Here is a 48,965-nt window from a genome sequence, read left to right on the forward strand (position 1 = left end):
TTTCTCAGCAGCGCTGCGTTTTCAGCAGCAGAGAAGCGAAATTATGAACCGTGTTTCGCAGTTCGTCAACAACTTTTTTACTGCGCCGTTGCGACTGCGGGGCTCAACTTCCAGGCCGGCTGCGCGCCTCAGACTCCAGCGCACCACCCACCCTGCTTCCCTTCTCCCGCGCCGCGTTTCCGTTAGCGCGAAAGAGGCGTGATTATAGGCAGCCTCTTCGATCTGCGCAAGGGGTTTGAAGCAACTTTTTTACAAAAGCTGCAATTTGGCCGGCCGGCCATGCGTCGGCACGAGACCGCTTATGGTGCAAAGAACGGACTAGAATACGAGGTTCTTCGCCTCTTTCTATATACGTCTTTAATATGCGCCAGCGAATCGCCAAACGCCTCCCCCCCGATGCCGACAAACTGGTCGGCCTGTCGCTTGCGCTCTTCGCCTCGGGCAGCCGCATCGAGGACCGCTTCTGGGAAGCGAAGCTCGATGCGCTGCTCGCCAAGATTGTCCGCAACGGCAACCAGACCACGCTCGACGCAGCGCTCGACCATCTGCAGCAGAATCATCCAGACGCCTATGGCGCGCTCGCCGACATGGCCGAGACGCACAGCGAGTCGATGGTAATCGAGCACGACGGCCAACCGTTCGATGCGCTGCTGGTCGCCGTCCCGGTTCTCGCATGGACGCGCTACATGATTCCATCGGGCCCGCTCAAGGGCGACGTTGCCGACGCGCTTCGAACGCACCTGCAAGCGCACGTCCTTGCGAACGGTACCCTCGTCGGGCTTGCCCCGTTCCTCTACAGCATCGACCAGTTGCCGCGACACCACGTCGAGACCTACCGGCTCGCCCAGCAGCTCGCGCATGGGGCGATCAGCCAGCACACGCCCAAGCTCAGCTTCGGCGACCTGCCCGAAACCTCGCCGATCCTGGCCGACCCGCGCTTCCTGCTCGCCGTCGTTGCGGCCCCCGCCGGCGCACCGCTGTTCCGCTGGCAGGAAGAAGAAAACGGCAGCCGGATCGAACGCGGCCAGTGCCTCGAGCAATGGACGGCCCAAGGCGGCCCGAACCTGTCGATCGCGCTGCCCGGCTGCGAATTCGAATGCCTGCTTCCGGACGCGTACTATTCGGCCTGCCGGGATGCGGACGAACGTATCCGTCCACATACGGTAAGAACGGCCATTCGTTATCTATTCGACACACTTGGTGCAGCACCGCAAGAGCTGCGCGCGGTGGTCGCCGGCTTCGGCGAACGCCGTATCGACGAGTACCGTGTCGGCTTCACACGGCGTGCCAGCAACGACGTAATCTACGGCGTCGTATGGCCGCTCTACGGTCGCGAAAACGGCGACGTGTCGATGGAAAGTGCGACGCTCGAAGGCGAAACGCCGATCGAAGGACCGGTCGAGGAAATCGTGAGCCTGCTGAAGGAATGCGGCGTAACCGACGTCCGGCGGCACGCGGGCCGCTTCGAACCCGAATATTGCGATGACTGCGGCGTGCCGCTCTACGCAGATCCGCTCGGCGAAATCGTCCACGCGGAAATGCCGGAAGACGCGTCACCCGCCCAGCCGCACTTCCACTAATCTGCACCACAGCAGGCCTGACGGCCTGCCCATCTGAAGCCGCTCACGGTTCCCGCCGGAGCGGCTTTTTACTTGTCTGCCTTCCCGCCGCCCGAAATTTCATACTTTTCCTAAGCCTTTCAGCCAAGCAGACATCGTGTAAGGTCTTTGTCATCATCAGACCCAAGACATGCCAGACGGCAGATCAATGGCTCACATAACGGAGGTTGAATATGCGGTTCCTGATGCTCAATTCAGACGCCGAGCGGCGTGACGGACTGAAGGCCCTGTTGCGACAGATCGACCGTCACGCCGGCATCAACGATGCGCCCGACAGTTTTCAGGCGCGCAGGCTGCTGCGCAACCAGCGCTTCGACCTGGTCGCGATCGACTGGCTCGACGTCGGCCGGCTCAGCGAGCTTCAGGCGCTCTGCAGCGCGTGCTCGCCGACACCCGTAGCCGTCCTGGTCGACGAAACATCGCCCGAAGCCATCCAGCGCTTCTTCAACTACGGTGTCGCCGGCGTGATCCCGCATTCCACGCGGCCACACCTGATCGTGCGTGCGCTCGAGATCGTGCTGCTGGGCGGGCATTACATTCCGCCGATTGCGCTCCGCCTGCTGCCCTCTACTGCTGCGGCGCGCTACGATGCTCATTTTCAGACGCTCGCCGGGTCGCTTCCCCGCCGGCCACCGAGCGGCCTCCTGTCGCCGCGGCAAGCGCAGATCATGCGCTTCGTCCACATGGGTAGCACCAACAAGATGATCGCCCGCACACTCGGCATCAGCGAAGGCACCGTCAAGATCCACCTCGCCAGCATCTTCCAGCAGCTTGGTGCCGCCAACCGCGCCGCCGCGGTCGCAATCTACAACGGCTGGCTGTCGCCTCACCTCGAGGTGTTGCTGGCGAACCGCAGTCGTGCGCGCACGCCGGCCATCGGCGAACTGGGCCCGGTTCCGCTGCGTACGCAACGGAGTGGCCGCCCGTACCCGTTGCCGGCCTCGATCAACAGCACTCAGGACCTGCCGATCGCCGCCGAGCCGCCGGCGCGGTTCCGGCGCGAACGCTAGTCAAACAGTCTCGATATTGCGACGGTCGGTGTGTGCTGATTCCCACCTTTGATGCTCAACGAGTAATATGGACGCATGGGTTTTCTTTTCACACCGCTTCCGCTCTGGGTTGGCATCGGTGGCTGGATCGCCGCCGTGGCCCTGCTCGCGCTCGCGATCTGGAATCGCCCCTTCGTGCGCCTGCAGGACGCCACGCTCCAGCACGTGTGGCTCGCGCTCGTCACCGCCATTGCGGTCCTCTGGGCCTCGAATGCGTGGCTCGAAGATGGCATCGTCATGCATCTGCTTGGCGCGACGCTGCTCGTCACGCTGTTCGACTGGACACTCGCACTGATCGCGATGGGCGCCGTCACGGCGGTCGCCGCGATCATCTTCGATGCGCCCTGGCAGGGCATTGGGCTGACCTATCTGATCTACGGCGCGCTGCCGGTCGCCGTGTCGGCATTGCTGCAGCGCGCCGCACTCGCATGGTTGCCGCACAATCTCGCGTCGTTCATTACCGGCCAGGGATTCCTGTCGCCGGCCATCGCGATCATCGCGGTCGCCGCTGCCGCTGCCGGGGTCCAGCTCGCGCTCGCGGATGGCGTTCCCGTCGTGATTCCGGCCGGCTATCTGCTGAACACCGCGCTGCTTGCACTCGGCGAAGCGTGGTTCACCGGCATGGCGACCGCGCTCATCGCCGTCTATCGTCCCGCGTGGGTCACGACCTTCGACGTCCGGCGCTATCGTCTCGGCGGCCCGCGCGCCTGAATTGCCCCTCCGGCGGCGGCGCCGTCGTCACGTGCCGACCGTCCCTCGCTCAGTGCGGCAGAGTGCGACATCTACTGCCGCACAACTTTTTTACGCTAAGATTGAACTCCGGTTCTTCATCGGGCATCTATACGTGCCCGATGTCTCATTCGCTCCTCACCAATAACCAGATGGACAGCTCTCCTGCGTCGCTCCGGATTTTCCGGGCGCTCGGCAAGCTGGCAGCCTGTATTGCGGGCCTGTCGCTTGCGCTTCCGACACCGGCATTCGCCGATCTGCTCGACCAGCGCTCCGAACTGATCAACAAGTTCGTCAACGAAATGCATGCCGATCCGCTCGCCGCCGATTGTGCAGCGCACGGCAGTTTCATCGCCAGCACGTCGTCGGCCTTCGACCGCGTCGACTTCGCGCCGAACGCATTCGACAGCGGCAACGCGACGATCACACCGTGGAACGACTCGTTCGACCAGGGCAAGCAGCGCGTGAAGGTCGACAATATCGTCACCGTCGACGGCCTCGGCGTCCACAGCGACGGCAGCGACCCGACGCCGCTGAAATTCCGATGCGGCTATGTCGGTCAACAAATGCTCGCGTTCAGCTGGAACGACCCGGTCCCGCCGCTTAAGCCGCGCGTCGAGCGCTCCTCGTCCTCGACGAAGAAATTCAAGGGCAAGTCGCACCGAGGCAAGGGCAAGGCCAAGGCATCGGGCCGTACCGGCAGCAAGAAGGCCGTCGCAACGAAAAAGTCGAGCGGCCAGAAGAAGGTCGTGAAGAAGACCGCGAAGAAGTCCTGATACGACGAAGCGACATCCACAGAAGTAAAAAAAGCCGGGGCATCCTGAGATGCCCCGGCTTTTTTCATACGGCGACGCTACGCTTACGCGAACGTGTCGACGTGCACCAGGATCGCCGCCAGCATCGCCGCGCCAAGCGCCGCGCTTCGCTCGCCGTTCCAGCCGACACGTTCGTCGGGCAGGTTTGCGTTGTCCTTGAACGGCATCTCGAGCGTCAGCGACAGACAGCCGAACTGGTGGCCGATGTACTTCGACGCGAGCTTGAGCGCGTCCTCCTTGTACTTGCTCGCGGCATAGCCGTGCTCAGTCTGGAAGTCGGGGCTCGCGACCTTGAACGCTTCGATGAACGCGGTCTGCTCCTTGCCCTGCTGTTCGGTAAAGCTCGGCAGCATCTCGGACCCGGCAACGAACACGTACGGCAGATCCTCGTCGCCGTGAATGTCGAAGAACATGTCGCAGCCGATCGCATGGATTGCATCGCGCACGGCCAGCACCTCGGGGCTGCGCTCGGCATCGGGCGCCATCCACTCGCGGTTCAGGTTCGCGCCTGCCGCATTGGTGCGCAGGTTGCCATGCACGCTGCCGTCCGGGTTCATGTTCGGGACGATATGGAACGTCGCACGATCGTACAGCTTGCGCGCGACCGGATCGCCCGCCCAGTCGCCCCATCCGGCCAGCCGCTTGACGAGGCCTTCGACGAACCATTCGGCCATCGACTCGCCAGGATGCTGGCGCGCGATGATCCACACCTTCTTCTTCGGCGCGCCGTCGGTTTCCGGCGTACCGAGCGTCAGCAGCGACATCGGACGGCCCTCGACCGTGCGGCCGAGTTCGACGACGCTCGCCTGCGGCAACTGCTGGACCGCGCCGAGAAATGCCGCGTGACGTTCTTCCGAGTACGGTTCGAAATACGCGTAGTAGATGCTGTCGAATTCCGGTGTATGGTCGATGGTCATCGTCTTGCCGTCGAACGTCGTCGGCACGCGGAACCAGTCGACCCGGTCGTAGCTCGCCACCGCGCTGTAATTGCGCCAGCCCGACGGATATGCGCATTCAGCCGCATTCTCGAACGTCATCACGCAGCGCTCGCCACGCGCGCCCGTCAAGCGGTAGTAAAACCATTGCGCGAATTCCGAGCGGGTGTCGCCGCGCACGCGCAGCCGAATCGCATCGGGACTGTCGCACGACACGACGTCGATTGCGCCTGCGTCGAAATTGCTGGTGATCGAAAGGGCCATCTGTCTCTCCTTTGTCGACCGGCGTTAGCGCTTTAGCGCTAACGCCGAGCTGGCGACCGGAACAGGCGGTGTAGTGCTTGCCCGGCCTCATGCATGCGCCGGCCGTCTCGTGAACGGCCGGCAGGGTCACTCGCCGACTCGCCGGCGATATACGTAAGTCGAATCGTTCGACGCCGCCGCATCGAACGCATAGCCTTCCGTCGCGAAATCCTTCAGCGCCTTCGGGTCGGTAATACGTTTCTCGACGATAAAGCGCGCCATCAGACCGCGCGCACGCTTCGCATGGAAGCTGATGATCTTGTAGCGGCCACCCTTCCAGTCCTCGAACACCGGCGTGATGACCGGTGCGGCCAGCAGCTTCGGCTTGACCGACTTGAAGTATTCGGTCGACGCGCAGTTGACCAGCACGCGCGCCGCGCCGCTGCGCGTTTCGAGCTGTTCGTTCAGTGCCCGCGTGATGCGGTCGCCCCAGAACGCGTACAGATCCTTGCCGCGCGCGTTCGCGAAGCGCGTGCCCATCTCGAGCCGGTACGGCTGCAGCAGGTCGAGCGGACGCAGCAGTCCGTACAGGCCCGACAGCACGCGCACGTGCTGCTGCGCATAGTCGAGATCGGCGGACGACAGCGATTTCGCGTCGAAACCTTCATAGACGTCGCCGTTGAACGCGAGCACGGCCTGCTTCGCGTTGGCCGGCGTGAAGGTCGACGACCAGTCGGCGAAGCGCTGGAAATTCAGGCGCGCGAGCGGATCGGAGATATCCATCAGTGTCGCGATGTCCTGCGGCGACAGCTTGCGCAGGCCGTCGATCAGCTCGGACGCGTCGTCGACGAATGCAGGCTTCGTGTAAGACTGGACGTGCGCGGGCGTATCGTAGTCGAGGGATTTGGCTGGAGAGAGAACGATTATCATAGAGGCTCGCTGGCACGCCGTGCCTTGCGGTCAGACGAAAACCACCGATTGTAACGAATGACCCGCTCTCTCGCCCCGCATGCCGCACATCGCGTCGTGCTCGACTCGAACGTCTGGATCGACATCCTCGTATTCGACGACCCCGCTACGCGCCCGATCCGGGCCGCGCTGGAAAGCGGCGCGCTTGCCGCCGTGATCGACGGCCGCTGCCTGACCGAGCTCGAATACGTGCTCGACTATCCGCAATTCCAGTCGCGCGCCATCGACAAGGCGGCCGCACTCGCGACCGTCGCCCGGCTCGCGAACCTCGTCGAGCCGCCGCCCGTCGACGCCGGTGCGCCGCCGTTGCCGAAATGCAAGGACCGCGACGACCAGAAGTTTCTCGAACTCGCCCGCGCCGCCCAGGTTGAGTGGCTCGTGTCGAAAGACCGCGCGCTGCTGAAGCTCGCGAAGCGCACCGCACGCGACTTCGGCTTCCGGATCGCGCAGCCCGCGCCATTTACCGAGGCCTGCTCGCTCGACGCCGCGCCGGACACGACGACCACGCCGGCCTGACCTACGCCGCTCCACCCGATTTCGACCGTATCGATGAACGCTCCTTCAGACATGCCAACGACCCCCGTTTTCCCCTCGCGCCTGCCGAACGTCGGCACGACGATCTTCACGGTCATGAGCGCGCTTGCCGCAGAAAAAGGCGCGGTGAACCTCGGCCAGGGCTTTCCGGATTTCGACTGCGATCCGCGCATCGTCGATGCGGTTGCCGCCGCGATGCGCAACGGGCACAACCAGTATCCGCCGATGGCCGGAGTCGCGCCGCTGCGCGACGCGATCGCAGACAAGATCGCGCAGGTCTACGGCCGGCGTTACGATCCGGCGACCGAAATCACCGTCACGGCCGGCGCGACGCAGGCGTTGCTGACCGCGATCATGTGCACGGTGCATCCGGGTGATGAAGTGATCGTCGTCGAACCGACCTACGACAGCTACCTGCCGTCGATCGAGCTCGCGGGCGGCAAGCCCGTGTTCGTCACGCTGGAAGCGCCCGACTACGCAATCCCGTTCGACCGCCTGGCGGCCGCGATCACGCCGAAAACGCGCATGATCCTGATCAATACGCCCCATAACCCGACGGGTACCGTGTGGCGCGAGTCGGACATGCGCAAGCTCGAGGAGATCGTGCGCGGCACCAACGTGCTGATCCTGTCCGACGAGGTCTACGAGCACATGGTCTATGACGGCGCGCGCCACGAGAGCGTCGCGCGCTATCCGGAACTCGCCGCGCGCAGCTTCATCGTGTCGAGCTTCGGCAAGACCTATCACGTGACAGGCTGGAAGGTCGGCTATGTCGCGGCGCCTGCCGCGCTGACCGCGGAATTCCGCAAGGTCCACCAGTTCAATGTGTTCACGGTGAACACGCCGATGCAGATCGGGCTCGCCGACTACCTGCGCGACCCGGCGCCGTACCTGACGCTTGCCGGCTTCTACCAGAAGAAGCGCGACTTCTTCCGGGCTGGCCTCGAGCGCACCCGCTTCAAGCTGCTGCCCTGCACGGGCACGTACTTCCAGTGCGTCGATTATTCGGCGATCAGCGACCTGCCGGAAGCGGAATTCTCGAAGTGGCTCACGTCGGAGATCGGCGTGGCCGCCATTCCGGTGTCGGCGTTCTATCACGAGCCGCACGAATCGGGCGTCGTCCGATTCTGCTTCGCGAAGCAGGAAAGCACGCTCGCGTCCGCGCTCGAACGGCTCGCCCGCCTGTAAGACCTGCACGGGCGGTCGCACACCGCCCTGCGGGAACCACGCTTACGAACGCGCGACGTTCGTCGCGTCGATATACGCCTTGCGCTCCGCCGCCACGCGCTGTGCGGCTGGGCGCTCGCCCACCTTCTTCGCATGCGCCTTCCAGTCGATGCCTGCATCGAGCAGGAAATCGCGTCCGAATACGGCTTTCGTCGCCATGCCGATGACCGGCAGATGGACCCACGCGGCGATGTCCGCGAGGCCGAACGACTCGCCGAGCACATACGGCGAAAACTGCGTCATCTGCTTGAATCCATCGATCGCGCGCGGCAGGCGCTTCTCGACGTGCGCCTTCATCCCGTCGCTGACCTTGCCGCCGAAAAACGCTTCGGTGTAAACCTCGCGCGCCATCCATTCGAGATACAGTTCGAGCGTCTCGATCAGTTCGCGTACCTTCGCGGCCGCGAACGGGCTCGCCGGGAAAATGCCTTTTTCGGGATAGCGCGCCGCCAGGTACTCGATGATCACCTGCGACTCGAACAGCGCGCCTTCCTCGGTCTTCAGAAAGGGAATCTTGCCGAGCGGCGAATCGGCGAGCTGTGCCGGATCGACGACCGGCAATCCGCATACCGACTCCTCGAACGGAATGTCGTGCTCGAGCAGGACGAACTTCACCTTGTTGTAATAGTTGGACAACGGGATACCGCACAGCTGTAGCATCGGAGTCTCCTTCCTTGCCGACGCGCGGCCGCATCGATGTCGGCCGCATCGGGATTCATCGCGCTGAAAAGCACGTTCGTGCTAGTCTAAAGCAAGTTTTGCGTCCGCCACGACAACAATACCTCTGCTACGACATCGTCCGCATTAGCATGCGCTATGTGTCCGCTGCCGCAGCCCTGCCATCCGATGGAGACACGCTCGCATGAGTGCTGAACTGCTGGCCTCGCGTCCGCCCGAGAGCGAATCGACGCTCGTCCTCACACTATCCAACCCCGGCGCGCGCAATGCGCTGCATCCCGACATGTACGCGGCCGGCATCGAAGCGCTCGCCACCGCCGAACGGGATCCCGGGATTCGCGCGGTCGTACTCACCGGCGCCGATCGCTTCTTCTGCGCAGGCGGCAATCTGAACCGGCTGCTCGACAACCGCTCGAAGGATCCGTCCTACCAGGCCGACAGCATCGATCAGCTCGCCGCATGGGTAACGGCGATCCACGCTTCGACGAAGCCGGTGATCGCAGCAGTCGAAGGCGCCGCGGCCGGCGCGGGCTTCTCGCTCGCGCTCGCGTGCGACCTGATCGTCGCCGCGCACGATGCGAAGTTCGTGATGTCGTACGCGCGTGTCGGCCTGACGCCCGATGGGGGCGGTTCGTGGTTCATCGCCCGCGCGCTGCCGCGTGCGATCGCAGCCGAGATCCTGTTCGAAGGCAAGCCCGTTGCAGCCGAACGTCTGCACACGCTCGGCGTCGTCAACCGGCTCGCCGTGCCCGGCGCGGCACTGACCGACGCACTGGCATGGGCCGATGCGCTCGCCGGCATCTCGCCGAACGCACTCACGCGCATCAAGTCGCTGCTCGACGACGCGACGACGCAACCGCTCGACGCGCATCTCGCCACGGAGCGCGATCATTTCGTCGCATCGCTGCATCATGCGGACGGGCTCGAAGGCATCACCGCATTTCTCGAGAAACGCCCGCCCCGCTACAAGCGCTGAACTGTCGCACCAGCTATCGAATTGAAGCATTGCCACCGCATCGACCCGGTGCGGCGCGGCGACGCCTCCCTCTCGACGACTCGGGACAATACGCAATCGCCCCCGGCGCCATGTCATGCAACACACGCATCGGCACGCACATTTCCGTCGCCGGCAGCCCCCATCGATCCATGCTCTAATAACCGCCTGTCGCGGCGCTGCCTGCGCCGTTTTCGCGCATGCAACCAAGGAGTTCACGATGATCGACGTCTATAGCTGGGCGACCCCGAACGGCCACAAAGTGCACATCATGCTCGAGGAAACGGGCCTCGCTTATCGTGCCCATCCGGTCGATATCGGCGCAGGCGACCAGTTCAAGCCGGAATTCCTGAAGATCAGCCCGAACAACAAGATCCCCGCGATCGTCGATCCGGACGGCCCCGGCGGCACGCCGATCTCGCTGTTCGAATCGGGCGCGATCCTGATCTACCTCGCGGAGAAGACCGGCAAGTTCCTGCCGACCGATCCGGCCGCACGCTACGCGACGCTCGAATGGCTGATGTTCCAGATGGGCGGCGTCGGCCCGATGCTCGGGCAGGCGCACCACTTCCGCCTGTATGCGCCGGAGAAGATCGAGTATGCGGTCAACCGCTACACGAACGAGGCAAAGCGCCTGTACAACGTGATGGACAAGCGCCTCGGCGAATCCGAATATCTCGCGGGCGACGCGTACACGATCGCGGACATTGCGACGTTCCCGTGGACGCGCTCGTGGCAGAACCAGGGCATCGTGCTCGACGAGTTGCCGAACGTGAAGCGCTGGTACGACGCGATCGCCGCGCGACCGGCCGTGCAACGCGGTGTCGAAGTGCTCGCGTCGATGCGCAAGGCGCTGCAGGACGACAAGGCACGCGAAGTGCTGTTCGGCGCGACGCAATACGCGAAGCACTGACACGCATGTGACGGGCGGAGCGGCATCCGTGCATGCCGCTCCCCGCTTCAGAAGTAATGCAGCGTGATGAATTCCGCCGCGCAGACTGGCAGCGGCACATCGGGACGCTCGACCTGCACCGTCACCGACCACGTCACCTGCACACCGTCCCGCGCGGCCTCGGCGGTTTCCTTTACCGCAAACAGCGCACGCACACGCGCACCGACTGGCACCGGCTTCAGGAACCGCACGCGGTTCAGTCCGTAGTTGACACCCATCTTCTGCTCGAAACGCATCGCGTCGGCCATCAACGCCGGAATCAGCGACAGCGTCAGGAACCCGTGCGCGATCGGGCCGCCGAATGGCGACTCGCGCCGCGCGCGTTCGGGATCGACGTGAATCCATTGATGATCGCCGGTCGCATCGGCAAAGCCATCGACACGACGCTGGTCGATCGCGATCCAGCCGCTCGCGAGCGGCTCTACGCCGACTCGCGCCTGCAGCGCCTGCGCCGATGCGATCAGCGGCAAGGTCACGTCGGTCATGCGTGCGTGCCTCCCGGATGGCGCAGCCCGAAGATCACCTTGGTATGTACAGTGATCACCGTCTCGCCAGCGCTGTTCACGCCGACCCACTCCGTCGACACGATGCCGCGGTCGGGCTTGCTTTCCGATACGCGCTTGTCGTGGACCTTCTGATACATCGTGATCGTGTCGCCGGCGCGCACCGGCTTGAGCCAACGGATCGAATCGATGCCGGGAGAGCCCATGCTCGTCGAGTCCGACCCGAGCTTCTTGATGAGCAGGCTCATGAACACCGAACACGTATGCCAGCCGCTCGCGACGAGCCCGCCGAAATGCGATGCTTTCCCGGCTTCTTCGTCGAGGTGGAACGGCTGCGGGTCGTAGCGTTGCGCGAACGCCTTGATGTCGTCCGGTTCGAACGTGTAACGGCCCACTTCGGTGGTACTGCCGACCACCAGGTCTTCGTAACTGATGCCCACTAGGTGTCTCCTTCGTTGGTGCGCTTGCGCATCGCCGTCATGCCGCGTCGGTCTGCGCGAAATCGGGCAGCGCCGCGATGCGGGCAAGATGATGATCGGTGTCGCCGAGCGTCGTCTCGATGATCGTCAGCCGCTTGAACAGGTGCGCGGCGGCGACCTCGTTGGTCACACCCATGCCGCCGTGCAATTGGACGGCCTGTTGGCCGACGAAGCGCGCGGCGGCGCCGACACGCGCTTTCGCAGCCGACACCGCCTTGCGCCGCGCATCGGCATCGCCGCTCGCGTAGCGTACGGCTGCCAGGTAGGTCAGCGAACGCGCCTGCTCGGCATGGATCAGCATGTCGACCATCCGGTGCTGCAGCGCCTGGAAACGCGCGATCGGCACGCCGAACTGTTCGCGTGTCTTCGTGTATTCGACCGTCGCGCGATTCAGTTCGTCGAGCACGCCGACCGCTTCCGCGCACAGCAGGAACGTCGCGTAATCGGCAACCTGCTCGAGGGCTGCGGCGTCGCGCGTACCGCCCGTCAGCAGTCGCGCCGGCGTTTCATCGAACCCGATCGTCGCGGCACGCTGGCCGTCGATCGTCCGGTAGTCGACCACCTTCGCGTTCGCGGCGTCCCGCTCGACGACGAAGAGGCCGATGCCGCCCCCGTCGACGCGTGCGGGCACGATCCACGCATCCGACTGTGCGCCATGCTGAACGACCGATTTCGTGCCGGTCAGCCGGTACGTGCCGCCCTGCTCGCGCGCGTGCGTGTCGAGTTCGAACAGGTCGTAGCGCGCATGCGGTTCGTGGAATGCGACTGCCACACGCTTGTGCCCCTGCGCGACGGCTTCCAGCAGCGCCGCATCCTCACCCGCGCCGGAACCGGCAATGCGCAAGGCCTCGACGCCCACCGCCGTTGCCCAGTACGGCTCGATCACGAGCGCACGGCCGAGTTCCTGCATCACGACCAGCATGTCGACCGGGCCGCCGCCGAAGCCACCCTGCGCGTCCGGCACGGGCAGCGCGGTCAACCCCAGTTCGGCGAACGCGCTCCATTGCGTGTCCGACACGCCCGCATCGCTGCGCACGATTGCCTGGCGCGCTTCGAAGCCGTATTGCTCGCCGAGATAACGGCGCAGCGCGTCGGCAAACTGCTGCTGCTCATCGGTAAAGCTGAAATCCATGGTTGTCTCCGTTCCCTGATCACAGCCCCAGAATCATCTGCGCGATGATGTTCTTCTGGATCTCGTTCGAGCCGCCGTAGATCGACGTCTTCCGGTAATTGAAGTAGTACGCGGCAAGGGGTGCCGCATCGTCGTCGCCCGCGATGCTGTGCTCGCGCTGGCCGTCGAGGAACGGTACGTCGAACGGTGCGGCGAGCGGGCCGATCGCGTCGACCATCAGCTCGGTGAGCGCCTGCTGCACTTCGGTGCCCTTGATCTTCAGCATCGACGCCTCGGGGCCGGGCCCCTTGCCGCTCGTCTCGCGGCTGACGACGCGCAGCACCGTCACCTCCAGCGCCATCAGCTCGACCTCGAGCGCCGCGACCTTCGCGGCGAACACGGGATCGGCGAGCAACGGCTTGCCGTTCTTGCGCTGGTTCGACGCCACACGCTTCAGGAACGCGAGCTCGCGCTTCGACGCGCCGACGCGCGCGATGCCGGTGCGCTCATGGCCAAGCAGGTATTTCGCGTAGGTCCAGCCGCGGTTCTCGTCGCCGACGAGATTCTCGACCGGCACCTTCACGTCCTCGAAGAACACCTCGTTGACCTCATGGTCCTCGTCGAGCATGACGATCGGGCGCACCGTGATGCCGGGCGCCTTCATGTCGATCAGCAGGAACGAGATGCCTTCCTGTTTCTTCGCGGCCGGATCGGTGCGCACGAGGCAGAACATCATGTCGGCGTACTGGCCGAGCGTTGTCCAGGTCTTCTGGCCATTGACGACGTAGTGGTCGCCCTGGCGCTCCGCGCGCGTGCGCAACGAGGCGAGGTCGGATCCCGAACCCGGCTCCGAATAGCCCTGGCACCACCAGTCCGAGCCGTCGAGAATGCGCGGCAGATAATGACGTTTCTGCGCTTCGCTGCCGTATTTCATCAACACGGGTGCAACCATCGATACGCCGAACGGCAGCACGGTCGGCGCACCGATCCGCGCGCATTCTTCGTCCCAGATGTGTCGTTGCGTCGCGTTCCAGCCCGGGCCGCCGTATTCGACGGGCCATGCGGGCGCAGACCAGCCGCGCTGACCGAGAATCCGGTGCCAGCTCGCGAAATCCTCGCGATCGAGTCGTTTGTGATCGAGTACTTTGGCGCGCAGTGCGTGAGGCAGGTTGGCCTCAAGCCAGGCGCGGACGTCGACGCGGAACGCGTCGTCCGAGGGGGAATAATCCAGATCCATGCGCAGTGTCTCCTGTCCGCAGCCGTCCGGCCCGGCAAGGACTCACTGCATAGGTCATTGCAGTGGTTCTTTCAGCGCGGCAGGAATCGGCAGCGGCATCACGTCGATGCCTTCTTCGGCCAAGGATTGCGCATCTTCGAGCGTCGTGACGCCACGAATGCTGCGTGCCGGCGCCTCGTTGTAATGGATGCGCCGCGCTTCCTCGGCGAAGCGCTCGCCCACATTCTCGGTTTTCTCCAGCACCTCGCGCAGCGCACGCATTACCTGCGCCTGCAGTGCACGCGAATCGACCGGCTGTGCCTGCGTCGCGCCCGACAGGTTCAGGCGCGGCGCCGACGGCAGACGGTTGACCTCGGTCGTTCCGCACACCGGACATTCGACCAGCTTGCGGGACAACTGCGCTTCGAATTCATCGGCGGAAGCGAACCAGCCTTCGAACCGATGACCGTGCGGGCACTGTAAATCGAGGACCTTCATGCTGAATCAGGGCGTGTGACGAGTGTAGCGCAAAAAACGGTTTTGTGAACGATCGTGCTAAATTCCGATCGCGCGACGCGGCGGCGCCGCGTCACCGGATTGTAACGCGGCGTCCCACCCGCCGCTGACGCCGCGCTCAGGGCATCACGACCGGCCCGAGCGGCCACGTGCCCGACAACACCTTGTCGAGCCACATCGTGCCGATGATCGTCTTCACGTCGGTAATCTGGCCCGTACGCACCCATTCCTGCAGGTCGGCCTGCGTCGCGGTGAAGGTTTCGAGGAATTCGCCTTCGTCGAGCTTGCGCTCGCCGGCCGTCAGCCCGCGCGCCAGATACAGGTCGATGAATTCGGTCGAATAGGAAATGATCGGATGAATCCGGGCCAGGAACACGTATTCGCGCGCCGTGTAGCCGGTTTCTTCACGCAGTTCGCGCACCGCGCATGCGAGCGCGCCTTCGTTCGGATCGAGCTTGCCGGCCGGAAATTCGGCCATCACCTTGCCGATCGGGTAGCGATACTGGCTTTCCATCAGCACGCGGCCGTCGTCGAACAGCGGGATCACCATCACCGCGCCCGGATGCTGGACGTATTCGCGCGTGGCCTTCTTGCCATCCGGCAGACGGACGGTATCGCGCTTGAGCTTGAGGAACGCGCCGTCGAAGATCGCCTCGCTTTCGAGGCAGGTTTCGGTCAGTGCGGCGTCGTGATTGGGTAGTTCGGCCATCGGCGGCTCCGGGAATGAGCGCGACGGCCGAAGCCGTCAGCGTCGTTTGACGAGATATTGGAACGTGAAGCCGGGAAACGCGAACACGACGAACAAACTGAACGTGATCGCGTAGAACTGCCAGCCCTGTTCGAAGCGGTTGCCGGCGCGCGACTCGAGCCAGAAGCCGAGCGCGCCAACGATGAAGTACAGCACGATCAGCTCGCCGATCCGCACCCACCCGCTCTTCTTCGCCGCGCCGAACGGCACGACGGCGAAGAGGCGTTGGTTCAGGAACGGCAGGTTGGCGCAGACGAGCGCCAACAGCACGATAAACCAGCCGGCTGCCGACATTACAGCGGCAGCGTGTGACGAATTGCCTGCAGGCAGGCCGTCAGCAGCGGGCTCGGGATCAGGCCGAGCGCGACGACCGCCAGGCCGTTCAGCACGAGGATCGTACGCTTGCAGAAATCGCCCGAAATCGGCGTCGTATCCTGCGGTGCATCGAAGTACATCAGCTTCACGATGCGCAGGTAGTAGAACGCGCCGAACAGCGACGTGATCACGGCCAGCACGGCCAGCCACGTGAGGCCCGCGTTGACGGTTGCCTCGAGCACGGCGAGCTTCGCGTAGAAGCCGACGGTCGGCGGAATGCCTGCCAGCGAGAACATCATGACCATCATCACGAACGCGAACACCGGGCTGCGCTTGTTGAGGCCCTTGAAGTCGTCGATCGTTTCGGCTTCGAAATCGCGGCGTGCGAGCAGCATCACCACGCCGAACGAGCCGAGCGTCGTGATCAGGTAGACGATCGCGTAGAACATCGCCGAGCTGTATGCGTTCGCCGGTGCCGTTGCGTCGCCCTTCACGATGCCCGCGAGCAGGCCGAGCAGCACGAAGCCCATGTTCGAGATCGCCGAGTACGCAAGCATCCGCTTGATGTTGCGCTGGACGATACCCGTGATGTTGCCGACGATCAGCGACAGTGCAGCCAGGATCACGAGTGCGGTCTGCCAGTTCTGTGCGAGCGGCAGCAGGCCCATCACCAGGAAGCGCAGGCCCCACGCGAACGCGGCAACCTTCGGGCCGCCGCCGACGAACAGCGTCATCGCGGTCGGTGCGCCTTGATAAACGTCCGGCACCCACATGTGGAACGGCACGGCGCCGAGCTTGAACGCGATACCGGCGACGATGAAGACCACGCCGAACATCAGCACGGCTGCATCGGTGTTGCCGCCGACCGCCTTGTACACCTCGCCCAGCTCGAGCGAGCCGGTCGCACCGTAGAGCATCGAGATGCCGTACAGCACGAAGCCCGACGCAAGCGCGCCCAGCACGTAGTACTTCATCGCGGCTTCGCTCGACTGCGCGGCATCGCGGCGCAGCGCGATGACGGCATACAGCGACAGCGACATCAGTTCGAGACCGAGGTACAGCGTCAGGAAGTTGTTGCCCGACACCATGACCAGCTGACCGAGCAGCGAGAACATGCCGAGCAGGAACACGTCGCCGCGGAACATGTCGCGATCTTCGAGGTACTTGCGCGAATAGACGAGCGAGACCGCGAAACCGAACGACACGACCGCCTTCATCATGCTCGCGAACGAGTCGACGACGACCATCTTCGAGAAGAAGTAGTACTGCTGCGGATCGAGTGCCTGCACCGCGAACCACACGCCGGCGACAACCGACGATACGACCGCGATCAGATAAGTCAGGCGGCGGCCGGAAGCACCGGTAAAGGTGTCGTTCAGCCATGCGACGACGATGGCGGCCATCACCAGCGCGTCAGGCAACAGGACATTCATAGGAGCGTTCATGATCTTGAGTTCCTCCGCTCGCGATTACTGGGCCAGCGGCAGCTTCGACTGCGCGACATGGGAGAGGAGGTTTTCCACGGAAACGTGCATCACGTCGGTGAAAGGCTTCGGATACAGGCCCATCAGCATCGTGAACGCGGCGAGCACAGCCAGCATCAGGAATTCGCGACGGCCGATGTCCTTCAGCTTGGCGACGTGATCGTTCGCAACCGCGCCGAAGTACACGCGCTTGTACATCCACAGCGTGTAGGCAGCGCCGAGGATCAGCGTGAATGCCGCGCCGAATGCGATCCAGAAGTTGTACTGGACGGCCGCGAGAATCACCATGAACTCGCCGACGAAACCCGACGTACCCGGCAGGCCGCAGTTGGCCATCGAGAACAGCATCGCGAAGGCCGCGAACTTCGGCATCACGTTGACGACGCCACCGTAGTCGGCGATCTGGCGCGAGTGCACGCGGTCGTACAGCACGCCGATACAGAGGAACATCGCGCCCGACACGAAGCCGTGCGAGATCATCTGGATGATCGCGCCTTCGACGCCGAGCTGGTTGAAGATGAAGAAGCCGAGCGTGACGAAGCCCATGTGCGCGATCGACGAATACGCGACCAGCTTCTTCATGTCGGCCTGCACCATCGCGACGAGGCCGATGTAGATCACCGCGATCAGCGACAGCGTGATCACGACGGGTGCCAGGAAGTGGCTCGCGTCAGGCGTGATCGGCAGCGAGAAGCGCAGGAAACCGTATGCGCCGAGCTTCAGCATGATCGCAGCCAGCACGACCGAGCCACCCGTCGGCGCTTCCACGTGTGCGTCCGGCAGCCAGGTGTGGACCGGCCACATCGGCACCTTCACTGCAAACGCGAGGAAGAACGCGATGAACAACAGTATCTGCGGCGTCATCGCGATCTTGGCGTTCTGCCACGTCGCGAGGTCGAACGAATGCGTTTCCGTGTACAGGTAGATCAGCGCGACCAGCATCAGCAGCGAGCCGGCCAGCGTGTACAGGAAGAACTTGAATGCCGCATACACGCGGTTCGGGCCACCCCACACGCCGATGATGATGTACATCGGGATCAGGGTCGCTTCGAAGAACACGTAGAACAGCAGGCCGTCGGCCGCCGAGAATACGCCGATCATGATCCCGGACAGGATCAGGAACGCCGCGAGGTACTGCGCGACGTTCTCGGTGATCACTTCCCATGCGGCGATCACGACGATCACCGTGATCAGCGCGGTCAGCACGACGAACCACATCGAGATGCCGTCGACGCCGAGGTGATACGCGATGTCGAAGCGTTCGATCCAGGTCGACTTCTCGACGAACTGCAGTGCAGCCGTGCTCGAGTCGAAGCCCGTGATCAGCGGGATCGTGACCGCCAGGCCGAGCAGCGAACCGATCAGCGCGATCCAGCGGGCCGTCCCCGGATTTTTGTCGTTACCCACCGCAAGCACGAGGAGGCCGAAAACGATCGGCAGCCAGATCGCGGTACTGAGAATCGGAAAAGCGTGCATTAAGTTGTCCCCCGCCTTATTTGCCGCCGAGCGTTACAAACAGGGTCAGGAGCCCCAGCATGCCGATGATCATGGCGAACGCGTAGTGATAGATGTAACCGGATTGGAGGAAGCGGATCACGCCGGCGAACCAGCCGATGAACCGGGCGCTGCCGTTGACGAGGCCGTCGATCACCACGACGTCACCTTCCTTCCACAGGCCGCGGCCGATCGCCACCGAACCACGGGCGAACACCACTTCGTTGATCTTGTCCATGTAGTACTTGTTGTCCAGCAGCGTGTAGATCGGGCCGAACGCGCGGCGGATCGACGCCGGCAGTTCCGGACGCTTCAGGTACAGGAACCATGCGACAACGACACCGGCGAGCGCGAGCCAGACCGGCAGGCCCGACACCGAGTGCAGGCCCATGCCCACCCAGCCGTGGAACTCTTCGGCCATCTCGGCCAGTGCCGGATGGTTTTCGCCGATGAAGATCACCTTGTCGAATGCAACGCCGTGCTGGAAGAAGTCGCCGAACAGCATCGGGCTGATCGCGATCGCGCCGATGATGACCGACGGGATCGCCAGCAGGACCAGCGGCACCCACACGACCCACGGGGTCTCGTGCGGTTCGTGCGCATGGTCGTCATGACCGTGGCCATGGCCGTGATCGTCGTGGCCGTGCGCGGCCGCCATGCCCATCGGCGATTCCGGATGCTTCGGCTTGCGGAAGCGCTCTTCGCCGTGGAACACCAGGAAGTACATGCGGAACGAGTACAGCGCCGTGACGAACACGCTCGCGACGACCGCGAAGTACGCGAAGCCCGAACCCGGCAGGTGCGACAGCTTCACCGCGTCGATGATCGAGTCCTTCGAATAGAAGCCCGAGAAGAACGGCGTGCCGATCAGCGCGAGCGAACCGACGAGCGACGTAATCCACGTGATCGGCATGTACTTGCGCAGGCCGCCCATGTTGCGCATGTCCTGGTCGTGGTGCATGCCCATGATGACCGAGCCGGCGCCGAGGAACAGCAGCGCCTTGAAGAACGCGTGCGTCATCAGGTGGAACACGGCGACCGGGTAAGCGGACACGCCGAGCGCGACGGTCATGTAGCCGAGCTGCGACAGCGTCGAGTACGCGACCACGCGCTTGATGTCGTTCTGGACGATGCCGAGGAAGCCCATGAAGAGCGCCGTGATCGCGCCGATCACCGTGATGAACGACAGCGCGGTATCCGACAGCTCGAACAGCGGCGACATGCGCGACACCATGAAGATGCCGGCGGTCACCATCGTCGCCGCGTGAATCAGCGCGGAGATCGGGGTCGGGCCTTCCATCGAGTCCGGCAGCCACACGTGCAGCGGGAACTGTGCCGACTTACCCATCGCGCCGATGAACAGGCAGATACAGGCAACGGTCAGCAGGCCCCAGTCGGTGCCCGGGAAGTGCAGGCTCGCGAGTTCCGCGCGCTTTGCGAACACTTCGCCGTAGTTCATCGAGCCGGCGAATGCGAGCAGCAGGCCGATGCCGAGCAGGAAGCCGAAGTCGCCCACGCGGTTCACGAGGAACGCCTTCATGTTCGCGTAGATCGCGCTCTCACGCGTGAAGTAGAAGCCGATCAGCAGGTACGACACCAGACCCACCGCTTCCCAGCCGAAGAACAGCTGCAGGAAGTTGTTGCTCATCACGAGCATCAGCATCGAGAACGTGAACAGCGAGATGTACGAGAAGAAGCGCTGGTAGCCGTCTTCTTCCGCCATGTAGCCGATCGTATATACGTGCACCATCAGCGAGACGAAGGTCACGACGACCATCATCATCGCGGTCAGCGAATCGACGAGGAAGCCGACTTCGAGCTTCAGCGAGCCGACGTTCATCCATTCGTAGACGGTCGCGTTGAAGCTTGCGCCGCCCATCACGTCGAAGAAGACTTTCGCCGACAGGAGGAACGCGATCATTACACCGAGGATCGTGATCCGGTGTGCGCCCTTGCGCCCGACTGCGTTCCCGAACAGCCCCGCAATCAGCGAGCCGGCCAGCGGAGCGAGCGGAATCGCCAGCAGCAGGTTTTCATTGAGTGTCGTTGACATAACAGCGTTGCCTGAAATTAACCTTTGAGCTGATCGAGATCCTCGACATTGATCGTGTCGAGCTTACGGAACAGGGTCACCAGAATCGCGAGGCCGATCGCGGCTTCCGCTGCGGCGACGGTCAGCACGAAGAACACGAAGATCTGGCCGTGCACATCGCCGAGGTAATGCGAAAACGCGACGAAGTTGGTGTTCACCGCCAGCAGCATCAGTTCGATCGACATCAGGATGATGATGACGTTGCGGCGGTTCAGGAAAATCCCGACGATCGCGATCGCAAAGAGGATCGCGCCGAGCACGAGGTAATGAGCAAGAGTCAGCATGTTTTCTTTTCCTCCGCTTAGCCGTTGGTGCCCGAACCGGCTTCGCTCTGCGCCGTTTCCGGCTGCGGCTTTTCCGCTTCCATCTTCACGAGGCGCACGCGGTCGTTGCGGCGCACCTTCACCTGATCCGATACACGCTGGCGCTTGCTGTCCTTGCCCTTGCGCTCGGTCAGCCCGATCGCGGCAATGATCGCGACCAGCAGCACGAGGCCGGCGATTTCAAACGCGAAGATGTAGTCGGTGTAGATCACCTTGCCGATCAGGCGCGTGTTCGACCAGTTGGCCATCTCGCCCGTCGCCATCGCGTGCACCGTCTGCGTGTCGCCGTAGCCGCGCCACAGGATCAGCGCGGTTTCGATCACGATGATCGCGCCGACCACGGTCGCCATCGGAACGAAGCGCTTGAAGTCGCGGCGCAGGTAGTCGATGTTGATGTCCAGCATCATCACGACGAACAGGAACAGCACCATCACGGCGCCCACATAGACCAGCACCAGCAGGATCGCGAGGAACTCCGCTTCCAGCAGCATCCAGATCGCGGCGGCGTTGAAGAACGCCAGCACAAGGAAAAGCGCAGACGCCACCGGGTTGCGCGAAGTGATCACCTTCAGCCCTGATACCACCAGGAGCAGCGCGAAGATGTAGAACAGTACGGTCGTGAATTCCATGATTACCGGTTCATCGTTAGGCCATAGTCAGGCGCGGCTTGCGGGACGCTCTCGCGTGCCGCACCCGTCGCGGCGGCTCGGCCCTGGCTTCGGGCCGGCACTGCAAACACAATCAACGATACGGCGCGTCGGCAGCCTTCGCCGCTGCGATGTCCTTCTCGTAGCGATCGCCCACCGCAAGCAGCATTTCCTTCGTGAAATACAGGTCGCCGCGCTTTTCGCCGTGGTACTCGAGAATCTGCGTCTCGACGATCGAATCGACCGGGCAGCTCTCTTCGCAGAAACCGCAGAAGATGCATTTCGTCAGGTCGATGTCGTAGCGCGTCGTGCGGCGCGTGTTGTCCGCGCGCGTTTCCGACTCGATCGTGATCGCCAGCGCGGGGCACACGGCCTCGCACAGCTTGCACGCGATGCAGCGCTCTTCGCCGTTTTCGTAGCGGCGCAGTGCGTGCAGTCCGCGGAAACGCGGCGAAATCGGCGTCTTTTCTTCCGGGAACTGCACGGTGACCTTGCGCTTGAACGTGTAACGGCCGGTCAGCGCGAGCCCCTGCAGGAGCTCGGTCAGGAAGAAGGTCTTAAAGAAGTGTTGGATTGCGCTCATGATTTCGTCCGATTACTTCACCCAGATGTTGAGCGGCGACATCATCCAGAAGCCGACCACGACCACCCAGACCACCGTGACGGGCAGGAACACCTTCCAGCCCAAGCGCATGATCTGGTCGTAACGGAAACGCGGGAACGTCGCGCGAACCCAGATGAACACCGACAGCAGCGCGAATATCTTCAGCACCAGCCAGAAGATGCCCGGAATGAACGACAGGAATTCGAACGGTGCATCCCAGCCGCCGAGGAACAGCGTCGCGGTCAGTGCCGAGATCACGATCATGTTGATGTACTCGGCGAGGAAGAACAGCGCGAACGCCATACCCGAGTAATCGATCATGTGACCGGCAACGATTTCCGACTCCCCTTCCACCACGTCGAACGGGTGGCGGTTCGTTTCGGCGATGCCCGAGATGAAGTACACGACGAACGCCGGCAGCAGCGGCAGCCAGTTCCACGACAGGAAGTTCACGCCGTGGCCCGCGAAGAAGCCGTGCTGCTGTGAACCGACGATTTCCGACAGGTTCAGGCTGCCGGCCGTCATCAGCACCAGCACCAGCGCGAAGCCCATCGAGATTTCGTACGACACCATCTGTGCCGCGGCGCGCATCGCACCGAGGAACGCGTACTTCGAGTTCGATGCCCAGCCTGCGAGAATCACCGCGTACACGCCGATCGACGAGATCGCCATCGCGTACAGCAGGCCCGCGTTCACGTTCGCGAGGACCGCTTCGGCCTGGAATGGGATCACGGCCCACACGGCGAACGCCGGCACGACGGTCATCACCGGCGCGATCAGGTACAGCCAGCGGCTGGCGGCGCTCGGCTGAATGACTTCCTTCAGCAGCAGCTTCAGCACGTCGGCGATCGGCTGCAGCAAGCCGCCGGGGCCGACGCGGTTCGGGCCGAGACGCACGTGCATCCAGCCGATCAGCTTGCGTTCCCACAGAATCAGGTACGCGACGCACAGCAGGATGACGACGGAGACGACGAGGATGCGCACGATTGCCCACACCGTCGGCCATGCGAAGCCGAGAAGCTGGGACCCGCCCGCGTTGATCGTATCGAACAAGCTCATTTACGCCTTCTCCACCACCAGTTCACCGGACAGGCTGCCGAGCGCTGCGCCGGCAGGCGTTGCCGCCGACACGCGAACGACGGTCTCCGCAAGATTCGCGTCGCGCACGGCCGGCAACTGCACCGCACGCTCGCCCTGGCGCACGCGCACCGCGTCGCCTTCCTTCAAGCCCAGCTTGTCGAACAGCGCGGCCGGCAGGGCTGCGGCATTCGCCGCCTTCGCGGCAGCCGTCAGGTGCAGTGCACCTGCGCGGCGCACGAGTGCGTCGGCGTGATAGATCGGCACATCGGCCAGGCGCTCGAAGCCGCCGTTCGCGGCATTCGCTGCAGCACGAGCCGGTGCGACCGACGCCTGGTTCGACAGGCGGCTCGCGACGCCAGCGTCGCCGAGCGCGGCGAGACGCACTTCTTCCGCGGTCTCGTATTCGAAGTTCGGCAGGCCGAGCAGGCTGCCGAGCACGCGCAGCACCTTCCAGCCCGGACGCGTGTCGCCGAGCGGACGCACGACGCCGTTGAAGCTCTGCACGGTGCCTTCGGCGTTGACGAACGTACCGGCCGTTTCCGTGAACGGCGCAACCGGCAGCAGCACGTCGGCGTAGTCGAGGCCATGCTTGAACGGCGACATCACGACGACCATCTCAGCCTGGTTCAGCGCGGCAAGCGCCTGCGCCGGATCGGCGATGTCGAATTCCGGTTCGACGTTCAGCAGCACGTAGCCCTTGCGCGGCTGCGCGAACGCTTCGCGCGCGTTCAGGCCGCCTTCGCCCGGCAGTGCGCCGACGACGTGCGCGCCGACCGTGTTCGCCGCTTCCGTCAGGAAGCCGAACGTGGCGCCGGTGTTGTCGGCGATCCACTTGGCGACGGCGTGCAGCTTGGCGAATTCCGGATGGCGGACCGCGACGTTGCCGAGCAGCACCGCGCGGCGTTCACCGTTCGCGAGCGACTGGGCGACAGCCTGCGCGGCCGGCGATGCCGTGACGCCCGCGAGCGTGTCGGGCAGTGCGACGCCGCGCAGTTGCGCGACGGCCGCTGCGATGCCGGCCAACTGGTCGAGCCATGCCGACGGTGCAGCAACGATGCGCTGCGCGGTCGGGATCAGGGCGTCGTCACCGGTCGCGTGCAGGAAGTGCAGCTTCGCGCCGTTCTTCGCGGCCTGACGCAGGCGAGCGGCGAACAGCGGGTGGTCGCGGCGCAGGAACGAACCGACGACGAACGCGGCGTCCACGTTCGACAGGTCGGCGATCGGCATGCCGAGCCACGGTGCGCCCTGGACCGGCGCCGAGAAATCCTGCTGACGCAGACGGAAGTCGACGTTCGGCGTCTTCAGTTCGTTGGCGAGCTGCTTCACGAGGAACAGCTCTTCGGCCGTGCTGTGCGCGCTCGCGAGCATCGCCAGCGCGTTCGCGCCGTGATCCGCGGCGATGCCCTTCAGGCCCTTCGCGACGTATTCGAGTGCGGTCTGCCAGTCGGTTTCGATCCACTGGCCGCCCTGCTTCAGCATCGGCTTCGTCAGGCGCTCTTCGCTGTTGAGGCCTTCATACGAGAAGCGATCCTTGTCCGAGATCCAGCATTCGTTGATGGCTTCGTTCTCGAACGGCAGCACGCGCATCACGCGATTGTTCTTCACCTGCACGACGAGGTTCGCGCCGACGGAATCGTGCGGGCTCACCGACTTGCGGCGCGACAGTTCCCACGTACGGGCGCTGTAGCGGAACGGCTTGCTGGTCAGCGCGCCGACCGGGCACAGGTCGATCATGTTGCCCGACATTTCGGAATCGACCGTCTTGCCGACGAACGTCGTGATTTCCGAGTGCTCGCCGCGGCCCAGCATGCCGAACTCCATCACGCCGGCGATTTCCTGGCCGAAGCGGACGCAGCGCGTGCAGTGGATGCAGCGCGACATTTCTTCCATCGAGATCAGCGGGCCCACGTTCTTGTGGAACACCACGCGCTTCTCTTCCGAGTAGCGCGACGACGACTTGCCGTAGCCGACCGCCAGATCCTGCAGCTGGCATTCGCCGCCCTGATCGCAGATCGGGCAGTCGAGCGGGTGGTTGATGAGGAGGAATTCCATCACCGACTGCTGCGCCTTCACGGCCTTGTCGGATTGCGTATGGACGATCATGCCGGCCGACACGGGGGTCGCGCACGCAGGCACGGCCTTCGGCATCTTCTCGACTTCGACGAGACACATCCGGCAGTTGGCCGCAACCGACAGTTTCTTGTGATAGCAGAAGTGAGGAATGTACGTATCCGCCTTGTGCGCAGCCTGGATCACCATGCTGCCTTCGGGCACCTCGACCTTCTTGCCGTCTATTTCAAGTTCAACCATGATGGTGAATGGTCCTTAACCTATTTCCGCCCGTTCGCGCCTTCGCCCGACCGTGCGCTCAAATTCCGCAACCGGGTACGCTTCAGGCTGCCGCCGCGTGCGCGTGGCCGCCGACCATGCAGTGCTTGTGCTCGACGTGGTACGCGAATTCGTCCCAGTAGTGCTTGAGCATCCCGCGTACCGGCATCGCCGCCGCATCGCCGAGTGCGCAGATCGTGCGACCCATGATGTTCTCGGCAACCGAGTTCAGCAGGTCCAGATCTTCCTGGCGGCCTTCGCCGTGCTCGATACGGTTCACGACGCGATACAGCCAGCCGGTGCCTTCACGGCACGGCGTGCACTGGCCGCACGATTCCTCGTAGTAGAAGTACGACAGGCGCAGCAGCGAGCGCACCATGCAGCGCGTCTCGTCCATCACGATCACCGCGCCGGAACCGAGCATCGAGCCCGCCTTCGCGATCGAATCGTAGTCGAGATCCGTCTGCATCATGATGTCGCCCGGGATCACCGGCGCCGACGAACCGCCCGGAATCACGGCCTTGATCTTCTTGCCGCCGCGCATCCCGCCGGCGAGCTCCATCAGCGTCGCGAACGGCGTGCCGAGCGGCACTTCGTAGTTGCCCGGACGCTCGACGTCGCCCGACACCGAGAAAATCTTCGTGCCGCCGTTGTTCGGCTTGCCGATCTCGAGGTAATTCTGCGGCCCGATGGACAGCAGGAACGGCACCGCGGCGAACGTCTCGGTGTTGTTGATCGTGGTGGGCTTGCCGTACACGCCGAAGCTCGCCGGGAACGGCGGCTTGAAGCGCGGCTGGCCCTTCTTGCCTTCGAGCGACTCGAGCAGCGCCGTTTCTTCGCCGCAGATGTACGCGCCGTAACCGTGGTGCGCGTGCAGCTGGAACGAGAATTCCGAGCCCATGATGTTGTCGCCGAGGAACCCGGCTGCGCGCGCTTCATCGAGCGCGGCTTCGAAGCGTCGATACACTTCGAAGATTTCGCCGTGGATGTAGTTGTAGCCGACGGTGATGCCCATCGCGTACGCGCCGATGGCCATGCCTTCGATCAGCGCGTGCGGGTTCCAGCGCAGGATGTCGCGATCCTTGAACGTGCCCGGCTCGCCTTCGTCCGAGTTGCAGACGAGGTACTTCTGCCCCGGGAACTGGCGCGGCATGAAGCTCCACTTCAGGCCGGTCGGGAAGCCCGCACCGCCACGGCCACGCAGGCCCGACGCCTTGACGTCGGCGATCACCTGCTCGGGCGGAATCTTTTCTTCGAGAATGCGGCGCAGCTGCTTGTAGCCGCCGCGCGCAACGTAATCTTCGAGGTGCCAGTTCTCGCCGTTCAGACCGGCGAGGATCAGCGGTTTGATGTGACGGTCGTGGAGGGACGTCATTTCGAGAGCTCCTCAAGCAGCTGGTCGATCTTCTCGCGGCTCATGAAGCTGCACATTCTGTGATTGTTCACCAGCAGCACCGGCGCATCGCCGCACGAGCCCATGCATTCGCCTTCCTTCAGCGTGAACTTGCCGTCGGGCGTGGTCTCGCCGAAGCCGATGCCCAGCTTCTGTTTCAGGTAGTCGGCAGTCGCTTCCGCGCCACCGTCCGGGCCGAGCTGGCACGGCAGGTTCGTGCAGAGCGTGATCTTGTGCTTGCCGACCGGGTTGAGCTCGTACATCGTGTAGAACGTCGCGACTTCCTGCACGGCAACGGCCGGCATGCCGAGATAGTCCGCGACGAACTGCATCAGTTCGGGCGACAGCCAGCCGTGCTCTTCTTGAGCCACGGCCAACGCCGACATCACGGCGGACTGTTTCTGATCGGCGGGATACTTCGTCAACGCTCGATCGATTTCCTTCAGGCCTTCAGCTGAGATCATTTTCAGACACGACTCTTTCAATTCCTACCGAACGAACAACCTGCCGCACACTGGGGTGCATGGACGGCAGACCTGGCGCTCACTGTTGACAGCTTGCGAAGCTGCGCCGGTTCAGCGCGCATCGCGTGTGACTTGCTGCTCGCCGCCCGCTCGCGCGGGCGGCGCTAACCATTAGCGATCGATTTCGCCGAACACGATGTCCTGCGTACCGATGATCGTGACGGCGTCGGCGATCATGTGACCGCGCGCCATTTCGTCGAGCGACGCCAAGTGCGCGAAACCCGGTGCGCGAATCTTGAGGCGATACGGCTTGTTGGCACCATCCGACACGAGGTAGATGCCGAACTCACCCTTCGGATGCTCGACCGCCGCGTACGCTTCGCCTTCCGGTACATGGAAACCTTCGGTGAAGAGCTTGAAGTGGTGAATCAAGTCTTCCATGTTGGTCTTCATGCCGACGCGCGACGGCGGGGCAACCTTGTGATTGTCCGTCATCACCGGGCCCGGATTCTTGCGGAGCCACTCAATACACTGTTTCGCGATGCGGATCGACTGGCGCATTTCCTCGACGCGCACCAGATAGCGGTCGTAGCAATCGCCGTTCACGCCGACCGGCACGTCGAAATCGAGGCGATCGTACACTTCGTAGGGCTGCTTCTTGCGCAGATCCCAGGCGATACCCGAGCCGCGCAGCATCGGGCCCGTCAGGCCCATCTGCAGCGCACGCTCCGGGCTGACCACGCCGATCCCGACCAGACGCTGTTTCCAGATCCGGTTGTCGGTGAGCAGCGTTTCGTATTCGTCGACGCACTTCGGGAAGCGCGTGAAGAAGTCGTCGATGAAGTCGAGCACCGAGCCGCTGCGCGCTTCGTTCATCTTCGCGAGCGCCTTCTCGTTGCGAATCTTCGACGCCTTGTATTGCGGCATTGCGTCAGGCAGGTCGCGATAGACGCCGCCCGGACGGTAGTACGCCGCGTGCATCCGGGCACCGGACACCGCTTCGTACACGTCCATCAGGTCTTCACGCTCGCGGAACGCGTACAGGAACACGGCCATCGCGCCGACGTCGAGCGCGTGCGCGCCGATCCACATCAGGTGGTTCAGCACGCGCGTGATTTCGTCGAACAGCACGCGGATGTATTGCGCGCGCTCCGGCACGTCGATGCCGAGCAGCTTTTCGATCGCGAGCACGTAGCCGTGCTCGTTGACCATCATCGACACGTAGTCGAGACGGTCCATGTACGGCACGGACTGGATGAACGTTTTGGATTCCGCGAGCTTTTCCGTCGCGCGGTGCAGCAGGCCGATGTGCGGATCGGCACGCTGGATGACTTCGCCGTCGAGCTCGAGCACGAGGCGCAGCACGCCGTGCGCTGCCGGGTGCTGCGGGCCGAAGTTGAGCGTGTAGTTCTTGATTTCTGCCATGACGCCCCCTTAATGTTTCAGACCGCCATAGCGATCCTCGCGGATCACGCGCGGCGTGATTTCGCGCGGCTCGATCGTCACCGGCTGGTACACGACCCGCTTTTCTTCCGGGTCGTAACGCATTTCGACATAGCCCGACACCGGGAAATCCTTGCGGAACGGGTGGCCGATGAAGCCGTAGTCGGTGAGGATGCGGCGCAGGTCGGGGTGGCCTTCGAACACGATGCCGTACAGGTCGAATGCTTCGCGCTCATACCAGTTCGCGGAGGTCCAGATGTCGACCAGCGACGCCACGATCGGCAGGTCGTCGTCCGGCGCGAATACGCGCAGGCGCAGGCGCCAGTTGTTCGTGACCGACAGCAGGTGCGACACGGCCGCGAAGCGCGGGCCGTCGTAGGCACCGTCACCGAAGGTCTGGTAGTCGACGCCGCACAGGTCGATCAGTTGCTCGAAACGGAGCTTCGGATCGTCGCGCAGCATCTTTGCGACTTCGAGGTAATCGCTCGCCTTCACGACGAGCGTCAGTTCACCGATCGCTTCGGTGAGGCTCACCACGCGCGCGCCGAGCGCGGCTTCGAGGTTTGCCTTGAGGGTCTCGATTTTGCTTGCCATATTGAGGGGACGCTCGGGGCTTTATTGACGGGCGATGGTATTGGTACGGCGGATCTTCGCCTGAAGCTGGATCACGCCATAGACCAGCGCCTCGGCCGTGGGCGGACAGCCCGGCACATAGACGTCGACCGGCACGATCCGGTCGCAGCCACGGACCACCGAGTACGAGTAGTGGTAGTAGCCACCGCCGTTCGCGCACGACCCCATCGAGATCACCCAGCGCGGCTCGGCCATCTGGTCGTACACGCGACGCAGCGCGGGCGCCATCTTGTTGCAGAGCGTGCCGGCGACGATCATCACGTCCGACTGGCGCGGGCTCGGGCGAAACACGACGCCGAACCGGTCCAGGTCGTAACGGGCCGCGCCCGCATGCATCATTTCGACGGCGCAACACGCGAGCCCGAACGTCATCGGCCACAGTGAGCCGGTACGCGTCCAGTTGATCAGCTTGTCAGCCGTCGTGGTGACAAACCCTTCCTTCAAGACCCCTTCGATACTCATTTGCTTTCCACTCCAGACGAGCGACCGAGCGTGGCCGCCCATGCAAACCGGCGATTAACCCATCACTCCCAGTCGAGGCCGCCTTTCTTCCAGATATAGGCAAAGCCCAGCAGGAATTCGAGCAGAAAAATCATCATTGCGATGAAACCCGGCCAGCCGATGTCCCGGAGCGCGACGCCCCACGGAAACAGGAATGCGGTTTCGAGATCGAAGATGATGAACAGGATGGCGACGAGGTAGTACCGGACGTCGAATTTCATCCGGGCGTCTTCAAAGGCTTCGAAGCCGCACTCGTACGGTGCGTTCTTCTCGACGTCCGGCTTGTTGGGACCAAGGAGCTTGCCGATGCTGACCAGCGCTATACCTAAACCAGTGCCCACGAGGAGGAACAACAAGACGGGGTAATAGGCTGCGAGGTTCAAGGCAATCCTCTATCGGTTGGTTCTGAGCGTCCGGAGAATACCACTTCCGGCGGAAGGAATCATTTCGGAGTGCAGGCGATCGCAAGACAACCGCAAGCACACCCCAGAAATGAAAAATGCCAGCCACTAGAAGCGGCTGGCATTGAGTAACTTTGGTGCCGACGGCGAGACTCGAACTCGCACAGCTTTCGCCACTACCCCCTCAAGATAGCGTGTCTACCAATTTCACCACGTCGGCACTGCATGCAACCGGGGTTGTAACTACTTGTTTCCCGCGAATCGCTTCAAGAATTAAATTCTAACCTGACTTCCAGAATTGTTCAACGCACAAACGCAAAAATTTGAACTTTTTATTTCGGGACGTCCTGGCCCGGCGCGCTTGCGGCCGAACCTGCTGCTGCGGATGCCGCGACAGCCGGTGCCGATGCTGCAGCTGCCGATGCCGGCGCCGGTGCGGTCGCCACCCCACCCAGCACGCCCGCCGACGGCGTCGACTTGTACGAACCGAGATACGTCAGCGCGAGCGTCGCGACAAAGAAGATCGTCGCGAGAATGCCCGTCGTACGCGACAGGAAGTTCGCCGAGCCCGTTGCACCGAACAGGCTGCCCGACGCGCCGCTGCCGAACGCAGCGCCCATGTCGGCGCCCTTGCCGTGCTGCAACAGCACGAGACCAATCACACCAAGTGCAGACAGCACCTGCACCACAATAATCAGCGTCTTGAATAACAGCATCACACCCACCCGAATGGATCAGGCGACCGGACCGACCGGCCGCCGTCATGGTTCAATTCGATCTCGGACCGCTCAGCGCGCGGCCCGGCAGATCGCCAGGAAATCTTCCGCCTTCAGCGACGCGCCGCCGATCAGGCCACCGTCGATGTCCGGCTGCGCAAACAGCTCTTCCGCGTTGTCCGGCTTCACGCTGCCGCCGTACAGCACGGACACGTCCGCCGCACCCTTTGCCGCGAGACGCGCTCGCAGGAACGCGTGCACGTCCTGTGCCTGCGCCGACGTCGCGCTCTTGCCCGTGCCGATCGCCCAGACCGGCTCGTATGCGACGACGATCCGCGCGGCCTCGTCGGCCGTCAGCACGGCCAGTACTGCGTCGAGCTGCGCACCGACCACCTGCTCGGTCGCGCCCGACTCACGCTCGTCGAGCGTCTCGCCGACGCATACGACAGGCGTGAGCCCCGCTGCGAGCGCGCGTTGCGTCTTCGCCGCGACCGTCTCGTTGCGTTCGCCGTGATACGCGCGGCGCTCCGAGTGACCGACGATCGCATAGCGTGCGCCGAACTCCGCGACCATCGCAGCAGCCACTTCACCGGTGAACGCGCCCTGCTCGTGCGCCGACACGTCCTGCGCGCCCCAGGCGACACGGCCGCCGTCGAGCTGCGCCTGAACCTGCGCGAGATACGGGAACGGCACGCACACGCCGACCGACGTTTCGGCCGCCACCGCGCCCACGCCCTGCACCACTTCGTTCAGCAATGCCTGGTTGCCGGCCAGCCGGCCGTGCATCTTCCAGTTGCCGATCACACGCTTAGTTCTCTGTTTCGACATCGTGTCTGTCTCGTCACCGCTTGGTCATTAACGCGCCGGAAACCGGCCGTCAGGTTTGATCTGGCGAAGCAAACCGGCGATTTTACTGCGCGCGGCTTGAACCGGTCAAACCGCGCATGTCAAGCCCGGCCACGCGGGCCGTCAGGCGTTCGTACCCCAATCGAGCACGATCTTGCCGGTGTGCTCGCTGCTTTCCATCAGCGCATGTGCCTGTGCGGCGTCCGCCGCCGGCAACACGCGATAGATCACCGGCTTGATGCGGCCGTCGGCAAGCAGCGGCCACACGCGCGCCTTCAGCTGCGCGGCGATCTGCGCCTTGAACTCGACCGGACGCGGGCGCAGCGTCGAACCCGTGATGGTCAGCCGGCGACGCAGGATCTCGCCCAGGTTGACGTCGGCCTTCGCGCCGCCGAGCAGCGCGATCAGCACGAGGCGGCCCCCATCCGCGAGCGCGGACAGTTCGCGCGGCACGTACGAGCCGGCCACCATGTCGAGGATCACGTCGACGCCGCGATCGTGCGTCAGCGACTTCACGACCTCGACGAAGTCTTCCGTCTTGTAGTTGATCGCACGCTCCGCGCCGAGCGCCTCGCATGCGCGGCACTTGTCGGCAGTACCGGCCGTCGCGAACACGCGAAAGCCGAGCGCATGCGCGATCTGGATCGCCGTCACGCCGATGCCGCTCGAGCCGCCCTGCACGAGCAGCGTTTCCTGCTCGCCGCCCTCGCCCGCGCCGAGCTGCGCGCGGTCGAACACGTTGCTCCACACCGTGAAAAACGTCTCGGGCAGCGACGCGGCCTCGATATCGGTGAGCCCGTCGGGCACCGGCAGGCATTGCAGCAGCGGCGCGACCGCATATTCCGCATAGCCGCCGCCCGCGAGCAGCGCACACACGCGATCGCCGAGCTTCAGGCCGAACGGGTTCTGAGCGGCGTCCGACAGGTCGCCGCCGACGATCTCGCCCGCGACCTCGAGGCCCGGCAAATCCGACGCACCCGGCGGCGGCGCATACGCACCCTTGCGCTGGAACACGTCGGGCCGGTTCACGCCGGAAGCCGCCACCTTGATCAGCACTTCGCCGCGCTTCGGTTCGGGGCGCGGACGCTCCGCAAGCTTCAGCACGTCGGGGGCGCCGAACTCGGTGATTTCGATGGCTTTCATGGTGAGGGTCGCTCCAGGATCGGAATCGGATGGCGCGCCCGCACGCGGCACGGGCGCCTGGCCGGCGCTGCTGCGCCGCACAACGATGCTACAGAAAAAACGGCCGGCACGCTTTCGCACTGCCGGCCGTTGGTCCGCCTATCCGCTTATTGCTGCGGCGGCGTGTCCGACTGCGACGCCGCCGCTGCTTCGTTCAGCAGCGCCTTTGCCGACAGACGTACGCGACCCTTTTCGTCCGTCTGGATGACCTTGACCTTCACTTGCTGGCCTTCCTTCAGGTAGTCGTTGATGTCCTTCACACGCTCGTTGACGATTTCCGAGATGTGCAGCAGGCCATCCTTGCCCGGCAGCAGGTTCACGATCGCGCCGAAATCGAGCAGCTTCAGAACCGTGCCTTCGTACACCTGGCCGACTTCGATCTCGGCCGTGATCTGCTCGATGCGCTTCTTCGCTTCGGCCATGCCGTCGCTGTTCGTGCTCGCGATCGTCACGACGCCGTCGTCGGAGATGTCGATGGTCGTGCCGGTTTCTTCCGTCAGCGCGCGGATCACCGAACCGCCCTTGCCGATCACGTCGCGGATCTTTTCCGGGTTGATCTTGATCGTGATCATGCGCGGCGCGAATTCCGACAGTTGCGTGTTCGCACCCGAAACCGCCGACGTCATCTTGCCGAGGATGTGCATGCGGCCTTCCTTCGCCTGCGCGAGCGCGACCTGCATGATTTCCTTCGTGATGCCCTGGATCTTGATGTCCATCTGCAGTGCCGTCACGCCTTGCTCCGTGCCGGCCACCTTGAAGTCCATGTCGCCGAGGTGATCTTCGTCGCCAAGAATGTCGGTCAGCACCGCGAACTTGTTGCCTTCGAGGATCAGGCCCATCGCGATACCCGCGACGTGCGCCTTCATCGGCACGCCGGCGTCCATCAGCGCGAGGCAGCCGCCGCACACCGATGCCATCGACGACGAACCGTTCGATTCGGTGATTTCCGACACGACGCGGATCGAGTAGCCGAATTCGTCGGCGCTCGGCAGGCACTTGACCAGTGCACGCTTCGCGAGGCGGCCGTGGCCGATTTCGCGGCGCTTCGGCGAGCCGACGCGGCCCGTTTCGCCGGTCGCGAACGGGGGCATGTTGTAATGGAGCATGAAGCGCTCGCGGTACTCGCCTTCGAGCGCGTCGATGATCTGCTCGTCACCCTTCGTGCCGAGCGTCGCGACGACCAGCGCCTGCGTCTCGCCGCGCGTGAACAGCGCCGAGCCGTGGGTACGCGGCAGCACGCCCGTGCGGATTTCGATCGGGCGCACGGTGCGCGTGTCACGGCCGTCGATGCGCGGCTCGCCGTTCAGGATCTGCGAACGGACGATCTTCGCCTCGATGTCGAACAGCACGTTGCCGACCGTTGCCTTGTCGGCTGCGACCGTACCGGCTGCCAGCGCATCTTCCTCGAGCTTCGCCGAGGTTGCCGCGTAGACTTCCTTCAGCTTCGTCGAGCGTGCCTGCTTGTCGCGGAGCTGGTAAGCAGCGAGCAGGTCGTTCTGTGCCAGCTCGGTCACGCGCGCGATCAGCGCTTCGTTCTTCGGCGCCGGCTGCCAGTCCCACTCGGGCTTGCCGCCTTCGCGGACCAGTTCGTGGATCGCGTCGATCGCGACCTGCATTTGCTCGTGGCCGAACACCACGGCGCCCAGCATCACTTCTTCCGACAGCTGGTCGGCTTCCGATTCGACCATCAGCACGGCACGTTCCGTACCTGCGACGACGAGGTCGAGGCTCGACGCCTTGATCTGGTCACGCGTCGGATTCAGCACGTACGCGTTGTCGATGTAGGCCACGCGTGCGGCACCGACCGGGCCGTTGAACGGCAGGCCCGACACGGCGAGCGCAGCCGATGCGCCGATCAGCGCGGGGATGTCCGCCGGGATTTCCGGGTTCACGGACAGCACGTGGATCACGACCTGGACTTCGTTGTAGAAGCCTTCCGGGAACAGCGGGCGCAGCGGACGGTCAATCAGGCGCGACGTCAGCGTCTCGTGTTCCGACGGACGGCCTTCGCGACGGAAGAAGCCGCCCGGGATCTTGCCGGCCGAGTAGGTCTTCTCGAGGTAGTCGACGGTCAGCGGGAAGAAATCCTGACCCGGCTTCGCCGACTTCGCGCCGACGACGGTTGCCAGCACGACGGTGTCTTCGACGTCGACGATCACGGCGCCGCTTGCCTGGCGAGCGACTTCACCGGTTTCGAGGCGCACCTTGTGCTGGCCCCACTGGAATTCCTTCATGACCTTGTTGAACATGGACATGGTTGCTCCTTTGAATTCATGCATTTCATTCGCCGCGCCGGCCATCCCGCGCGGCGGCGTCCCGACCGAATCACCCGGAGCAAGGTGTGTTTTTTATGCCATTCCAGCGCGGCGCTCGTACAGCGACGCGCTGGAATGACACAAATCCTGCCCCGGTATCAGTCGTTGCGGCAGTCCCGCACAACCGTGCCGGACAGCCTGCGGTGCGCGTGACGCTACGCACCGCGCAAAAACAAAATGCCTGTATCAGCGCACTGACACAGGCATCTTGCTGGCGGCAATCGCCTCGATTACTTACGCAGACCCAGCTTCTCGATCAGTGCGCGGTAACGGTCGGCATCCTTGCCCTTGAGGTAGTCGAGCAGCTTGCGGCGGCGGCTCACCATGCGCAGCAGGCCGCGGCGGCTGTGGTGATCCTTCGCGTGGGTCTTGAAGTGACCCGTCAGTTCGACGATACGTGCGGTCAGCAGTGCGACCTGGACTTCGGGCGACCCAGTGTCGTTGGTACCGCGGGCGAACTGAGCAACAACTTCCGACTTCTTGATATCTGCAACAGACATGTGATTTCCTTTCTAACTGAACAGGCGGACACGGAAGAATGGCCGTGCCGTGACTTACAACCGGCGCGCATTGTAGCACAACTCCACGCCGTTCTTACCGCCTCCTGTCACGGGCGCGTCATCGAGCAGGTAGACGGCATCTCCGTGCGCGGCGCCGGTACCGCGAGCACCGTCCGGAACCCATAGCCCGAACCCTCGTTGTCGAAGCGCACGCCCGGCGTGCCGACCTTGTCCATCTCCATCACGTAAAGGGGCTGGATCAGCTGGTGATCCTGCGCGCGCATCTTCGATGCGTGGAAGCCGTCGTCGAACGACAGGCCCTCGAGCGCGCGCGCGACCGCGACGGGGTCGGCCGACCCTGCGCGATTCATCGCGGCGGCCAGCATCTCGATCATCAGGCTCATCCGCCGCACCGGATAGTCGTCCTGGGCAGCCGGAAAACGGCTCCGGAACGCGCGGTAGAACGCATCCGATTTCGCGCCGCCCGCGTTCGGGTGCCAGTCCGCCACGGCCACGACGCGCCCGACACCGGCATCGCCGAGCGCCGCCGGCGCGCCGAGGCTGTTGCCGTAGAAGGTATAGAACTTCGCATTCAGCCCCTGCTCGCGCGCCGCCTTCACGAGCAGCGTGAGGTCGTTGCCCCAGTTGCCGGTCACGACGGCGTCGGCGCCGCTCGCACGGATCTTCGCGATGTACGGCGAGAAGTCCTTGATCCGGCCGATCGGGTGGAATTCATCGCCGGCAATCGTCACGTCCGGGCGCCGCGCGGCCAGCGCCTGCCGGGCGAGCGTGCTGACGTCGCGGCCGAAGCTGTAGTCCTGGTTCAGCAGGTAGACCTTGTGGAGCGCGCGGTCGCGCGCCATCACGTCCGCAAGCGCGGCCATCCGCATGCCCGCGTGCGCATCGAAGCGGAAATGCCAGAAACTGCAGCGCGCGCCGGTCAGCGCCGGATCGTCGGCCGAATAGTTGAGGAACAGCATCCGGTTGTCCGGATCGCGCGCGTTCAGCTTGTCGAGCGCCGCGACGAGCGCGGCCGCGACGGCCGAGCTGTTGCCCTGCGTGACGAACCCGATATGACGGTCCGCGGCCGCACGCAACTGCACGAGCGCCTCCTCGGGGCTGCCCTTGCTGTCGAGCACGACGAGTTCGAGCGGATGCGCACCGTCGCGCAGCTTGACGCCGCCCGCCGCGTTGACCTGCTCGACGCCGAAGCGCAGGTTGCGCTCGACCGCCGCGCCCGCATTCGCGAACGGGCCCGACATCCCTTCGATCAGCGCGATCCGCACCGGCTCGCCGCCGGCAAACGCGGACGACACCAGCATCCACCCCGCGCTCAGCGCGAGCGCGCACCGCTTCCACCCCTGCATCGGCCACCTGCCCTTCAATCTGCCCGAGAAGCGCGGATCATAGGCTGGCGCCCCCGCCGCCCGCAAGCGCGACGCGCCCGGCGATCCGCACCGATTTTTTCTGCGCGATGCGCGGTCGCATGCCGTCCGTGATAAAACGAGACTTGTTTCCGTGTTCTGGAGAACCCCCATGCGCATTCGCATTTCCGCGCGCCTGCCGGTGCTGGTCGCCAGCGCCGCCGCGCTGCTGGCCGGTTGCGCGCAACCGTGGCAGCAATACCAGGCCGGCCAGGACGAGTCGGCGATCGTCGCACGCATGGGCCCGCCGCGCGAGATCTACGACCTGCCCGGCGGCGGCAAGCGCCTGATGTGGCCGACCCAGCCGATGGGCGAAATCACCATCGCGGCCGACGTCGACGCGGCCCACAAGATCGTCAATGTGCGTCAGGTCCTGCAACCGAACGAGTTCTATCGCGCAGAGATCGGCAAGTGGACGAAGACCGATGTCCTCGTGAACTTCGGACGCCCCGTCGAGACGTCCTATTTCCCGCTGATGAAGCGCGAGGTGTGGACCTACCGGTATCTCGAGGACAACGTCTGGTACATGATGTACAGCTTCTACTTCGATCCGCAGGGCATCCTGCGCATCACGCAGAAAACGCCCGACCCGCTGCACGACCCCGACCGCCGCAACCTGTTCTGACCGATTACGCATTTACGCGCAATATTCAGCATGGCCATTCACGAATCATTGCGTGAATGGCCATTTCCTTTTTTCCGCTTCCCGATTAATTCGGAAAATGCGACGGAAATCTTTTCCGATCAATGACATTCCGATGGCAACTCGCTGACATCCCCGTCATGCGGGCCTTTGCGCGGAAACAAGCATGCGCAGTGCATGGCATGCGGCGAATTGGTGCACGCAATGCACTACGCCAAATCAATTTGAAACAATTTGTTTCAGTACCCCCGAAGTGCTAGGGCATACCCCTAATATCAGTCGAAAACCAACCTTTCAATTTAGAAAGAATGCCATTGCGACATTTTTGCCGATATTCGTTTGCCTTTATCACAAAGGAGTCCTCATGAATCGCCCCAAGAGCATGCTGGTTGCCAACATCGCCTGGGCCCGCGAAACGCGTGAATACACGCCCGGCTTCTTCGACGCGCTCGCGCGCGGACAGAACCCGCGCGTGCTGTGGATCGGCTGCGCCGACAGCCGCGTGCCGGCCGAGACCATCACGCACTGCGCGCCCGGCGAGCTGTTCGTCCATCGCAACATCGCGAACCTGTTCCATCCCGACGACGACAATTCCGCCAGCGTCCTCGAGTACGCGGTGCGCGTGCTGCAGGTCGACCACGTGATCGTGTGCGGGCACTACGGATGCGGCGGCGTACGCGCGTCGCTACTGCCGCCGCCGTCCGACCTGCCGCACGTCGCACGCCGCATCGCGCCGCTGTGCGCGCTCGCGCGGCGCCACCGCGACGCGCTGGACGGGCTCGACGACACCGCCGCCGCCGACCGCCTCGCCGAACTCAACGTGCTCGAACAGGTGCGGCTGCTGCGCGCGTCCCCGATCGTGCAGGGCCGCGAACGGCCGCCGCTCGTGCACGGCTGGATCTTTTCGCTCGCCGACGGCCGCCTGCAGGAACTCGATTCCGGCTACACCACCCCGTCCGTCGACGTCGAACCCGTGCAGGCCGCGACGGCCGGTGCGCTCGGCTGACCTACCCCGCCCCAAGCCAATGAAATCGCCCCAACCATGAAACTGAACGAGCGCCTGTCCACCCTGCCGCGCGACATCGTCGCCGGCGTCGTCGTGTTCCTCGTCGCGCTGCCGCTGTGTCTCGGCATCGCCAATGCATCCGGCGTCGAACCGTTCGCCGGGCTCGTGTCCGGCATCGTCGGCGGCATCGTCGTCGCGTTGCTGAGCGGCTCGTCGCTGTCCGTCAGCGGGCCGGCCGCCGGTCTCGTCGTGATCGTCGTCGAAGGCATCGCGCAACTCGGCAGCTTCTCCGCGTTCCTGCTCGCGGTGCTGCTGTCCGGCGTACTGCAGTTCGGGTTCGGCATGCTGCGCGCCGGCCGTTTCGCCGCCTATGTGCCGTCGCCCGTCATCAAGGGCATGCTCGCCGCGATCGGCCTCCTGCTGATCGTGAAGCAGATTCCGTTCGCCTTCGGTATCGGCGGCTCGGCCGCGCAATCGTTCGCGAATTGGCCGGGCCTGCCGGTCGCGTGGGCCGCGACGGCCATCGCGCTCGCCTCGCTGGCGCTGCTGGTCGCATGGGATACGCCCGCGCTACGCCGCTTCGCGCTGGTGCGCTCGGTGCCGGCCCCGCTTGCGGTGGTCGTGCTGGGGATCGGCGCCACGCTCGTGCTGAGCGTCGTCGCGCCGTCCGTTGCGCCGGGCGCCGCCCATCGCGTGACGCTGCCCGAACTCGGATCGTTCGCGGCCTTCGCGGCGTCGCTCAAGCATGCGGAGCTCGGCCCGAACTTCGCGCAGCTGGTCAATCCGGACGTGTGGCGCGTCGCGATCACGCTTGCGGTCGTCGCAAGCCTCGAGACGCTGCTGAGCCTCGAAGCCGTCGAGCAGATCGACCCGAAGCGCCGCCCGACCCAGCCCGACCGCGAGCTCAAGGCCCAGGGCGTCGGCAACCTCGTCGCCGGCGCGGTCGGCGGGCTGCCGATCACGTCGGTGATCGTGCGCAGCTCGGTGAACGTCAATGCAGGCGCGCAAAGCCGGATGTCGGCGATCGTGCACGGGATGCTGCTGCTCGCGAGCGTGTTCGCGCTCACCGGCCTGATCAACCTGATCCCGCTCGCGAGCCTGGCCGCGATCCTGATCCACACCGGCTTCAAGCTCGCGAAACCGGCGCTGTTCCGCTCGGTGATGAAACAGGGGCCGGCCGCATTCGTGCCGTTCGCCGCGACGATTGCCGGCGTGCTCGCGGTCGACCTGCTGTTCGGCATCGCGCTCGGCCTTGCCTGCAGCGTGCTGGCGGTCGCCGTCGCGAACCTGAAGAGTCCCGTCACGCTCGCGCAGCACGACGACCACTTCCTGCTGTCGTTCCGCAAGGACGTGTCGTTTCTCGGCAAGGTGCAGGTCAAGCATCACCTGCGGCACATTCCCGACCGGGCCGCGGTGATCATCGACGCGACGCGTGCCGACTACATCGATCACGACGTGCTCGAGCTGCTCGACGCGTTCGTCGCCGATGCACCGCGACGCGGCATCGCGGTCGAGTTCCGGCGGCGCAGCCCGGCGCCGCGCACGGCCGCGCGTCGCTGGCTGTTCCGTGCGCCGGCCGCCGAATGAGCGGTGGATGAGTAGGTGAATGAAAAACGCCCCGGCGGCGCAGGGCCGCAAGGGGCGTTTCGGTGATGCGCAGCGCGCTGCGCTTATGAACGCTGCGGATTGACCTTGTCGTCCTTCGAATGCAGCTTGTTCAGTGCGGAGATGTACGCCTTCGCGGATGCGGCGACGATGTCCGGATCGGTGCCGACCCCGTTGACGATCCGCCCGCTCTTCGACAGACGGACGGTCACTTCGCCCTGCGCCTGCGTGCCGGTCGTGATCGCGTTCACCGAGTACAGCAGCAGCTCGGAACCGCTGCCGACTTCGCTCTCGATCGCATTGAACGTCGCATCGACCGGACCGTTGCCGCGCGCCTCGCCGGTCACTTCCTTGCCCTCGACCCCGAACACGACCTTCGCGTGCGGCTGCTCGCCCGTTTCCGAGTGCTGCGACAGCGACACGAACTTGAAGTGCTCCTGCTCGTGCGCGAGCGCCGACTCCTCGGACACGATCGCGATGATGTCTTCGTCGAAGATCTCGGCCTTGCGGTCGGCCAGATCCTTGAAGCGCATGAACGCGGCATTGAGTTCGCTCTCGCTGTCGAGCGCCACGCCGAGCTCCTGCAGGCGCTGCTTGAACGCGTTACGGCCCGACAGCTTGCCGAGCACGATCTTGTTCGCGGTCCAGCCCACGTCTTCCGCGCGCATGATCTCGTAGGTGTCGCGCGCCTTCAGCACGCCGTCCTGGTGAATGCCCGACGCGTGCGCGAACGCGTTCGCGCCGACCACCGCCTTGTTCGGCTGCACGACGAAGCCGGTGATCTGCGACACGAGCTTCGACGTCGGCACGATCTGCGTCGTGTCGATGCCGACGTCGAGGCCGAAGTAGTCCTTGCGCGTCTTCACGGCCATCACGATTTCTTCGAGCGACGTGTTGCCCGCGCGCTCGCCGAGACCGTTGATCGTGCACTCGATCTGACGTGCGCCGCCGATCTTCACGCCGGCGAGCGAGTTCGCCACCGCCATCCCGAGGTCGTTGTGGCAGTGCACCGAGAAGATCGCCTTGTCCGAGTTCGGGATGCGTTCGCGCAGCGTCTTCACGAGGTTGCCGTACAGCTCCGGCACGCCGTAGCCGACCGTGTCGGCGATGTTGATCGTCGTCGCACCTTCGGCGATCACGGCTTCCAGCACGCGGCACAGGAAATCCATGTCGGAGCGGCTGCCGTCCTCCGGCGAGAATTCGACGTTGTCGGTGAACTTGCGTGCGAAGCGCACGGCGAGGCGGGCCTGCTCGAACACCTGGTCGGGCGTCATCCGCAGCTTCTTCTCCATGTGCAGCGGCGACGTCGCGATGAACGTGTGGATCCGGAAGCTCTCGGCCGGCTTCAGCGCGTCGGCCGCACGCTGGATGTCCTTGTCGTTGGCGCGCGCCAGCGAGCAGATCGTGCTGTCCTTTATGAGACCGGCGATCGTATGGATCGCGTCGAAATCGCCGTTCGAGCTGGCCGCGAAGCCGGCCTCGATCACGTCGACCTTCATCCGCTCGAGGTGCTTCGCAATGCGGATTTTCTCTTCCTTCGTCATCGACGCACCGGGCGATTGTTCGCCGTCACGCAACGTCGTATCGAAAATGATCAGCTTGTCTGTCATGGGGGGCTCCAGGGCTCTTTATACGGAAGTCAAACGTAACGAGATCGCGCCACCGCTGGCGACGCTCAACAACAGACGAGGCTTGACGGGGGGCGAGAACGGTCAGCGCGGCAGGCGCGCCAAAGCTAGCGCGCGTAGCGGCGCACCGGCTAGAAGGAGGGAGAGGCGGGAAAATGCAGTCATGCCGAAGACTATAGCGGCATTCCGTTGGGTGCGCAATCGGACGGCACCCCGGGTTTCCGGCCGCACGGGCCGAACCGGGGACAAATGAAAACGGCGGCCCCGAGGCCGCCGTTTCCGGGCACAGAATGCGCGTGCGTCAGTGATCGCGCTGCGACGAGCGCGCCGGATTCGCGCGCCCGCGGATGGCCATGTAGCCCCAGAACACGTAGCCGGACAGCCCGTACAGCACGAACAGGCAGAACAGCATCAGCGGCGGATCGGACGAGACGAGCACGAACGCGACGACGACCAGCAGGATCGCCGCGAACGGCACGCGGTGCCGCACGTCGAGCGCCTTGCCGCTGTAGAACGGCGCGTTCGACACCATCGTCACGCCCGCGTAGATCGTCAGCACGAACGCGACCCACGGCAGCCAGCCGAGCTTCAACGGCACGCGGTTGTCGGTGGCGAGCCACACGAAGCCCGCGATCAGCGCGGCGGCGGCCGGGCTCGGCAGCCCCTGGAAGAATCGCTTGTCGACGACGCCGATGTTCGTATTGAAGCGCGCGAGGCGCAGCGCGGCGCCCGAGCAGTACACGAACGCGGCGAGCCACCCCCAGCGGCCGAGATCCTTCAGCACCCACTCGTACATCACGAGCGCGGGCGCGACGCCGAACGACACCATGTCCGACAGGCTGTCGAACTGCTCGCCGAACGCGCTCTGCGTATGCGTCATGCGTGCCACGCGCCCGTCCATCCCGTCGAGCACCATCGCGACGAAAATCGCGATCGCGGCGATCTCGAAGCGCACGTTCATCGCCTGCACGACCGCGAAGAAGCCGCAGAACAGCGCGGCAGTCGTGAACGCGTTCGGCAGCAGGTAGATGCCGCGCGTCTTCAGGAACCGCTGGCGCGCGGCGCGGCGGCTCTCGATGGGCCCCGATTCGGGCGCCATCACCTTGTTGCGGCGGAACGGACGTGGCGTCTGGCCGGCGCCGTTGCGCGGCCGACGCGGTTTGAATGCGGCCATCGTGCGCCCCGCCGCTTACTGTTCGAGTTCGGCGAGGATCGTCGACGACGCGTAGACCTTCTCGCCGATCGACACCTTCGCGCGGCTGCCGAGCGGCAGGTACACGTCGACGCGCGAACCGAAGCGGATGAAACCGTAGCGCTGGCCGCGCGACAGCGGTTCGCCGGCGCGCACGTAGCAGAGGATCCGGCGTGCGACGAGGCCGGCGATCTGCACGGCGGTCACGGTCTTGCCGCTCGCCGTCTGGATCACGACCGCATTACGCTCGTTCTCGGTCGACGCCTTGTCGATCGCCGCGTTCAGGAACGCACCCGGGAAGTACTCGACCTTGGAGATCGCGCCATCGACCGGCGAACGCTGCGAATGAACGTTGAAGACATTCATGAACACGCTGATCTTCAGCGCTTCGCGGTTCGCGTACGGGTCCTGCGTGGTCTCGACCGCCACGATGCGGCCGTCCGCCGGGCACAGCACCGCGTTCGGCTGCGCCGGGATCGGACGCTGCGGGTCGCGGAAGAACTGGACGACGAAGACCAGCAGCAGCCAGAACGGCCACGCGAAGCCGAAGCCCCCGACAGCATGGATCAACAGCGCAATGACGGCTGCAATCGCGATGAACGGCCAGCCTTCGCGCGCGATGATCGGATGAGGATAGTTCATGGATTCGTTCTGTGTTCGGTGAATTGCAAAGCCCGTAGGATAGCAAAAGCCGCCCGGGGCACTGCTGCCTTCGGGCGGCTTTTTGGTACCGGCCCTCTATTCGAGGGGCCGGAACAGCACGCGGTGCTTAGTTCTTCGACTGGTCGACGAGCTTGTTCTTCGCGATCCACGGCATCATCGCGCGCAGCTTCGAGCCGACTTGCTCGATCTGGTGCTCTGCCGTCAGGCGGCGACGCGACTGCAGCGTCGGCGCGCCGGCCTTGTTCTCGAGAATGAAGCTCTTCGCGTACTCGCCCGTCTGGATGTCGGTCAGGCACTGCTTCATCGCCTTCTTCGTCTCTTCCGTGACGATGCGCGGGCCCGTCACGTACTCGCCGTACTCGGCGTTGTTCGAGATCGAGTAGTTCATGTTCGCGATGCCGCCTTCGTAGATCAGGTCGACGATCAGCTTCAGTTCGTGCAGGCACTCGAAGTACGCCATTTCCGGCGCGTAGCCTGCTTCGACCAGCGTCTCGAAGCCGGCCTTGATCAGCTCGACGGTACCGCCGCACAGCACGGCCTGCTCGCCGAACAGGTCGGTTTCGGTTTCTTCACGGAAGTTGGTTTCGATGATGCCCGCACGGCCGCCGCCGTTCGCTGCCGCGTACGACAGCGCGATGTCGCGCGCCGCGCCCGACTTGTTCTGCGCAACCGCGATCAGGTGCGGCACGCCGCCACCTTGCGAGTACGTGCCGCGAACCGTGTGGCCCGGTGCCTTCGGCGCGATCATGATCACGTCGAGGTCGGCGCGCGGGATCACCGCACCGTAGTGGACGTTGAAGCCGTGCGCGAATGCCAGCGCTGCGCCCTGCTTGATGTTCGCGTGGACTTCCTTCGCGTACACGTCGGCGATCTGCTCGTCCGGCAGCAGCATCATCACGACGTCGGCGCTCTTCACCGCTTCCGCGACTTCCTTGACCGACAGGCCTGCGTTTTCGGCCTTGCTCCACGACGCGCCGCCCTTGCGCAGGCCGACCGTCACGTTCACGCCGCTGTCCTTCAGGTTCAGCGCGTGTGCATGGCCTTGCGAGCCGTAGCCGATGATCGTGACTTGCTTGCCCTTGATGAGGGAGAGGTCAGCGTCTTTGTCGTAGAAAACGTTCATGATGGTTCCTTCGCTAATTCAAAAATTCAACAATTCGTTCGGATGGAGTACTGCGGGCCGGGACATGACGGCGCACCCGGCGTGCCTGTCTGGCATCACACCTTCAGGATGCGCTCGCCGCGTCCGATGCCGGAGCTGCCGGTGCGCACGGTCTCTAGGATCGCGCCCGCGTCCAGCCCCTGGATGAATGCGTCGAGCTTGTCGCTCGCGCCCGTCAATTCGATCGTGTAGGTCTTTTCGGTCACGTCGATGATGCGGCCGCGGAAAATGTCCGCCATCCGCTTCATTTCTTCGCGCTCCTTGCCCACTGCACGGACCTTGATCAGCATCAGCTCGCGTTCGATGTGTGCACCGTCGGTCAGGTCCACCACTTTCACCACCTCGATCAGGCGGTTCAGATGCTTCGTGATCTGTTCGATCACGTCGTCGGAGCCAATGGAAACGATGGTGAGCCGCGACAGCGATTGGTCTTCGGTCGGCGCCACCGTCAAGGTTTCGATGTTGTAGCCGCGTGCGGAAAACAGACCGACCACGCGCGACAGCGCGCCCGGTTCGTTCTCCAGCAGGACGGAAATGATGTGTCTCATGTTCGCTTCTTCCAGAATGTGTCCGTGTCGATTCACTCGCGCCGCGCGCTGCCGCGTGCCGCGCCGCCCTTCGTGAAGGCGGCCGCATCGGGCTCAGGCGCGCGTCGCGCCGTTACAGATCTTCCGATCCGAGCAGCATCTCGGTGATGCCCTTGCCGGCCTGTACCATCGGCCAGACGTTTTCGGTCGGATCGGTCTGGAAGTCGAGAAACACGGTGCGGTCCTTCAGGCGCAGCGCTTCCTTCAGCGCCGGCTCCACATCCGAGGTCTTTTCGATCCGCATGCCGACATGGCCGTACGCTTCGGCGAGCTTCACGAAATCAGGCAGCGCATCCATGTACGAATGCGAATAGCGCTTGCTGTATTCGATCTGCTGCCACTGGCGAACCATGCCGAGATAGCGGTTGTTCAGCGAAATGATCTTCACGGGCGTGTCGTACTGCAGGCAGGTCGACAGTTCCTGGATGCACATCTGGATCGAGCCTTCGCCCGTGATGCACAGCACGTCGTCGTCCGGGTGCGCCATCTTGACGCCCATCGCTGCCGGCAGGCCGAAGCCCATCGTGCCGAGGCCGCCGGAGTTGATCCAGCGACGCGGCTTGTTGAAACGGTAGAACTGCGCCGCCCACATCTGGTGCTGGCCGACGTCCGAGCACACGAACGCATTGCCGTCCGTCAGCTCCCACGCCTTCTCCACCACGTACTGCGGCTTGATGATCTCGCTTTCGCGGTCGTATTTCAGGCAGTCCTTCGAGCGCCAGCCCTCGATGTCCTTCCACCATTGCGCGAGCGCCTCGGTGTCGGGGCCATGCTCGGCCGTCTGCAGTTGCTCGATCAGCTCCTTCAGCACTTCCTTCACGTCGCCGACGATCGGGATGTCGACCTTCACACGCTTCGAGATCGACGACGGGTCGATGTCGATGTGGATGATCTTGCGCGGACGCGACGCGAAGTGCGCCGGATCGCCGATCACGCGGTCGTCGAAGCGGGCACCGATCGCGATCAGCACGTCGCAGTGCTGCATCGCCATGTTCGCTTCGTAGGTGCCGTGCATGCCGAGCATGCCGAGGAATTTCTTGTCCGACGCGCGATAGCCGCCCAGGCCCATCAGCGTGTTCGTGACCGGGTAGCCGAGCAGGTCCGCGAACTGGTTCAGTTCACGCGACGCGTCGGCGAGGATGATGCCGCCACCCGTGTAGATGTACGGGCGCTTCGCCGTCAGCAGCAGCGACACGGCCTTGCGGATCTGGCCCGAATGGCCCTTCGTGACCGGGTTGTACGAACGCAGCGACACGCTCTTGACGGGCTCGTATTCGCACGGCGTCTTCGAGATGTCCTTCGGGATGTCGATCAGCACCGGGCCCGGACGGCCGGTGCGGGCGATATAGAACGCCTTCTTGACGGTTTCCGCGAGGTCACGCACGTCCTTCACGAGGAAGTTGTGCTTCACGCACGGACGCGTGATGCCGACGGTGTCGCACTCCTGGAAGGCATCCTGGCCGATCGCGGCCGTGGGCACCTGGCCGCTGATCACGACCATCGGGATCGAATCCATGTACGCCGTGGCGATGCCGGTCACCGCGTTGGTGACACCGGGGCCCGACGTCACGAGACAGACGCCGACATTGCCGGTGGAACGCGCATACGCATCGGCTGCGTGCACGGCCGCCTGTTCGTGGCGCACCAGCACGTGCTGAATCTTGTCCTGCTTGTAAAGCTCGTCGTAGATGTAGAGTACCGAGCCGCCGGGGTAGCCCCAGATGAATTCGACGTTTTCATCGGCCAGTGCCTTCATGAGCACGGTACCGCCGATGGAGTCGCTATCGGGAGGGGAAAGGGGTTCCGACGTGGAGAATTCCGCGCTGGGCATGTTCATTTTGACCTTTCGAATTTTCGGCAAAAAATTGATCGGGTGCTCTCTGCCGGGCTTGTGGCTCGGGTTCAAGCGGCGCGTCCAGTTTGAAGGGCAGGCTTCTTGGGCCAGCCTCAAATGAGACCATCACTTCATGTTGCGAATCATTGACGATAGCGGGTCGCGATTGGGTCGTCAAGCAAAATATCCCGCAGCGCATCATGGGCGCCGCCCGGCACCCCGCCGCCGCGGCTCGCGCGCAACGTGCGGCGCCCAACCCGGTGCCAAGCGGCGCAAAAATTTGATAGCATCCGCGGGTTTTACGAAATTTTTCGACCTTTTACACCACGCAGCGGCCCGCAGCGCATACCTTCACGGAATGGCATCAGACAAGGAACTCGCCGACTTTCTGGCGGGCGTCGAAAGGCGCGCGTTCAAGCAGGCTGCGTACGCCGTGCGTGACGACGATGCGTCGCTCGACATCGTGCAGGACGCGATGATCAAGCTTGCGGAGAAGTACGGCGACCGGCCGGCGGCCGAGCTGCCGCTGCTTTTTCAGCGGATCCTGCAGAACGCGATCCACGACTGGTTCCGCCGGCAGAAAGTCCGCAACACGTGGGTCACGCTCTTCTCGTCGCTGAACAACAGCGACGACGACGACTTCGACCCGCTCGAAACACTCGAATCCGCGGACGACAACGCGGGCGTCGAGAGCAGCGAGCACCGCCTCGAACGAGAGCAGGTTCTGGCCCTGATCGACGAAGAAATCCAGAAACTTCCGGCGCGTCAACGGGAAGCGTTCCTGATGCGTTATTGGGAAGATATGGATGTCGCCGAGACTGCCGCCGCAATGGGGTGCTCCGAGGGCAGCGTGAAGACGCACTGCTCACGGGCCACCCACACGCTGGCGCACGCGCTCAAGGCCAAAGGAATCACGCTATGAGCTCCGCTCCCGCAAATCGAGAACACGAATTCGCGTTGAAGGTGCGCCGCGCGCTGGACGAGCGCACGGCCGACCTGCCAGCCGCGACCACCGACCGTCTGGCTGTCGCCCGCCGGGCTGCGCTCGCGCGCAAGAAGCCCGAAGCCGCGACCGTGCCGGTGTTCGTGCCGGCCTTCGCCGGCGCGGCCGGTGCGTACGGCACGGCGCCCGCGAGCCGCCCG

At 64.2% G+C, this 48,965-nt stretch carries 50 protein-coding genes and 1 tRNA gene; 14 read left to right on the forward strand and 37 right to left on the reverse strand.

Features of this window, described 5'->3' with window-relative positions; translation table 11 throughout:
- The 5 genes from F3J15_RS37580 to F3J15_RS24615 form a co-directional block, all read left to right on the forward strand.
- On the forward strand, window positions 1-202 hold a 202-nt coding region (locus F3J15_RS37580; protein WP_205190941.1), incomplete at its 5' end, for a hypothetical protein.
- 160 nt (window positions 203-362) lie between these two features.
- Window positions 363-1,580, forward strand: a complete 1,218-nt coding sequence (locus tag F3J15_RS24600) for a DUF2863 family protein (protein ID WP_166894593.1) — start codon at window positions 363-365, stop codon at window positions 1,578-1,580.
- 212 nt (window positions 1,581-1,792) lie between these two features.
- Window positions 1,793-2,629 (forward strand): response regulator transcription factor, encoded by an 837-nt coding sequence (locus F3J15_RS24605; protein WP_166894595.1) that lies wholly within the window; start codon window positions 1,793-1,795, stop codon window positions 2,627-2,629.
- A 75-nt stretch (window positions 2,630-2,704) separates the two neighbouring features.
- The gene (locus tag F3J15_RS24610) at window positions 2,705-3,379 is read left to right on the forward strand and encodes an energy-coupling factor ABC transporter permease (RefSeq protein ID WP_011352675.1); all 675 of its coding nucleotides are present in this window, start codon (window positions 2,705-2,707) and stop codon (window positions 3,377-3,379) included.
- A 140-nt stretch (window positions 3,380-3,519) separates the two neighbouring features.
- Window positions 3,520-4,173: a hypothetical protein gene (locus tag F3J15_RS24615; RefSeq protein ID WP_089446100.1), complete on the forward strand. Its 654-nt coding sequence runs from the start codon at window positions 3,520-3,522 to the stop codon at window positions 4,171-4,173.
- A gap of 83 nt (window positions 4,174-4,256) precedes the next feature.
- On the opposite strand, the gene F3J15_RS24620 is transcribed toward F3J15_RS24615, so the two are convergent.
- A complete protein-coding gene (locus F3J15_RS24620) occupies window positions 4,257-5,411 on the reverse strand; it encodes a M14-type cytosolic carboxypeptidase (RefSeq protein ID WP_089484327.1) in 1,155 nt (384 codons plus the stop codon).
- Between the two features lie 126 nt (window positions 5,412-5,537).
- Window positions 5,538-6,320 (reverse strand): peroxide stress protein YaaA, encoded by a 783-nt coding sequence (yaaA, locus tag F3J15_RS24625; RefSeq protein ID WP_166894597.1) that lies wholly within the window; start codon window positions 6,318-6,320, stop codon window positions 5,538-5,540.
- A 57-nt stretch (window positions 6,321-6,377) separates the two neighbouring features.
- Here yaaA and F3J15_RS24630 point away from each other — a divergent pair, with 57 nt between their 5' ends.
- Together F3J15_RS24630 and F3J15_RS24635 are read left to right on the forward strand one after the other, a co-directional pair.
- A complete protein-coding gene (locus F3J15_RS24630; RefSeq protein WP_166894599.1) occupies window positions 6,378-6,875 on the forward strand; it encodes a putative toxin-antitoxin system toxin component, PIN family in 498 nt (165 codons plus the stop codon).
- Between the two features lie 33 nt (window positions 6,876-6,908).
- Window positions 6,909-8,081, forward strand: a complete 1,173-nt coding sequence (locus F3J15_RS24635) for a pyridoxal phosphate-dependent aminotransferase (protein WP_069248457.1) — start codon at window positions 6,909-6,911, stop codon at window positions 8,079-8,081.
- A gap of 42 nt (window positions 8,082-8,123) precedes the next feature.
- Here the strand turns inward: F3J15_RS24635 and F3J15_RS24640 are convergent, their stop codons facing one another.
- Window positions 8,124-8,780, reverse strand: a complete 657-nt coding sequence (locus tag F3J15_RS24640; RefSeq protein ID WP_089484331.1) for a glutathione S-transferase — start codon at window positions 8,778-8,780, stop codon at window positions 8,124-8,126.
- Between the two features lie 202 nt (window positions 8,781-8,982).
- Here F3J15_RS24640 and F3J15_RS24645 point away from each other — a divergent pair, with 202 nt between their 5' ends.
- Both F3J15_RS24645 and F3J15_RS24650 read left to right on the forward strand, forming a co-directional pair.
- Window positions 8,983-9,774, forward strand: a complete 792-nt coding sequence (locus F3J15_RS24645) for an enoyl-CoA hydratase (protein WP_069248459.1) — start codon at window positions 8,983-8,985, stop codon at window positions 9,772-9,774.
- A gap of 238 nt (window positions 9,775-10,012) precedes the next feature.
- Entirely contained in the window at window positions 10,013-10,705 is a 693-nt protein-coding gene (locus F3J15_RS24650) for a glutathione binding-like protein (RefSeq protein WP_089446106.1), read from the forward strand.
- Window positions 10,706-10,752: 47 nt separating this feature from the next.
- Here F3J15_RS24650 and F3J15_RS24655 read toward each other — a convergent pair whose 3' ends face one another.
- The 28 genes from F3J15_RS24655 to F3J15_RS24795 form a co-directional block, all read right to left on the reverse strand.
- On the reverse strand, window positions 10,753-11,229 hold the full coding sequence (locus tag F3J15_RS24655; protein ID WP_089446107.1) for a MaoC family dehydratase: 477 nt from the start codon (window positions 11,227-11,229) through the stop codon (window positions 10,753-10,755).
- The gene (locus tag F3J15_RS24660; protein WP_166894601.1) at window positions 11,226-11,687 is read right to left on the reverse strand and encodes a MaoC family dehydratase; all 462 of its coding nucleotides are present in this window, start codon (window positions 11,685-11,687) and stop codon (window positions 11,226-11,228) included. Before F3J15_RS24660 ends, F3J15_RS24655 begins: the two co-directional genes overlap by 4 nt.
- A 37-nt stretch (window positions 11,688-11,724) precedes the next feature.
- Entirely contained in the window at window positions 11,725-12,858 is a 1,134-nt protein-coding gene (locus tag F3J15_RS24665; RefSeq protein ID WP_166894603.1) for an acyl-CoA dehydrogenase, read from the reverse strand.
- A gap of 19 nt (window positions 12,859-12,877) precedes the next feature.
- Window positions 12,878-14,074, reverse strand: coding sequence for an acyl-CoA dehydrogenase family protein (locus F3J15_RS24670; RefSeq protein ID WP_166894604.1), 1,197 nt, complete (start codon window positions 14,072-14,074; stop codon window positions 12,878-12,880).
- A 54-nt stretch (window positions 14,075-14,128) separates the two neighbouring features.
- Complete coding sequence (locus F3J15_RS24675; protein WP_069248463.1) at window positions 14,129-14,551, reverse strand: DUF1178 family protein; 423 nt, start codon at window positions 14,549-14,551, stop codon at window positions 14,129-14,131.
- Window positions 14,552-14,687: 136 nt separating this feature from the next.
- Window positions 14,688-15,278, reverse strand: coding sequence for an NUDIX hydrolase (locus F3J15_RS24680; RefSeq protein WP_166894606.1), 591 nt, complete (start codon window positions 15,276-15,278; stop codon window positions 14,688-14,690).
- A gap of 36 nt (window positions 15,279-15,314) precedes the next feature.
- Entirely contained in the window at window positions 15,315-15,611 is a 297-nt protein-coding gene (locus tag F3J15_RS24685; protein ID WP_039370614.1) for a DUF2818 family protein, read from the reverse strand.
- Window positions 15,611-17,065: an NADH-quinone oxidoreductase subunit NuoN gene (gene nuoN, locus F3J15_RS24690; RefSeq protein ID WP_174944551.1), complete on the reverse strand. Its 1,455-nt coding sequence runs from the start codon at window positions 17,063-17,065 to the stop codon at window positions 15,611-15,613. The genes F3J15_RS24685 and nuoN overlap by 1 nt, the downstream gene beginning before the upstream one ends.
- 36 nt (window positions 17,066-17,101) lie before the next feature.
- Window positions 17,102-18,592 (reverse strand): NADH-quinone oxidoreductase subunit M, encoded by a 1,491-nt coding sequence (locus F3J15_RS24695; RefSeq protein ID WP_089484335.1) that lies wholly within the window; start codon window positions 18,590-18,592, stop codon window positions 17,102-17,104.
- Window positions 18,593-18,608: 16 nt separating this feature from the next.
- Window positions 18,609-20,663, reverse strand: a complete 2,055-nt coding sequence (nuoL, locus tag F3J15_RS24700; protein WP_039370608.1) for an NADH-quinone oxidoreductase subunit L — start codon at window positions 20,661-20,663, stop codon at window positions 18,609-18,611.
- Between the two features lie 17 nt (window positions 20,664-20,680).
- The gene (nuoK, locus tag F3J15_RS24705) at window positions 20,681-20,986 is read right to left on the reverse strand and encodes an NADH-quinone oxidoreductase subunit NuoK (RefSeq protein WP_006478272.1); all 306 of its coding nucleotides are present in this window, start codon (window positions 20,984-20,986) and stop codon (window positions 20,681-20,683) included.
- Between the two features lie 17 nt (window positions 20,987-21,003).
- A complete protein-coding gene (locus F3J15_RS24710) occupies window positions 21,004-21,654 on the reverse strand; it encodes an NADH-quinone oxidoreductase subunit J (RefSeq protein ID WP_046544750.1) in 651 nt (216 codons plus the stop codon).
- A 112-nt stretch (window positions 21,655-21,766) separates the two neighbouring features.
- Complete coding sequence (nuoI, locus tag F3J15_RS24715; protein WP_069248466.1) at window positions 21,767-22,255, reverse strand: NADH-quinone oxidoreductase subunit NuoI; 489 nt, start codon at window positions 22,253-22,255, stop codon at window positions 21,767-21,769.
- Between the two features lie 12 nt (window positions 22,256-22,267).
- Window positions 22,268-23,335 carry an NADH-quinone oxidoreductase subunit NuoH gene (gene nuoH, locus F3J15_RS24720; protein WP_011352696.1) on the reverse strand — a complete coding sequence of 356 codons (1,068 nt, stop codon included), beginning with the start codon at window positions 23,333-23,335 and terminating at the stop codon, window positions 22,268-22,270.
- Window positions 23,336-25,666, reverse strand: a complete 2,331-nt coding sequence (gene nuoG / locus F3J15_RS24725) for an NADH-quinone oxidoreductase subunit NuoG (protein WP_166894610.1) — start codon at window positions 25,664-25,666, stop codon at window positions 23,336-23,338. It lies immediately after the preceding gene.
- 82 nt (window positions 25,667-25,748) lie between these two features.
- Complete coding sequence (nuoF, locus tag F3J15_RS24730; RefSeq protein WP_006478267.1) at window positions 25,749-27,059, reverse strand: NADH-quinone oxidoreductase subunit NuoF; 1,311 nt, start codon at window positions 27,057-27,059, stop codon at window positions 25,749-25,751.
- The gene (nuoE, locus tag F3J15_RS24735) at window positions 27,056-27,541 is read right to left on the reverse strand and encodes an NADH-quinone oxidoreductase subunit NuoE (RefSeq protein ID WP_006750460.1); all 486 of its coding nucleotides are present in this window, start codon (window positions 27,539-27,541) and stop codon (window positions 27,056-27,058) included. Before nuoE ends, nuoF begins: the two co-directional genes overlap by 4 nt.
- A gap of 171 nt (window positions 27,542-27,712) precedes the next feature.
- Entirely contained in the window at window positions 27,713-28,966 is a 1,254-nt protein-coding gene (locus F3J15_RS24740) for an NADH-quinone oxidoreductase subunit D (protein ID WP_009694120.1), read from the reverse strand.
- Window positions 28,967-28,975: 9 nt separating this feature from the next.
- Entirely contained in the window at window positions 28,976-29,578 is a 603-nt protein-coding gene (locus tag F3J15_RS24745; RefSeq protein ID WP_069248468.1) for an NADH-quinone oxidoreductase subunit C, read from the reverse strand.
- Between the two features lie 21 nt (window positions 29,579-29,599).
- Window positions 29,600-30,079, reverse strand: coding sequence for an NADH-quinone oxidoreductase subunit B (locus F3J15_RS24750; RefSeq protein WP_006398799.1), 480 nt, complete (start codon window positions 30,077-30,079; stop codon window positions 29,600-29,602).
- Window positions 30,080-30,141: 62 nt separating this feature from the next.
- Window positions 30,142-30,501, reverse strand: coding sequence for an NADH-quinone oxidoreductase subunit A (locus F3J15_RS24755; RefSeq protein ID WP_006398798.1), 360 nt, complete (start codon window positions 30,499-30,501; stop codon window positions 30,142-30,144).
- Window positions 30,502-30,654: 153 nt separating this feature from the next.
- Window positions 30,655-30,739, reverse strand: a tRNA-Leu gene (locus F3J15_RS24760).
- A gap of 112 nt (window positions 30,740-30,851) precedes the next feature.
- On the reverse strand, window positions 30,852-31,235 hold the full coding sequence (gene secG / locus F3J15_RS24765) for a preprotein translocase subunit SecG (protein WP_069248469.1): 384 nt from the start codon (window positions 31,233-31,235) through the stop codon (window positions 30,852-30,854).
- A 72-nt stretch (window positions 31,236-31,307) separates the two neighbouring features.
- Window positions 31,308-32,063, reverse strand: a complete 756-nt coding sequence (gene tpiA, locus F3J15_RS24770) for a triose-phosphate isomerase (RefSeq protein WP_166894612.1) — start codon at window positions 32,061-32,063, stop codon at window positions 31,308-31,310.
- 141 nt (window positions 32,064-32,204) lie between these two features.
- Entirely contained in the window at window positions 32,205-33,224 is a 1,020-nt protein-coding gene (locus F3J15_RS24775) for an NAD(P)H-quinone oxidoreductase (RefSeq protein ID WP_089425980.1), read from the reverse strand.
- Between the two features lie 146 nt (window positions 33,225-33,370).
- Window positions 33,371-35,518 (reverse strand): polyribonucleotide nucleotidyltransferase, encoded by a 2,148-nt coding sequence (gene pnp, locus F3J15_RS24780; RefSeq protein ID WP_166894614.1) that lies wholly within the window; start codon window positions 35,516-35,518, stop codon window positions 33,371-33,373.
- 290 nt (window positions 35,519-35,808) lie between these two features.
- Window positions 35,809-36,078, reverse strand: coding sequence for a 30S ribosomal protein S15 (gene rpsO / locus F3J15_RS24790; protein ID WP_006398792.1), 270 nt, complete (start codon window positions 36,076-36,078; stop codon window positions 35,809-35,811).
- A gap of 107 nt (window positions 36,079-36,185) precedes the next feature.
- The gene (locus tag F3J15_RS24795) at window positions 36,186-37,445 is read right to left on the reverse strand and encodes a branched-chain amino acid ABC transporter substrate-binding protein (protein WP_089446114.1); all 1,260 of its coding nucleotides are present in this window, start codon (window positions 37,443-37,445) and stop codon (window positions 36,186-36,188) included.
- A gap of 169 nt (window positions 37,446-37,614) precedes the next feature.
- Here F3J15_RS24795 and F3J15_RS24800 point away from each other — a divergent pair, with 169 nt between their 5' ends.
- The 3 genes from F3J15_RS24800 (at window position 37,615) to F3J15_RS24810 (ending at window position 40,738) form a co-directional block, all read left to right on the forward strand.
- Window positions 37,615-38,127, forward strand: a complete 513-nt coding sequence (locus F3J15_RS24800) for a hypothetical protein (RefSeq protein WP_069248473.1) — start codon at window positions 37,615-37,617, stop codon at window positions 38,125-38,127.
- A 382-nt stretch (window positions 38,128-38,509) separates the two neighbouring features.
- Window positions 38,510-39,151, forward strand: coding sequence for a carbonic anhydrase (locus F3J15_RS24805; protein WP_089446115.1), 642 nt, complete (start codon window positions 38,510-38,512; stop codon window positions 39,149-39,151).
- Window positions 39,152-39,187: 36 nt separating this feature from the next.
- Window positions 39,188-40,738 carry a SulP family inorganic anion transporter gene (locus F3J15_RS24810; protein WP_089446116.1) on the forward strand — a complete coding sequence of 517 codons (1,551 nt, stop codon included), beginning with the start codon at window positions 39,188-39,190 and terminating at the stop codon, window positions 40,736-40,738.
- Window positions 40,739-40,821: 83 nt separating this feature from the next.
- On the opposite strand, the gene F3J15_RS24815 is transcribed toward F3J15_RS24810, so the two are convergent.
- The 6 genes from F3J15_RS24815 to F3J15_RS24840 all read right to left on the reverse strand — a co-directional run bounded on the left by F3J15_RS24815 (window position 40,822) and on the right by F3J15_RS24840 (window position 47,825).
- Window positions 40,822-42,366 (reverse strand): 2-isopropylmalate synthase, encoded by a 1,545-nt coding sequence (locus tag F3J15_RS24815; protein ID WP_069248476.1) that lies wholly within the window; start codon window positions 42,364-42,366, stop codon window positions 40,822-40,824.
- 319 nt (window positions 42,367-42,685) lie between these two features.
- Window positions 42,686-43,558: a CDP-diacylglycerol--serine O-phosphatidyltransferase gene (pssA, locus tag F3J15_RS24820; protein WP_089446117.1), complete on the reverse strand. Its 873-nt coding sequence runs from the start codon at window positions 43,556-43,558 to the stop codon at window positions 42,686-42,688.
- A gap of 15 nt (window positions 43,559-43,573) precedes the next feature.
- Window positions 43,574-44,218 (reverse strand): phosphatidylserine decarboxylase, encoded by a 645-nt coding sequence (locus F3J15_RS24825; protein WP_039370565.1) that lies wholly within the window; start codon window positions 44,216-44,218, stop codon window positions 43,574-43,576.
- A 127-nt stretch (window positions 44,219-44,345) separates the two neighbouring features.
- The gene (gene ilvC / locus F3J15_RS24830; protein ID WP_039370562.1) at window positions 44,346-45,362 is read right to left on the reverse strand and encodes a ketol-acid reductoisomerase; all 1,017 of its coding nucleotides are present in this window, start codon (window positions 45,360-45,362) and stop codon (window positions 44,346-44,348) included.
- Window positions 45,363-45,457: 95 nt separating this feature from the next.
- Window positions 45,458-45,949 carry an acetolactate synthase small subunit gene (gene ilvN, locus F3J15_RS24835; RefSeq protein WP_011352712.1) on the reverse strand — a complete coding sequence of 164 codons (492 nt, stop codon included), beginning with the start codon at window positions 45,947-45,949 and terminating at the stop codon, window positions 45,458-45,460.
- A gap of 112 nt (window positions 45,950-46,061) precedes the next feature.
- On the reverse strand, window positions 46,062-47,825 hold the full coding sequence (locus F3J15_RS24840; RefSeq protein WP_046544741.1) for an acetolactate synthase 3 catalytic subunit: 1,764 nt from the start codon (window positions 47,823-47,825) through the stop codon (window positions 46,062-46,064).
- A 355-nt stretch (window positions 47,826-48,180) separates the two neighbouring features.
- Between F3J15_RS24840 and F3J15_RS24845 the strand changes: the two genes are divergently transcribed.
- Together F3J15_RS24845 and F3J15_RS24850 are read left to right on the forward strand one after the other, a co-directional pair.
- On the forward strand, window positions 48,181-48,744 hold the full coding sequence (locus F3J15_RS24845) for an RNA polymerase sigma factor (protein WP_011352714.1): 564 nt from the start codon (window positions 48,181-48,183) through the stop codon (window positions 48,742-48,744).
- The coding region (locus F3J15_RS24850) for a DUF3619 family protein (protein WP_166894616.1) at window positions 48,741-48,965 on the forward strand (225 nt) is incomplete at its 3' end. The genes F3J15_RS24845 and F3J15_RS24850, both read left to right, overlap by 4 nt.

This window comes from Burkholderia sp. Ap-955 (assembly GCF_011753045.1).
Taxonomy (GTDB): Bacteria; Pseudomonadota; Gammaproteobacteria; order Burkholderiales; family Burkholderiaceae; genus Burkholderia; species Burkholderia lata_D.

What these genes read in the sequence shown, in the direction of transcription:
- F3J15_RS24635 (WP_069248457.1), top strand. Translation starts at nt 6,909, where the DNA reads ATGAACGCTCCTTCAGACATGCCAACGACCCCCGTTTTCCCCTCGCGC.
- F3J15_RS24800 (WP_069248473.1), top strand. Translation starts at nt 37,615, where the DNA reads ATGCGCATTCGCATTTCCGCGCGCCTGCCGGTGCTGGTCGCCAGCGCC.
- rpsO (WP_006398792.1), bottom strand. Translation starts at nt 36,078, where the DNA reads ATGTCTGTTGCAGATATCAAGAAGTCGGAAGTTGTTGCTCAGTTCGCC.
- ilvN (WP_011352712.1), bottom strand. Translation starts at nt 45,949, where the DNA reads ATGAGACACATCATTTCCGTCCTGCTGGAGAACGAACCGGGCGCGCTG.
- F3J15_RS24685 (WP_039370614.1), bottom strand. Translation starts at nt 15,611, where the DNA reads ATGTCGGCAGCCGGCTGGTTTATCGTGCTGTTGGCGCTCGTCTGCGCC.
- nuoF (WP_006478267.1), bottom strand. Translation starts at nt 27,059, where the DNA reads ATGACGTCCCTCCACGACCGTCACATCAAACCGCTGATCCTCGCCGGT.
- pnp (WP_166894614.1), bottom strand. Translation starts at nt 35,518, where the DNA reads ATGTCCATGTTCAACAAGGTCATGAAGGAATTCCAGTGGGGCCAGCAC.
- F3J15_RS24740 (WP_009694120.1), bottom strand. Translation starts at nt 28,966, where the DNA reads ATGGCAGAAATCAAGAACTACACGCTCAACTTCGGCCCGCAGCACCCG.
- F3J15_RS24600 (WP_166894593.1), top strand. Translation starts at nt 363, where the DNA reads ATGCGCCAGCGAATCGCCAAACGCCTCCCCCCCGATGCCGACAAACTG.
- F3J15_RS24745 (WP_069248468.1), bottom strand. Translation starts at nt 29,578, where the DNA reads ATGGCAAGCAAAATCGAGACCCTCAAGGCAAACCTCGAAGCCGCGCTC.
- F3J15_RS24670 (WP_166894604.1), bottom strand. Translation starts at nt 14,074, where the DNA reads ATGGATCTGGATTATTCCCCCTCGGACGACGCGTTCCGCGTCGACGTC.
- F3J15_RS24645 (WP_069248459.1), top strand. Translation starts at nt 8,983, where the DNA reads ATGAGTGCTGAACTGCTGGCCTCGCGTCCGCCCGAGAGCGAATCGACG.
- F3J15_RS24710 (WP_046544750.1), bottom strand. Translation starts at nt 21,654, where the DNA reads ATGGAATTCACGACCGTACTGTTCTACATCTTCGCGCTGCTCCTGGTG.
- pssA (WP_089446117.1), bottom strand. Translation starts at nt 43,558, where the DNA reads ATGGCCGCATTCAAACCGCGTCGGCCGCGCAACGGCGCCGGCCAGACG.
- tpiA (WP_166894612.1), bottom strand. Translation starts at nt 32,063, where the DNA reads ATGTCGAAACAGAGAACTAAGCGTGTGATCGGCAACTGGAAGATGCAC.
- yaaA (WP_166894597.1), bottom strand. Translation starts at nt 6,320, where the DNA reads ATGATAATCGTTCTCTCTCCAGCCAAATCCCTCGACTACGATACGCCC.
- F3J15_RS24795 (WP_089446114.1), bottom strand. Translation starts at nt 37,445, where the DNA reads ATGCAGGGGTGGAAGCGGTGCGCGCTCGCGCTGAGCGCGGGGTGGATG.
- nuoL (WP_039370608.1), bottom strand. Translation starts at nt 20,663, where the DNA reads ATGTCAACGACACTCAATGAAAACCTGCTGCTGGCGATTCCGCTCGCT.
- F3J15_RS24655 (WP_089446107.1), bottom strand. Translation starts at nt 11,229, where the DNA reads ATGACCGACGTGACCTTGCCGCTGATCGCATCGGCGCAGGCGCTGCAG.
- F3J15_RS24675 (WP_069248463.1), bottom strand. Translation starts at nt 14,551, where the DNA reads ATGAAGGTCCTCGATTTACAGTGCCCGCACGGTCATCGGTTCGAAGGC.
- F3J15_RS24825 (WP_039370565.1), bottom strand. Translation starts at nt 44,218, where the DNA reads ATGAACTATCCTCATCCGATCATCGCGCGCGAAGGCTGGCCGTTCATC.
- F3J15_RS24610 (WP_011352675.1), top strand. Translation starts at nt 2,705, where the DNA reads ATGGGTTTTCTTTTCACACCGCTTCCGCTCTGGGTTGGCATCGGTGGC.
- nuoE (WP_006750460.1), bottom strand. Translation starts at nt 27,541, where the DNA reads ATGATCTCAGCTGAAGGCCTGAAGGAAATCGATCGAGCGTTGACGAAG.
- F3J15_RS24775 (WP_089425980.1), bottom strand. Translation starts at nt 33,224, where the DNA reads ATGAAAGCCATCGAAATCACCGAGTTCGGCGCCCCCGACGTGCTGAAG.
- F3J15_RS24845 (WP_011352714.1), top strand. Translation starts at nt 48,181, where the DNA reads ATGGCATCAGACAAGGAACTCGCCGACTTTCTGGCGGGCGTCGAAAGG.
- nuoH (WP_011352696.1), bottom strand. Translation starts at nt 23,335, where the DNA reads ATGAGCTTGTTCGATACGATCAACGCGGGCGGGTCCCAGCTTCTCGGC.
- nuoN (WP_174944551.1), bottom strand. Translation starts at nt 17,065, where the DNA reads ATGAATGTCCTGTTGCCTGACGCGCTGGTGATGGCCGCCATCGTCGTC.
- F3J15_RS24805 (WP_089446115.1), top strand. Translation starts at nt 38,510, where the DNA reads ATGAATCGCCCCAAGAGCATGCTGGTTGCCAACATCGCCTGGGCCCGC.
- F3J15_RS24750 (WP_006398799.1), bottom strand. Translation starts at nt 30,079, where the DNA reads ATGAGTATCGAAGGGGTCTTGAAGGAAGGGTTTGTCACCACGACGGCT.
- F3J15_RS24680 (WP_166894606.1), bottom strand. Translation starts at nt 15,278, where the DNA reads ATGGCCGAACTACCCAATCACGACGCCGCACTGACCGAAACCTGCCTC.
- ilvC (WP_039370562.1), bottom strand. Translation starts at nt 45,362, where the DNA reads ATGAACGTTTTCTACGACAAAGACGCTGACCTCTCCCTCATCAAGGGC.
- nuoG (WP_166894610.1), bottom strand. Translation starts at nt 25,666, where the DNA reads ATGGTTGAACTTGAAATAGACGGCAAGAAGGTCGAGGTGCCCGAAGGC.
- F3J15_RS24605 (WP_166894595.1), top strand. Translation starts at nt 1,793, where the DNA reads ATGCGGTTCCTGATGCTCAATTCAGACGCCGAGCGGCGTGACGGACTG.
- F3J15_RS24650 (WP_089446106.1), top strand. Translation starts at nt 10,013, where the DNA reads ATGATCGACGTCTATAGCTGGGCGACCCCGAACGGCCACAAAGTGCAC.
- F3J15_RS24640 (WP_089484331.1), bottom strand. Translation starts at nt 8,780, where the DNA reads ATGCTACAGCTGTGCGGTATCCCGTTGTCCAACTATTACAACAAGGTG.
- nuoK (WP_006478272.1), bottom strand. Translation starts at nt 20,986, where the DNA reads ATGCTGACTCTTGCTCATTACCTCGTGCTCGGCGCGATCCTCTTTGCG.
- F3J15_RS24840 (WP_046544741.1), bottom strand. Translation starts at nt 47,825, where the DNA reads ATGAACATGCCCAGCGCGGAATTCTCCACGTCGGAACCCCTTTCCCCT.
- F3J15_RS24620 (WP_089484327.1), bottom strand. Translation starts at nt 5,411, where the DNA reads ATGGCCCTTTCGATCACCAGCAATTTCGACGCAGGCGCAATCGACGTC.
- F3J15_RS24815 (WP_069248476.1), bottom strand. Translation starts at nt 42,366, where the DNA reads ATGACAGACAAGCTGATCATTTTCGATACGACGTTGCGTGACGGCGAA.
- F3J15_RS24810 (WP_089446116.1), top strand. Translation starts at nt 39,188, where the DNA reads ATGAAACTGAACGAGCGCCTGTCCACCCTGCCGCGCGACATCGTCGCC.
- secG (WP_069248469.1), bottom strand. Translation starts at nt 31,235, where the DNA reads ATGCTGTTATTCAAGACGCTGATTATTGTGGTGCAGGTGCTGTCTGCA.
- nuoI (WP_069248466.1), bottom strand. Translation starts at nt 22,255, where the DNA reads ATGAGCGCAATCCAACACTTCTTTAAGACCTTCTTCCTGACCGAGCTC.
- F3J15_RS24665 (WP_166894603.1), bottom strand. Translation starts at nt 12,858, where the DNA reads ATGGATTTCAGCTTTACCGATGAGCAGCAGCAGTTTGCCGACGCGCTG.
- F3J15_RS24630 (WP_166894599.1), top strand. Translation starts at nt 6,378, where the DNA reads ATGACCCGCTCTCTCGCCCCGCATGCCGCACATCGCGTCGTGCTCGAC.
- F3J15_RS24615 (WP_089446100.1), top strand. Translation starts at nt 3,520, where the DNA reads ATGTCTCATTCGCTCCTCACCAATAACCAGATGGACAGCTCTCCTGCG.
- F3J15_RS24695 (WP_089484335.1), bottom strand. Translation starts at nt 18,592, where the DNA reads ATGCACGCTTTTCCGATTCTCAGTACCGCGATCTGGCTGCCGATCGTT.